The following is a 57,671-nucleotide window of genomic DNA, read 5'->3' as shown; positions in this document are numbered from 1 at the left end:
GAAAGTAAGAATCAATCTTTTGTTAAGGAATTAAAGATTGTCAATGATTCAGAATCATCAATAGAAAGTATTTTCAATGACTACGATATACCTATATTATATGGTCTCCTCTCTCACACAAAGACAGCTTTCCAAAATGCTGTATGGTATCCAGTAGGCGAAAAAGGTGTAAAATCTCTCAAGTACGATTCAGAACAGCAAGTATTCTTACAGAAAAAGTATGATTCAGCTTTAGAGTCTGAATTATGGAATCAAAAAATTTATATAGCGATTGTCTATTTTGATTATATGGTTCGTGAGACTATATTTAAAAATAATAAATGGCACATGTGGCTGTTTTATTATCGAAGCTTCACAAAGGAGCTAATCGAAATTATTCCAAGTTCAAATGATTACGATGGAGATACTGAACGCCCTTCATTTACTCACTCTTTGATAGTTGATATGATATGGATTATGCGAGGCTGGATTGAATTAGCTAAAAAGCGTAATGTTAAGCACAGAGTAATAGATACTATAAAGTGCCTTGGAGATTGCTTAGATACCATTTGTGCTGCTCCTGAAGATAAAGTATCTTCGGCTTTCAAAAAACGTCAAGTAAACCTAATTATATCACTTTGGTTTGAGTACTCTTATCACGCTGATAATAAGGCTGTCAAATTAGCTAGAGATTGGATGGAAATGATGTTTTTGAACCCCAAAGGAGTTGATTCAACTTATCAACCAGTTTCTAACGATTACAAAGAAGTCATGAGAGAAGCTTGGCGAGATTTTGATAAAATCCCTTATCAAATGCATGGTGAGAATGGGTCTGTAAAAGATTTTACAGATAAAATAATTGTCCCTTTAGGGATTAACTAAAATAATTAAATGAACAACAAATCACACAATCAAATTGTAAGTTTCATCTGGGGAATAGCCGATGATGTATTAAGAGATGTCTTTGTAAGAGGTAAATACCGTGACATTATACTGCCTTTTACTGTACTTAGAAGGTTAGATGCTCTCCTAGTTCCCACTAAAGAACAAGTTTTAGAAACCGTTAAATTTCTGAAGAAAGAAAAGATTGACGATAAATCTGCCTTAAAATCCGTAACAGGATTTCCTTTCTGGAATACTTCCCGATTTACCTTTGAAAGCTTACTTGATGATTCAGATAATATAGATAGTAACTTAGAAGTATACTTGGATGGATTCAGCCCAAATGTACAAGAAATCATTAGCAAGTTCAAACTGAGAAATCAGTTAGAAACCATGAAGGAGAATGAGATTACTTATTTGCTAATTGAGAAGTTTGCAACCAAAGAAGTAAACTTAAGCCCTAATGAAGCATTAAATGGTAAAGGTGAAAAAATGCCTCCTTTAACCAACCTAGGAATGGGTTATGTGTTTGAGGAACTAATTAGAAAGTTTAACGAAGAAAACAACGAAGAGGCAGGGGAACATTTCACACCTAGAGAAATCATCAAATTGATGACCCATATTTTGTTTACACCTGTTAAAGACCAAATTAATAAAGGAACACATTTAATATACGACCCTGCTTGTGGAAGCGGTGGTATGTTAACTGAAGCAGAACATTACGCTCTGGACGTAACGGATAATAAAGCTTCATTTCTACTCTACGGACAAGAAGTAAATCCAGAGACATACGCTATTTGTACTTCAGACATGCTTATTAAGGGTGAAAAACCAGAGAATATAGCTTTCGGTTCAACCCTTTCAAAAGATGGCTTCCCTAATCTTAATTTCGATTTTATGTTATCTAATCCGCCTTATGGAAAAACATGGAAATTAGATGTGGATGCTATTGTAGATGATAGAGGGAAAAAAGGCAAAGAAAAAATTAAGGATTCTCGTTTTCAAGTAGGTTTACCAACCATTTCAGATGGGCAATTATTGTTCTTAATGAACATGGTTAGCAAGATGAAGCATAACACGGAATTAGGAAGTCGTATTGCTACGGTGCATAATGGTTCTGCTTTGTTTACTGGTGATGCTGGAGGAGGCGAAAGCGAAATTCGTAAACATATCATAGAAAATGACTGGTTAGAGTGTATTATAGCTTTACCAAAAAACATCTTTTATAATACGGGTATTCCAACTTATGTGTGGATTGTAAGCAACAGAAAACCTGCTCACAGAGAAGGTAAGGTTCAATTAATAAATGCTTTAGAGTTATATGTAAAACTCCGTAAGAATTTAGGGGATAAGAATTGTGAAATGACGAGTGAACATATTGACCAAATCACGCAGTTATATATGGATTTTGAAGAAAATGATATTTCTAAAATCTATCCAAACGACTATTTTGGTTATAACAAAATTACAGTAGAACGTCCTTTGCGTTTATCGGCTCAATTTACAAATGAAAACATTGCCACACTTCGTTTTGATAAAGGATTATTAGACGAAATGTCTTGGGCTTTTGAAAAATTTGGCGATGACATTTACACTAAACTAGAACAGTTTAAACCACAGATAGAGGCATATTTAAAAAAGAACGAAATTAAACTGAAGGCTACCGTTAAAAAGAATTTATTGAGTCAAAAGTTCTGGACAACCCAATTGGAATTATTAAGTGCTGCCAAACAATTGATGACAAAAATTGGAACCGAACAACATGACGATTTTAATACGTTTAAAGCATTGGTTTCAAAAACCATAAAGCAAGAAAAATTGAATCTAGATGCAAAAGCTATAAAACGCATATTAGATGCTATTACATGGAAAAATGAAGAGGCAGAGCGAGTAATCAAGAAAAAAGAAAAAGACGGCACTGTTATTTATGAACCAGACTCAGATTTACGAGATACCGAAAAAGTGCCATTAGATGAAGGTATCCAAACCTATTTTCAGCGTGAAGTGTTGCAACATATACCTGATGCCTGGATAGACCACAGTAAAACAGTAAAGGGCTACGAGATATCATTTACACGTTATTTTTATAACTATGTACCACCAAGAAGTATTGAGGAAATTACCACAGAAATTTTACAATTAGAAGAAGAAACAGAAGGAATATTGAACGAAATTGTTAACAACTAATATGGAATACAATGAATTGAAAAACACTAGTGCCATTTGGATTCCTGAAATTCCTAAACATTGGGACTTAATTAAGGTAAGGCATTTATTTAAGGAATCTTCAATTAAAGGATTTCCAAATGAACCTCTTTTAGTCGCTTCTCAAAAACATGGTGTTGTAAACAAAGATGTGTATGGACAACGCACTATGGAAGCAACGAAAGACTTCCACAACCTGAAACTTGTTGAAAAAGGGGATTTTGTTATTAGCTTACGTTCCTTTCAAGGTGGAATTGAATATGCCCATCAAAGAGGAATAATTAGTCCTGCATATACTATACTAAAAGAATTGAAACCTATCAACAAACGATATTTTAAACACTTATTTAAATCAAAGCCTTTTATATCGTTAATGACTTTATGCGTAAAAGGAATAAGAGATGGTCAAAATATTGATTTCCCTACTTTTAAAGGGGAATTCTTGCCAGTACCTCCAATTGAAGAACAAGAGGCAATTGGAGCTTATCTCGATAAAAAAACTAAAAAAATTAAAGAGTTTATAAAGAAGAAAAAACGCTTGATTGAATTGTTGGAAGAGGAGAAAAGAGGAATTGTCAATATTGCAATTAGCAGGGGAGACAACCCAAATGTTAAATTAATCGACACTGGAATTGAATGGTTAGGAAAAGTTCCATCACATTGGAGCGTTAAAAAAATCAAATACATAACCACACTTATTGCTGATGGAACTCACCAAACACCAGTTTATACTGAAAATGGCTATCCATTTCTCAGGATTACGGATATAAATGGAGATAAAATTAATTGGGACGAGGTTAGATACATTTCAGAAAAAGAACACAAGTCACTAACAAAAACTCGCAAGGGAAGAAAAGGTGATATACTTTTATCAAAAAATGGAACCATAGGAAAAGTTATTGAAGTTACATGGGATGAAGAATTCAGCTTTTTTGTCAGCTTATGCTTGATAAGGTTTAAAAAATCGATTTTACCAAAGTATTTTAGTTATTTCTTTAAAAGTGATATTGTATTTGACCAATTAAATGAAGGGAGTAAAACAACTTCTGTTACTAACCTTCATTTAGAAAAAATAAAAGAGCTTAGAATAGCTTATCCCGAAATTACAGAACAAGAAAAGATTTGCAAATACCTAGATATCGAATGTGGAAAGGTAGATGTTGCTATTTCAAAAGCAAAATTGGAAATCGAAAAAGCTAATGAATATCAAGAAAGTTTAATTACACAAGTGGTCACAGGTCAATTAAAAGTTCCAACACTAAAACAAGAAAACGTATTGAGTTAATATTATGACATTTACAGATACATCAGAAAAAGGGTTTCAAAAATACATAACTAAAGAATTAGTAGAGAAGAATCACTTTGTAGAGAGCGTTTCAAATGACTTTGATAAAGAGTTTTGCATTAATCCGTCTCACCTTTGGGAATTTATTAAAGCTACTCAACCTGATGCCTATGAGATGATTCAACGTAAAGGGGAACGAGCTTTTTTGGTGCGTTTAGATGAAAAGCTTCGTAAACTAGGTGTTATAGAAGTATTGCGTAAAGGTGTTAAGCATTTTGATAAAACTGTAGACCTATTTTATCGCCAGCCATCATCTTCATATAATACTAAAGACAAAACGAGGTATGATTCCAATATTTTTGCAGTTACCCAAGAGTTAGTGTATAGTAGCGATAATGCAAACCGTTTAGACCTTACCATTTTTGTTAATGGTATTCCAATCATAACTTGTGAGTTAAAAAATCCATTAAGTGGTCAAACCGTACATAATGGTATTCGTCAGTATCAAAACGACAGAGACCCAAAGGAAAAAATATTTTCCTTCGCTCGTTGTATGGTTCATTTTGCAGCCGACACCGAGTTGATATTCATGTCAACACAGCTCAACTATAAAAAAACGTTTTTCTTGCCTTTTAATAAAGGTCTAAATGAAGGTAAACCATCAGGTAATTTTGGAGCAGGAAATCCTATAAATCCAAACGGTATAAAAACCCATTATTTCTGGGAGGAGATTTTGACTAAAGACTCTCTAGCTAATATTATAGATAAGTTTGCTCAAGTAGTTGAAGAAACTGATGAAGATACCAAAAAGAAAAAACGCATCATGATTTTTCCGAGGTATCATCAATTAACTGCTGTAAGGCAAATATTAGCGCATGCCAAAAGGAATGGTTTAGGGAAAAAGTATTTAATTCAGCACAGTGCTGGCTCTGGAAAATCGAAATCTATTGCTTGGTTGGCACACCAGCTTCATGGTTTGTTTGATACTTCTGGGGAAAAGCATTTATTCGATTCTGTTATAGTAATTACAGACCGTATAGTGCTGGATAAACAGCTTAGTGAGGATATTAAGCAGTTTTCTCCTAAAAGAGGCATTGTGGAACATATTACAAGTGTAGGAGGTAGTAAAACGAGTAATCTGCAAGAAGCTCTAGCCAACAGAAAGAAGGTTATTATTTGTACAGTACAGACCTTCCCTTTTCTACTTGATGAAATGTCTGATTTACCAGCTATGAAATTCGGAATAGTTATAGATGAGGCACATTCTGGGCAGAGTGGACAAACATCGTCTAAAATGAATGCTGTTTTAGCTGATAAACATGAAGATGCTGAAGAGCCACAGGAAAAAACTTTAGAGGATAAAATAAACGATTTGATTGAAAGTCGTAAAATGATTACCAATGGTTCTTATTTTGCCTTTACTGCCACACCTAAAAATAAAACCCTTGAAACTTTTGGCGTAAAGTCCAGCGAAACGTATACAGATGAAAATGGAGAAGTAAAATCAAGATTCTTTCCTTTTCATGTTTATAGCATGAAACAAGCTATTGAGGAAGAGTTTATACTTGATGTATTAAAAAACTACACAACTTATAATTCATTTTATAAGCTTATTAAGGCAGTAGAAGATAATCCCGAATTTGATACCAAGCAAGCTCAAAAAAAATTACGTGCTTATGTAGAAGGGCATCCATTTGCCATAGCAGAAAAGGCTAAAATTATGCTTGACCATTTCCATAGAGATGTAAGGCAGCTTATTAATGGCGAAGCTAAAACCATGATAGTGACAAAGAGTATCATTTCAGCGATTCAATACAAGAAAGCCTTTGATGAGTACTTAAAAGAAATAAAGTCGCCTTACAAGGCGGTTGTAGCCTTTTCTGGCAAGAAAACTTATAAGGGTGTAGAATATGATGAAGTAAGCATGAATAGCTTTAGCTCTTATAAAACCGATATTCCAAAAAACTTTAATAAAAGGGAGAATCGTTTCCTTATTGTTGCAGATAAATACCAAACTGGTTTTGACCAGCCTTTATTGCATACGATGTATGTGGATAAAAAATTGTCGGATGTACAAGCTGTTCAAACTTTATCGAGATTAAATAGAGCTAAAAAGCCATATAAGAAAGACACCTTTGTTTTAGATTTTTACAACAAAACAGAAGACATTCAAAAAGCATTTGAACCTTACTATACGGCTACAATTTTAAGTGAAGAAACCAACCCCAATAAGCTTAATGACTTAGTTGATAATTTGGAAGTTTTTGAAGTGTATAACGAATATAATATTGACGATTTCTTTGAAAAGTTTGTAAATGGAGAAGAACGATTTAAGTGGGAACCTATCATTGACCGTTCTGCTGAATTCTTTAAAGATGAATTGACAAAAGACCAGAAAATTGAGTTTAAAAATAATGCTAAATCCTACTTGAGAGTTTATAGTTATCTAGGAAAGATTTTAGATTTTAATAATCAAGATTGGGAAAAACTATTTTGGTATTTAAAATGTCTAGTGCCAAAGCTTTTTATTGAAAGAACTGAAGATTTAGCTGAAGGGATATTAGAAAGCATTGACATGGATAGTTATCGCCCATCGAGAGAAGGAACTGAAGATATCGGACTTGCTTCAGAGCCTGGAGAAGTACGAGGCATTCCTGTAGAAGTAGGAGGAGGTCAATCAGAACCCGAATTAGATACACTTGAAAATATATTAGGAGCCTTCAATCAGCGTTTCGGTGATATTGATTGGACTGATAAGGACAAGGTAAATCAGATTTTAACAGAGCAGCTTCCAACAGAAATGAGAGCTAACAAAGAAATAATGGATGCTATTCAACACTCAGACCGACAAAATGCTAAGATTTCTTCAGATAAAAAACTAGAAGAATTGATGCAGCAATATTTGTTCAGTCAGACCGAAATATTTAAAAAGTTCACCACTGATAAAGATTTTCAAAGACGTTATAAAGAGTTCATTTTTGATACCTTAATGGATGCGAATAAACGTGGTGGAATAAATCCTTAGTATTAACAATTAAAGTTGTCTTTGTCTGAGTTGTTTAAACATAATAATTTGAAGGAAATTCTAAGTTTAAATGTTAGGGAGATAGTTATTATATCAAGAATCGAGTATGGATGAAATAAAATCAATTATTAGAAAAGGATTAAAAGCTTCTGCTAACAGAAAGGAAGTTTTAGAGGCTAAAATTGAATTTGATAAACTAGTCATACATAATGTAAATATTTCAAAAAAAAGCATTGGAATATATAATATTTTAAGAGATGACATCAATCTGTTTAGGATTGAAAATCCTGATATTAAATCAAAACAACCAATTCAATGGTGGTATAAATATGATAGTGGAAGTTCCACTTTTGTAGGTGCCCAAGAAGCAGCTTACGATTACTGTGTGAAATGGATATCTGACATGCTATCTCCAACTTATATTCATGATAAAAGTAATCGAAAAAAGCTCGATGTTTATGGTGATTTCAATGGAACTAAGGTTTCTCTTGCAAATGGACACGAAATAGTCAATAATCTTACCCCTATTACTGCTTTAGATTTTGTTGTAGATTATTACGCTGATTTAAGGAATAAAATATGGAAAATAATAGAGATTTTGGCATAATGAAAAATGGATTAAGCATTAAATAAATATGAATATATTCAGAATTCTTTCCTCAAATGACGGCTCTATCAATGAACCTAACGTTAGCTCTTTTTTGGCTTACTTATTAGACCCAAATGAAGACCATGGTATCTCTAGCTTATTACTTCAAGAGGTTTTAAATGATATCATTTCGATTGACGATAAGTTTTTGTCTAAAATTAAATTTCAAGGCAGAGCAACCGATTTATCTAAATATTCTGGCTATGCTGTTAATATAATACCTGAACTTTCAGTTAACCTTGAAAAGCGTGGCAAAAGGAAACGAAGAGACATAGATGTTATTATTGAAATAACTGATAATAAAACTGGAGAATTAATTTATTCTATTTGTTTAGAGAACAAAATAACAGATACTTCGATTAGTAAAAATGATTCCCAACTGGAAGATGAACTTATAGGTTTGAAAAACTATTATGAAGAAAGTGATTTTTCCCCAGAAATCTATGTTATTTATTTAACACCAACTCCATCAAATATATCCACTGATTCTTTTGAAAAGTTAATATATGATAGAAAGTTTCATATGTATTGGGATAATCATGAGAATTCTGTATTCAACAAACTTATCAAAATTTTTAATGATGAAAATGAAGGGTTAATAGACCCGATAAATAATCAATCATCCTATTTGATTAAATCTTTCCTTTCATTCATTAAAACTAATTTTAAAAGCTACGTAGAAGAGCGTAAAGAAAAATTAGAGAAAAAGAATTATGGCAAACCTGTAATTGATTTACTGAAAGACTTTTCAAGGGCATTAGAAATAGGTCAGGAATATGGAGTTGATTTTATTAGAAATGAATTTTCCAAATATGTTCTGGATTCTACAGGGATAGAGCTGCATAAAGCCACAAGAAATGCTCATATCTTACTTTCTATAGTAAATGAAAAAAATAGAGGGCATTATAATATTAAGAGACCAGATGATGAAAGAAAAAATATATTTTGTTATTCAGATAATTCTAGAAAAAGTATCAAACTTTTTAACCCTCAAATTGATGCTGAATTAAAGGTTTATTTTAAAGGGGAAGATGAGATTGAATTTGTGAGGGCTAAGGAAGTTTATAAACTTATGGAATCGTAATTGTGAAACTGTTAAATCTATTGCTTAAAGTATATTTCTTAAGCCGTAATCCTAAATAAGCTAATGGAATTATAGAATGACATTTACCGATTCATGGTCTGAAAATAATATTTATAAAATATTTTACAAATGAAAAAATCTCTATTAATATTTATTGTTATACTATTAATTCAATCGTGTAAAGATGGATTAGATGTACATTTTAATGATAAAAATGCATTGAAAATAGTTGAAGCGCAATGTAAATTACTACCAGATGAGCTTTGTTCTAAATTTAAAGCTAACTATGAAATAGTTTTAATTTACAATGCCATTGGACAAGACGGTAAAATGGGTGCAATTCAAGACTATAAAAAGAGTATTGAGAATATAACATTACAGGATATTCTAGATAAATCGTTAAAAGATAATTAAGCTACCATACTTCAATTGTAATTTGTGGCTTGATTCCATTGAATTCAAAAAGTTGGTTGGTAAGTTCCTCTTTTATTAAGCCTGCATATTCATGAGTTGTGGCTATGGAATCATGAATTGTAAACATCGGTATTTCTGGGTTTTTTAATGCAATTCCCTTGGTTATTTGATCTATTATTAAATTAGCTTCTATATTCTGCAAAAAAATTGGAAACATTGATTTCTCTTTACTTTTAAGTTTTTCAGATAACTCAAATATTTTATTGGGTAAAATTCTCTTTAATTCATTATATCTAGCCTCTTTATTACCATTAGAGCAGTATAAAAATTCAAGCATTACTGCTTTACAATAATCTCTTATTGTGTTAAAAGGTTTGGTGACTTTACAGCTTGATTTCTTATTATAAAATTTATCAGATATTCCTAAGGGTGTTTGAATAGAGTAAAGAAATTCTTCCGAAAAATTAGCTCCAATATAAGAGTAAATGTCTTCATTCTCTATTAAATAAATAAAATCTTCAATCTCTTTGAAATCAACGCTTTTCAAGCTTTCCTTAATCATAACAGTAACAATAACATCTTTTATAACTTCACATATATCTTTCTTAACAATAGTACTTAAATAATTATCAATGTGAGTTTCATCCCTGTCAAGGAAAATGAGTTTTAATAATCCTGTGTATAAATAGGGTTGAGAAGCTTTAATATCTAGCGATACCATTGTTTCATTTTTTAACCTTAAGAAGGGTCTTAAATCTTTAGGCATATTGGTTAAAATTGAATGAAGTCTATTGTCTTTCCCTTGTCTTTGATAATATATAAATCCTTCATTTAGCATTTCAATCATCCATCTTCTTTGGTGTTTTTTAGAGTCTTCCATTTTCACTGAATTAACATAATCTATAGCGTTGTCATAGTCTACACTCAGGTATTCTGGACATAACCATTTGGTAAGGTGTTTACAGCTTTTATCAGCTTTTTTTACCCTAGCATCATATCCTTTTTTTAGATTTCTTTTAAAAACAAAACTCTCAGGGTCGTATTTGACAAACTTATAATGTCTAGTTTTTGGCTTGATTATTTTAAATGATTTTGAAACCTTTTTTTTAATGCTATATGTTCTAAACTCTATAAATGCCTTTTCAATTAGGAAGTCAAAATATACTTTATAATTATGGTGTCGTTTCTGGAGAATTTTAGCATTTAAGAATACAAAGCCATTATCAGCTTTATCTTTTGCCTGAGCTTCCTGATAACTTATTAAATGAATAAAATAGCAGGCAATATCTAGCTTGATTCTTTTTTTTCCTTTGAGATGTATCAAATTATTAAGCTTAACCTCTTTCTTAAGCCTATTAAAAATGGATTCTTCAAGAAGGAAGAAAATAGGTCTGTTCCGAATTTTAGTCTTCATTTTGACCGCCTTTCTTATTCTCTAAGAAATCAATAACATCTTGGTACTTGTAAAGAGGTTTTCTGCCTGCTCTAGCTACAGGTATTAAAACACCTTTTTCCTTCCAATTCCAGAGTGTGCTTAGCGACTTTACATTGCATATTTCAGCTACATCTTCACTCGTTAAAAATTCTTTATTATTACTCTCTTTAGAAGATATAATAATTTGTTCTAAACGTGGTAAAAGAATTTTAATAAGAGATTCTATTAACTCATTTACAGATACTTGTGTTAAGATTAATTTTGTCATGATATTACTTTTTAATTATTAATACTACAAATATCAAGCATATCAAAATCTTAAAAAATACTCTTATTTAAAACTAAGAGTACAATTTAAATATGAGGAAAAATAAAAATATTAAGCCAATGAATATGGTCGATGAGGGAAGATTTTAAATTAGCTAATATGACCCCTATTAAAATAAATACAAACTAGGAGTCTATATTTTCAAAGCAAGGACAAATTTCTCCAGTTTTTCCCTTTTTTGTTTTGTTTGAGGTTCTTTTTGATTTAAGAAGTCTTTAGGAATTAAGGTTTCTCCTTTTAGTAAAAAAAATTCAGATGTTATCAGCCAATGTTTGTTTTTAGTGTTTTTTATGACTTTGTGTTGTCTTAACAATTTAATGAAGAAATAAAGTGTTGTTTTTTGGTCAGTCCAATTTATTTTATTGACTAATGGTCTGTTTTCAAATAAACCTTTAAATGTGTCAAATGGTGTGTCATAGTATATGAAACTTGTTTTTAAATACTTATCATACAAATATTTAAGTCTTTTGTCCTCTGGGTGATGTGTAAACTTAAACGAATTGATAGGTTCGTTTAAATAATACCACTTTGAAAGATAATTACGGTTACTCTTGTTTAAGTCTAAGTGGTAAGAAACAAATATTGATTCAAGAATTTCCTTTATAATAGTTTGTAATATGTTATAATAGCCTTTGCTATGTTGAGCATAATATGGAGAATCTTTATTGATTGAATTTACTGTTTTATACAATTTGATTAAACTACTGACGATCTTATTTACATATTCATTATTTCCCTTAATTAGACTGTACTCGTAAATAAACCAGTTCAGAGAATGTTCTCCTTTCTTTTTTAAATCATTATAAAATGTAAATCCTTCATTAAAATGTCTAAACTCAATTATCTCTATGGTTTCTTTGTCACATAAATCTTCTAAAAATTGGAAGGGATGAGATAAATTTCCTTTTCTATCATGTGTGAAAGTTCTGGGAACATATTTTAAGAAGAGTTTAGAGTATTTATTTTCTGTGATTTTGTTCATAGCAATTATGCTTGATTAAGAATTTTGTTCCCATAGGTCTTGTACCATAGCGATATGTTCGTCTTGAGTAGTCTTTACGTACTTAATAAATTGTTGTTCAGAGATATGCCCAGTAATTGACATTATCGTCTGATTAGGAAGTTTTCCATAGAGGTTACTAGCAAATGACCTTCGGTTTGTGTGAGATGAAACTAGCTCATATTTAGGATAGTAACCTCTTTCTTTTCTTTTGGTTTTTGGATTCATTTTATTGCCCATTACTATTTGGGTGATACCAACTTCTTTGCAAACTTCCTTCATATATTTATTGAATTTAACATCTGATATCATTCTGGGTAGCTGTCCGTCATTTTCATCTATTATAGCCCTTACATGATTGTGTATTGGTATTTTAATAAATACATCGGTTTTTACAGAATCGACAATTTGGATTTCATTTTCGTTGATATTGAATTCGTGTATTCTTTTTAAATCAGAAATTCTCAACCCAGACCACAATCCAATAATCATTAATTGTCTAACATTATTGAGTCTATCATTATCTTTAAAATCAGCGTCGAAAATTTTATTAATCTCAACCTCATTCAGATAAACATCTAATGGCTTATCTCTTTTAGCAGTAAAACTTCTATGTTCAAATTCTGGGCTAACCTTAAGTCCAATTGTTTTAGCTTCTCTACAGAAATTTTTTATTTGATCTATGTATTTACTTATGGTTGTTCCTCCATAGTTTCCATCTATTTTTAAAAAGGATAGAAAGGATTTATGAAACGCCAAGTCTATATCCCAAATCTTTAGTATAATTTGTTCTCTCTCTTCAAATTCTATTAAGCGTTTCAAAGTTGTTTGATACTTCTGAATTGTTTTAGGACTTATGATCTTTGTAGTTCTTGGGTTAATTCTTGTTTTAGACTCTTCAATATATTTTTTTACAAATGGTACGAAGTAAATTTCATGGTTTGAAGATTCGTCTTGAGGTCTATTATTAAATTTTAGTATTGTCTTATCTAGCCATTTTTTATCAATAACACCTCCATCTGAATAGTGCGCTGTGTATGAATTTATGATAAATTCTTTTAGGTTTCTAAGTTTTTTTGTTAAATCAAGTTCATCCGCTTTTGTTTCTATGCCTAAAGTGACTCGTTGCTGTTTTTGAGACCAGTATTTGGGATTTAACAAGTAATTAGTATTAGACGTTACATCAATAGCTTTTCCTTTATAGAACCTTGCATAAATACTGGAAGGATTCTTTTTAGATTTCACTAAGAATTTTACGTTAGCCATGTCTTGATTATTTATATTCAAAGATAAGAAATATTTTCCCGATATTTTCCCAATTTTATTAAAATGAAACCAAATCAGATAATATTAAAAATGAATCGAATCTTGAATTAGTTAATATGTATAGGGGTTTCAGGATTTTTAAAATCAAGTTGAATCATTTGGAATCAATTGATGTAGAACAGTTCCCGCTACTAAGAGAAGAACCAAACACAGAATTGTGTTTGGTTTTTTTATGCGCAAAATTATCTAGTATAAAAGTTTTGTTATTTTGGAGCAGAAGATTCTCTAACAACCAATTCAGCATCCAGAATAATCTTATTCAAGGTTTGCTTAATTGTTTTTTTATTCTTGTAATTCAAGAAGGTTAAAGCGGCTTGTTTGCCAATTTCCTCACTATGCTGATTGATACTTGTAATTGAAGGAGTAACCATAGCAGTGAAAGGTTCGTTACCAAAACCAACCAAAGCAATATCTTCTGGAACTTTTATTTGTAATTCGTTAAGTAGTTGTAAGGCGCCAAGAGCAGCGTAATCACTTGCAATATAAACAGCATCGGGTCTATTTTTGAGTTTTAATAATTGCTCCATTTTTTGTCTTCCGTCTTCTATAGTGAGGCTGCTTTCAATAAGGAGTTCATTATCTAAAGGAAGTTGATGTTTTTTCAAGGCATCAACGTAACCTCTAATTCTATTATTAAAAATTCTGGTATGTTTATAACCGCCAATATGTGCAATTCGTTTTCTACCTTGTTTAACGAGATGCTCAACAATAACATGACTGCTTTCATAATCATTAATTCCAATATAATCTACGTTTAAATCGTTCTCACCGCGATCAAAAAGTATTAAAGGGATACCTTTAGCCTTTACTTTTTCATAAAATTCTAAATCTATAGTTTCATTAGCCATTGAAGCTATAATCCCATCAACTTGTGTAAATAATAAAGTATCTATGTTGTTGCATTCTTTTTTATAGGATTCGTTTGATTGTGTTATTATAATATTATATCCTTCTTTATTTAAAACTTCTTCTATATTTTGAATCACCGAAGAAAAAAAGTTGCTATTGGTTCGAGGTACAATAACACCAACTAAATTACTTTTACCTTTTCGCAAGGCACTAGCAAGGTGATTGGGCTGATAATCTAAATTTTTAGCTACTTGTTTTACGGCTTTTTTAGTTTTTTTACTAATTCTAGAGTCGTCATGAAGCGCTTTAGAAACCGCAGCAGTAGAGATATTTAGCACATTTGCAATATCTTTTATAGTAGTTTTCTTTTTAGTATTCAATTTTTTTATATCTTTGCTTAATCGTTTAAGCAAATGTAATGTATTTATTGTTTGAATCAAAATCTTCAATACATTAAAGGTTTTGGTTTTATTTTTAATTTTTTGGTTAAACGTTTAAGCAAACTAATTAATATTTTAAATAAGAATTAAACAAATGGGTAAAGTAGTAACATTTGGAGAAATCATGTTAAGATTAGCTCCTCAAGGATTTTTAAGATTTTCTCAAGCAAATAGCTTTGATGCTATTTACGGAGGAGGTGAATCAAACGTAGCAGTATCGTTAGCAAACTATGGTGTAGATGTAGATTTTGTAACACGTTTACCAAAAAATGATATTGGTGAATGTGCCATGATGGAAATGCGCAAAAGAGGCGTTGGTGTTGATAAAATTGTATGGGGTGGAGATCGTTTAGGTATCTACTTCTTAGAAACGGGTGCCGTATCTAGAGGTTCTAAAGTAGTTTATGATAGAGCACATTCTGCCATTGCAGAAATTAAGTCTGGAATGATTGATTGGGACGCAGTTTTTGAAGGGTGTGAATGGTTTCACTGGACAGGTATTACTCCTGCTATTTCTCAAGGATCTGCTGATGTGTGTTTGGAGGCTGTAAAAGCTGCTAGTGCAAAAGGAATAACTATTTCTACAGATTTAAATTACAGAGCAAAACTTTGGAAATATTGTGATGCTGCTCATAGAGAAAAAGTAATGACCGAGTTAACATCGTACTGTGATATTGTTTTAGGTAACGAAGAAGATGCTGAAATGCACTTTGGTATTAAACCAGAAGGAATTACTGTTCAAACTCAAGGGCACGATGTAAAAGCTGAAGCTTTCTTATCGGTTTGTGAGCAAATGATGGAAAAATTTCCAAGAGCTAAAAAAGTAATTACGACTTTAAGAGGATCTATTTCTGCTTCTCATAATACATGGGCTGGTGTGTTATATGATGGTAAAACATTATTCCAAACACGTCAGTATCAAATTACAGATATCGTTGATAGAGTTGGTGGAGGAGATTCATTTATGGGAGGTTTAATCTACGGATTATTAAAATACCCAAAAGACGATCAAAATGCTTTAGATTTTGCTGTAGCTGCTTCATGTTTAAAACATACTATTAAAGGTGATGCCAACTTAGTAACAGTTGCCGAGGTTGAAAAACTTATGGGTGGTGATGCTTCAGGGCGTGTTGCTAGATAAGCATCTAATAAATCATTATTATTTTAAAATAACCTTTAAAGTCACATGAAAAAATCGATTGCAATTATTTGCGGAGGCGGTCCAGCTCCTGGTATCAATACCGTTATTAGTACAGTGGCCAAAACTTTTTTAAAAGATGGTTACGAGGTAATTGGTGTTCATCATGGGTATCAAGGATTATTGTCAGACAATCCAGAATTGAAGATTTTCGATTTTCATCATGCCGATCGTATTTTTAGCCGTGGTGGTTCTACTTTAATTATGAGTAGATTTAAACCCAAGGATAGCGACTTTAAAGCTGATTTTTTTAAAAAACATAATGTAAAATTATTGGTAACTATTGGCGGCGATGATACAGCATCAACCGCCAATAGATTAACCAAGTATCTTCAATCTCAAGATTTAACGGTTTCGCATGTTCATGTTCCAAAAACTATAGATAACGATTTGCCTTTACCTGATAGAAATCCAACTTTTGGTTTTCATACAGCTAAAGATGAAGGTGTTCGTATAGGAAATACGGTTTATGAAGATGCCAGAACTAGTGAAAACTGGTTTGTTGTATCTGCTATGGGGCGTTCAGCGGGTCATTTGGCTTTTGGCATTGCTTCGGCTTGTCATTTTCAAATGATGATTATTCCAGAAATGTTTGATAAAACAACCATTACTTTCGAAAAGCTCATTAACTTGATTGTGTCTTCAATAGTAAAATGCAAAATTGAAGGCGTAGAGTATGGCGTTGCTTTGGTAAGTGAAGGTGTTTTTCATTTTATGGAAGAGGAAGAAATTATAAACTCCGGAATCAATTTTACTTATGATGATCATGGACATCCTGAGTTAGGAAATGTAAGTAAGTCTCATATTTTTAACTATCTTTTACAATTAAAATTAAAAGAGATCGGGCTAAAAGTTAAATCAAGACCAGTAGAACTTGGTTATGAATTAAGATGTTGTAATCCCATTGCTTTTGATTTAACATTGTGTACGCTTTTAGGAATAGGCGTTAAGAAATTATTTGACCAAGGTATTTCTGGTTGCATAGTTAGTGCAAATTCCAAAGGAGATATAACACCTTTATTTTTAAAAGATTTTGAAGATGAAAATGGTAAAATACCTCCAAGATTGGTAGATATTAATTCGGATATGGCACAATTATTCATTAACAATTTGTTCTATATTCAAGAAAAGGATTATGAAAAAGCTAAAAAATATGTGCCAAACCCCGAGGCATATGATTTTAAGAAAATATTAAACTGGAACTAAAAATTAAAAAACAATAAAATGGCACAATTTTCAAGATTAGAAGTGGCACAAGCAATGAAAGATACCGGAATGATTCCTTTATTCTTTCATAATGATATAGAATTAAGTAAAAAAGTATTAAAAGCATGCTACGATGGTGGTGCGCGTTTAATGGAGTTTACAGCACGTGGTGATTTCGCTCATGAAGTTTTTGGAGAGTTAACCAAATATGCAATTAAAAAATTACCTGGAATGATTATGGGTGTTGGTTCTGTTACCGATGCAGGACAAGCATCATTGTATATGGCTTTGGGAGCAAACTTTATAGTAACACCAGTATTAAGAGAAGATATTGCAATTGCATGTAATAGAAGAAAAGTACTTTGGTCTCCTGGTTGTGGTACATTAACTGAAATTACTAGAGCTGAAGAGCTAGGATGCGAAATTGTAAAATTATTCCCTGGCGATATTTACGGGCCACAATTTGTAAAAGGTATAAAAGGACCACAACAATGGACCTCTATTATGCCAACAGGTGGAGTTTCTCCAACTGAGGAAAATTTAAAAGCTTGGTTTGATGCAGGTGTAACTTGTGTTGGAATGGGATCTAAATTAATCTCAAAAGAAATTATTGCTAACAAAGACTATGCAAAACTAGAGAAAGATGTAAAAGCTGCTTTAGCGATTGTTAAATCTGTTAGAAAATAATAGTAGTAGTTAATTAAGTTTAAAAGAGTCACATGAATTGTGGCTCTTTTTTTGTTTTATTCAAATTTTAACCATGGTTTGTAATGCCTTAGTCATTAGAAACTATACTTTATCATGTCGCATTATTTTTCTTTTTTACTCTATATAATTTTGCTACATTTGGCATCGAATAAAAAATTTTTAAAATGAAAATAATGAAATACTTAAGTCTTACAGCGGTGTTAATTTTTCTAGTATCCTGTAATAAAAATGGTGCTGCCCAAAAGCCTATTAAAACAGAATTAGATTCAGTGAGTTATGCCATTGGAATGGATGTTGCTAAAAATGTAAAGGCAAGTTTTGATGATTTTGATAATGACTTGTTTATTCAAGGATTTAATAATGTCATTGATTCAACTGATATATTATTAGATCAGGCCGTTGCGCAACAAGTAGTAAGAACATATTTCCAAAACAAACAAAAGGAAGAAGCCGTTAAGCGTCAAGAAGAAGCTCTAAAAAATAAAGAAGAGGGTGAAAAATTCCTGTCTGAAAATAAAACAAAAGATGGTGTTGTAACTACTGAAAGTGGGTTACAATATATGGTTCTTAAAGAAGGAACAGGTGAAAAACCTACTACCGCATCAAAAGTAAAAGTGCATTACCATGGTACTTTAATTGACGGAACTGTATTTGATAGTTCAGTTGATAGAGGTGAGCCAACTGAGTTTGGAGTAACTCAAGTGATTAAAGGTTGGACTGAAGGTTTACAATTAATGCCAGTTGGATCAAAATACAAATTTTTTATCCCAAGTGATTTAGCATATGGTGGTAACCCAAGACCAGGTGGGGCTATTAAACCGAATTCTACTTTAATTTTCGATGTAGAATTACTAGAAATAGTAAAGTAAAAAAGATATTATTACCATAATAAAACAGTCGTTTAACATAAGTTTAAACGACTGTTTTTTGTTTAGTTAGTTATCTAGTTCGTCTTTTTTCTTGCCACCCATCATAAATTTGATTAGAAACCCAACCAGTGTTAGGCAAACAATTCCAAAAACGGCAATCATTATGGCGCCATTAGTCCAGCTATAAAGAGAAATAAATTGAGCTATCATAATTTAAAATTTTCAGCTAAATTAATACACTTCATGATGAGTAAATATGATTTTTATCAGATATTTAAAATGAAATAAATTGGTTTTAAAGTCAATAGATAGCGCAATTGATAATCCAAGGTTGTAACTTTGTAGTCTTAAAAAATAAAATAAAATGAACCATAAAGCAGGTTTTGTAAATATTATTGGAAATCCGAATGTTGGTAAATCTACATTAATGAATGCTTTTGTTGGAGAAAAACTTTCTATTATCACATCAAAAGCACAAACAACAAGACATCGAATTTTAGGAATTGTAAACGGAGATGATTTTCAAGTAGTTTTAAGTGATACTCCCGGCATTATAAAACCAGCGTACGAGTTACAAGAGTCTATGATGGGCTTTGTAAAATCTGCTTTTGAAGATGCCGATGTACTTATTTACATGGTGGAAATAGGTGAGAAGGAACTAAAAGATGAAGCGTTTTTTAATAAAATTACCAATTCCAAAATCCCGGTTTTATTACTTCTAAATAAAATAGATAAGTCAGATCAAGTACAGTTAGAAGAGCAAGTTCAGTCATGGGCTGAAAAAGTTCCCAATGCTGAGATTTTTCCAATTTCTGCCCTAGAAGGATTTAATGTTAAGGAGGTATTTAATCGCATTATCGAATTACTTCCAGAATCGCCCCCATTTTATCCAAAAGACCAATTAACAGATAAGCCAGAACGTTTTTTTATTAATGAAACCATCAGGGAAAAGATTCTCATTCATTACAAAAAAGAAATCCCTTATGCTGTCGAGGTTGATACTGAAGAGTTTTTCGAAGAAGAAAATATAATTCGTGTCCGATCGGTAATAATGGTTGAAAGAGAAACTCAAAAAGGTATTATTATTGGACATAAAGGTTCTGCATTAAAACGCGTTGGAGTTGAAGCTCGTAAGGATTTAGAAGCTTTTTTCGGTAAACAAATTCATCTTGAACTATACGTTAAAGTAAATAAAAACTGGCGTAGTAATCAAAATCAATTGAAGCGTTTTGGTTATAACCAATAAGCCGTATTAATCTCCTCATGTAAGGATTTCGATGTGGTAACGACAAAGTTGCATGTGGTTTAGATTAGTATTTATAGGTGTCCTTTCAATCTTCATCGTGAGTTGTAGTAGTAAAAATGACTTACAAGCGGATATAATTACTGATTCTGATTGGATTGTTGATGAACTAGATGTTACAGGAGAATTCTTTTTATACCCACTTGCATTAAATCCAAATTTCGATAGTGTTCAGAGCATAAACCTAGCTAATGGTGAGTTGGTTGGTATTGTTAACTTTGGTAATCAAGTTATTGTTTATCCCTATGTTTATACTTTTGAGAACGAAGTTATAAATAGTGAATTTCAAGGCAGGAAATATGCTTTCACCTATTGTCCTATTACTAAAAGTGCTATTGCGTTTAATCGAACAGGAATTTTTAGGGCTTCAGGATATTTATATAAAAACAACTTAACACCATGGGATGCTGAAACCGAATCCATTTGGTCACAAATGCTAATAAAAGGTATTCAGGGTGATAGAAAAAATAATAGATTTAATACCATACCAGTATTAGAAACCACTTGGGGTGTAGTGAAATCCTTTTTTCCTAATGCTAAAGTGCTCGCTGGTCCTCCTTCATTAAATAATAAATCGTCTTTAAAGTACAATAGTAAACCTCCAGATGATACAGGTAACACTGACGACGATTCGGGTGGCAACATACCAAATAATGACGATTTTGTATATGGTATTATTGATGATTTTGACAATGTGCATATTTTTAAATATTCAGATTTCTCTAATCAAATGATTGTTAAAATCATTAGGAATCAAGAATATATCATTGTTGGTAATCAATCAAAACGATTCATAAATGCTTTTAAAGTTAGTAACGCCAACGATTTTGAAGAATTGGAAAATCAATTACCTTATGTTATCAAGAATAAAAATGGTGTAAAATATAATATTTTAGGTGTTGGAAGTAACGGTAGTACTTTAGAAAAACCAAAATATGCCTACGTTGCTATTTGGAGGGCTTGGGAAGATTTTTATTCAAGTTTTAATTTTATAGATAAAGAATAATAATTGCTTCTATTGGTCTATCTTCAGTACATTATTCATAAAATTATTTAGTAATCGCATTTCTTTAGTACTTGATGCCTTACCTATACTTCCAGCAAAATATAACGCAATCCAAATTAATACCATTAACAGTGTTACACTAATCTGAATTGCATAGCTTTTTTTCAGAGACCAGTTGGTATAAGTCCAAATAGCAAAAGCAATAAATATACCCGCAACTAAAAAATGTAAGAACATAAAGAGTGTCCAAACCGTTGGATTAGGTCCAAATAAACCGTGTAACCGACTTGAGTTTTCATCTACTTTGTTGATTTCTAAATGCAGTTGAGGCGACCAAAAATGTTGCTGTATTTTAGGAAACTTTATAAAAACATGATCGTCAATACGAGTTACAATAAACTCTTTTTGAGTTTTTTTAGCGGTCTCAAAATCTTTTAAAATAGACTCGTTAGGTCTTGGGATTTCAAGTTTAAACCTTGGACGCAATACAATATCGTTACTTAATGCCATCTTAATTAGTTTCGCAAAGTAAAATACTATTTTTTATTTAAACTTTAAATAACTTCAATCTTTATTAAAAAAGAACTTTGCGTCGTGTATATTTCCTATTTTTGCAAAATATTTCGGAGAGAAATAAAAAAGGCACCGGATGAGGTGTGAAACTTAAAGAAAAGAGAATGAGTAATATAGTAGCAATAGTAGGAAGGCCAAATGTTGGGAAGTCAACATTCTTTAATCGTTTAATACAACGAAGAGAAGCCATTGTTGATGCTGTTAGTGGAGTTACTAGAGATCGTCATTATGGTAAGAGTGAATGGAATGGTAAAGAATTTTCATTAATCGATACCGGAGGTTACGTTCTTGGAAGTGATGATGTTTTTGAAGCTGAAATAGATAAGCAAGTAGAATTGGCTATTGATGAAGCAGATGCAATCATTTTTATGGTAGATGTTGAATCTGGTGTAACAGGTATGGATGAAGACGTTGCTAAATTATTAAGGAAGGTTAATAAACCTGTTTTTTTAGTAGTCAATAAGGTTGATAATGGAAAACGAGCTGAAGATGCTGTTGAATTTTATGCTTTGGGTCTCGGTGAATATTATACCGTTGCTAGTATAAATGGTAGCGGAACAGGCGAGCTGCTAGATGCACTTGTAGAGGCTTTACCAGAAAAAGAAGAAGTTGTTGAAGAAGATTTACCTCGTTTTGCAGTGGTTGGAAGACCTAACGCGGGAAAATCATCGTTTATAAACGCACTTATTGGTAAAGATCGATACATTGTAACAGATATTGCTGGAACTACAAGAGATTCAATAGATACGAAATACAATCGATTTGGATTTGAATTTAATTTAGTAGACACTGCAGGAATTAGACGAAAATCTAAAGTAAAAGAAGATTTAGAGTTCTACTCTGTGATGCGAAGTGTTCGGGCCATCGAACATAGTGATGTCTGTTTACTAGTTTTAGATGCCAATAGAGGTTTTGATGGACAGGTGCAAAATATTTTTTGGTTGGCTGAACGCAATAGAAAAGGTATTGTGGTTTTAGTTAATAAATGGGATTTAGTTGAGAAGGATCATAAGTCGGTAAAAGAATATGAAAAAGCTATTAAAAAACAAATGGAACCATTTACAGATGTTCCAATTATTTTTATATCTGCATTAACAAAACAGCGTATTTTTAAAGCTATTGAAACTGCTGTAGAGGTTTATAAAAACCGAACTAAAAAAATAAAAACAAGCGAGCTAAACGATGTGCTGTTGCCAATCATAGAAAACTATCCACCGCCAGCATATAAAGCAAAATTTGTAAAAATAAAATATATCATGCAGTTGCCAACGCCGCAACCACAATTTGCGTTTTTCTGTAATTTACCTCAATATGTAAAAGAGCCTTATAAAAGGTTTTTAGAAAATAAGCTAAGAGAACATTTTGGTTTTACTGGCGTTCCAATCAGTGTTTATATGCGCAAAAAATAATTTCCCCAAAAGCCTTAAGTTTTTTGATTGGTTTTAAGATTATTTAGTTATTTTTAAAGTGTAACTAACTAATTTATGAGTCAAATAATAACATTTGGTGAAGTACTTATGCGTATATCACCTCGAGGGAATAGAAAATTTATACAATCTAATACAGTTGAATTTTATTTTGGTGGTACCGAATTAAATGTAGGTATCTCAATTGCTAATTTTGGAGGTAATGTGAAACACATAACCTGTATTTCGGATGATTTTATTGGTAATACCGCCATGGCTTATCTTAATAAATTTGATTTAGATACTACAGCTATTGTAAGATCCAACAGGCCTTTAGGGGTTTATTTTTTAGAAGTTGGGGCGGTAATGAGGCCGAGTTCTATTTCTTATAACAGATCACATTCTGCCTTTTCTGAAATAAAACCAAGTATGGTTGATTGGGAAAAATCATTAGCAGACGGTGGCTGGTTTCATTGGACAGGAATAACACCTGCTTTATCTCAAGGCAGTTACGATACTTTAAAAGAAGGCTTAAAATTAGCTAGAAAAAAAGGGATGCAAGTTTCGGCAGACCCAACTTACAGAAGTGGGCTTTGGAAATACGGAGTAGATGCCAAAGAAGCTTTAACCGAATTACTACATTGTTCAACTATATTTATTGGTGGTATAAATGAAATGAATGAAGTGCTTGGAACAAATTTCGGATACAGTAATGATGAGTTTGTTGAAGCTAGTAAATTAATCATGGATAAATTTCCAACAATTGAAAAGGTATTTGATAAAATTAGAACTTCTATAAATTCATCGTGGCATAAAATACGAGCAAGAATGTGGAATGGTAGTGAGTTTCGTGAAACTCAAGATTTCGATATTACACATATTGTAGATCGCATTGGAACAGGAGATGCATTTGCGGCAGGATTAATTTATGGATTATTAAATTATGATGATACTAAATCTATGGAATTCGCAAGTGCAGCTTGTGCTTTAAAACACACTTATGTGGGCGATGTAAATTATACAACCATTGATGAGGTTTTGCGTATTGTTGATGGTAATGTAACCGGCCGTTTTAATAGATAAATTTTTACCAACCACCAGAAGCACCACCGCCACCAAAGCCACCGCCGCCGAAGCCACCGCCAAAGCCGCCACCACCGGATGACCATCCACCGTCGCCAGAGCTTCCACCCCAGCCAGAAGAGCCTCTGCGGTAACTGTCACGGCCCATATTACTGAGAATAATGGCTTCTAATAAATCGGTTCCAGCAGAACGATTTCCTCGGTTTCCGCCGCCACCGCGTCTATTTTTAGAAATAGATATAAGAATGATGATAAATATAAAAATCAGTATAATAATGAGTCCTACAGGAAAGTCACTTTCGTTTGATTGACGGGTGCCTTGATATTCACCGTTCATAACTTCAAAAACTGCATCGGCGCCTCTATTTAATCCACCGTAGTAATCATTCTGTTTAAAGTATGGAATAATATCACGTTCAATAATACGCTTAGACATTGCATCGGTTAGTAAATGCTCAACACCGTAACCTGTATTTATTGCAATTCTTCTATCAGAATGGGCGAGTATTATTAAAATACCATTGTCTTCTTTGGCTTGACCAATTCCCCATTCTTGCCCCCATTTGGCACCCAAGTAATTTATGTTTTCTCCGTTGGTAGATTTGATGATAGTAACAACTATTTGCGTTGAAGTTGTATCAGAATATTTAATTAATTTTTGCTCTAAATTGGTTTTTTGAGAAGCCGAAAGTAAATTTATATAGTCATAAACACTTGTTTCCAGATTAGGTTTTGCAGGAATATCAAACTGGGCAAAACTAACGTTTGTAGCGGAGAACAGCAGCAAAAAAGCACAAATGAAGCTTTTTCTGTTTGTTACTTTTCTAAAATTCAAAATTGAAATTTGCATGTTTAAACCTACCCTTTAGAAATTTCATTTGTTAGTTCGTTAGTGTCTAAATCTGAATATGGAAAATATTTTTTCAACTGTTCACCAGATTTTAAAATCCCTTCAATAAGTCCTTGTTTGAAATTACCTTCCTTAAAATAAGATTGCATGAGGTTTTTAGTACTGTCCCAAAACGATTCTCCAACCACCTTGTTAATGCCTTTGTCTCCATAAATCACAAAGGTTTTGTCTTCTACAGCAAGATAAATTAACACGCCGTTTTGAAGCCTGGTATTATCCATTTTTAAGGTATGAAAAAGTTCTAGCGTTCGAGCTGTTGCATCACCTTTGCTAGTTTTTTCGATATGAACTCGTATTTCTCCTGAAGTATTTAGTTCAGCCACTCGTATAGCCTCAACTATATCTTGTTCTTCATCGGCTGTCAAAAAATCTTCAATTTTACTAGACATGTTTTCTATTTAAAATCGAAATTAACGTCGGGTGCTTTTTCACTACCTGCTTCTGATTTGAAATAACTCAATTCATCAAAATTTAAAATACCAGCTAATAAAGAGTTTGGAAAGGTTTTAATGTGTTTATTGTATGGTTCAACAGCTTCGTTAAAACGATCTCTTGCTACATTAATTCTGTTTTCAGTACCTTCCAATTGGCTTTGTAATTCTAGGAAATTTTGATTTGCTTTTAAGTCAGGATAGCGTTCTACCGTTACCAATAAACTTTTTAAAGCGCCTGATAAACCACCTTGAACTTCGTTAAATTTAGCTAACTGTTCAGGAGTGATATTTGTAGGGTCGATGTTAATTGAAGTCGCTTTGGCTCTGGCTTCAATAACCGCTTGCAATGTGCCTTTTTCAAAATCGGCAGCACCTTGTACTGTTTTAACTAAATTGCCAATTAAGTCGTTTCGACGCTGATAACTACTTTCTACATTAGCCCATGTTTTAGTTGCAGTTTCTTTCAAGTTTACAGCAGTATTGTTAAAGCCTTTTCCCCAAGAATAAAGACCTAAAACTATTACCGCAATAATAATTATTGGTAAAAATTTCTTCATGATAAATAAGTTTGATCTGTTTTAGTTAATGTTATTTATATGACACTTTTTATAGCAAAAAGTTACATCAACCTTTAATATTAAAGATGTTGTTTTATTTTAATAAGCTGGTTTTTTACATCTTCAAGCTTACTAATAATTTCAAAATTACTTAGTGCTTGTTTTTTTTCTTCTTTCAAATGTATTTTAGCACCTTCCAAAGTAAATCCTCGCTCTTTTACTAAATGGTAAATAAATTTAAGATTTTTTATATCCTCTGGCGTGAATTTTCGGTTGCCTTTAGCGTTTTTTTTAGGTTTAAGTACATCAAATTCCCCCTCCCAGAATCGGATTAAAGATGTGTTCACACCAAAGGCTTTAGCGACTTCGCCAATACCATAATATCTTTTTTCTGGTAAATCTATATGCATTAATCTAGAGATTGATTTTCTAACGAGGCGTGTTCTAATAATTTATTAAACTCTTCCGCAGTTAAACTTCCGTAGTAGAAGTTTATTGGGTTAATTCGGTCTCCATCTTTAAAGATTTCGTAATGCAGATGTGGTGCTTCAGAGCGTCCTGTACTACCAACAAAACCTATTAAATCACCACGTTTCACTTTTTGATTTTTGCGAACATTATACTTGTATAAATGGGCGTATAAACTGGTGTAACCGTAACCGTGGTTTATTCTTATGTGTTTTCCGTAACCAGAAGAATTACTGTCTGCTCGTTCAACAACACCATCTCCGCTAGCGTAGATGGGCGTTCCTCTTGGCGCCGTAAAATCCATACCCCAATGCATTTTCCTAACTTTAGTAAATGGGTCCGAACGCATACCATACCCTGATGCCATACGTGTTAAATCTTCATTACTTACGGGTTGTATGGCTGGTATTGCAGCTAATAAACTTTCTTTCTCTTTAGCAAGTATCGCAATTTCATCTAGTGATTTAGATTGCACAACTATTTGTTTTTGAAGAATATCTAAGCGCTTGTTACTTTCAATAATTAGTTTAGAATTATCAAAGCCTTCTAGATTTTTATATCTGTTTATACCTCCAAATCCTGCTCTTCGTTGTTCTTCAGGTATAGGATTTGCCTCAAAATATACGCGATAAATGTTATTATCTCTATCGGCTATATTAGCTAAAACAGCTTCAGCTTGTTCCATCTTTTTATTGAGTAATTCAAACTGTAATTGGGCGTTTTGTAACTCTCTTTTTAAAGCACGTTCTTTAGGAGATTCAACGTATTGGCTTGCAATAAAAACAAAAATAAACGCAAAAAATGCAGCAGCCAACATAAACAGAGTAGCATACTTGAATGTAGTACGCTTTTTTCGCTCTATTTTGCGATAAGAAAGCGATTCTTTATCATAGTAATATTTTACCTTACTCATTTCTTAAATTATGCTATTTTTGCAACTAAATTTGAATAACCAATTTTTGGTCTGTCAGATATGTAAACGAACAAACCTACGAAATTATTTTCATAATAATTAAGGCTTTGTTTTAATCAGTTAGCCCAAGCTCTTCTTATTTTTAAAAAATTTTGGAGAGTAAATATAAAAATAGTTTCTTATTTAAAATAATTTATAAGAAACAAGATGCTCAATAATTATAGATGAACTCACAAGAAGTACGATCAAAATTTTTAAGTTTTTTTGAAGAAAAAAAGCACAGCATAGTGCCATCGGCTCCTATGGTTTTAAAAGACGACCCAACTTTAATGTTTGTTAATTCGGGTATGGCGCCTTTTAAAGAATATTTTCTTGGAAATGCGCAACCTAAAAATAACCGTATTGCAGATACGCAGAAATGTTTGCGTGTTTCTGGTAAACATAACGATTTGGAAGAAGTAGGTTATGACACGTACCACCATACTCTGTTCGAAATGTTAGGGAACTGGAGTTTTGGCGATTATTTTAAAAAGGAAGCTATAGCTTGGGCTTGGGAGTTGCTAACTGAAGTTTACGGCATCGATAAAGATATTTTATACGTTTCAGTATTTGAAGGAAGTGAAGATGACGGTTTGGGAATGGATACTGAAGCATACGATATTTGGAAAGAATACATTTCCGAAGACCGTATTTTAAAAGGCAATAAAAAGGATAACTTCTGGGAAATGGGAGATCAAGGACCATGTGGCCCTTGTAGTGAAATTCATGTAGATATTCGTTCTGCAGAAGAAAAAGCGAAAGTTTCAGGTAAAGATTTAGTAAATCAAGACCACCCACAAGTTGTAGAGATTTGGAATTTGGTTTTTATGCAATACAACCGAAAAGCCAATGGATCCCTTGAACCTTTACCTAACAAACATATTGATACAGGAATGGGTTTTGAGCGCTTATGCATGGTGTTGCAAAATGTTCAGTCTAATTATGATACCGACGTTTTTAAACCTATAATTCGCGAAATTGAAACCATTACCGCTAAAACTTATGGAAAAGAAGAAAAGGCAGATGTTGCTATTCGAGTAATATCAGACCATGTGCGGGCTGTGGCATTTTCTATTGCAGATGGACAATTACCAAGTAATACTGGAGCAGGTTATGTAATTAGAAGAATTTTGCGTCGCGCTGTGCGTTACGGATTTACATTTCTTGATAAAAAAGAACCGTTTATTTACCGATTAGTTGATGTTTTGAGTAATAGAATGGGGAAAGCTTTTCCTGAATTGAAAGCTCAAAAACAACTTATTGAGAATGTTATTAAAGAAGAAGAACAATCTTTTTTAAGAACACTCGATCAAGGTCTGGTGTTGTTAAATAGAATTGTAGATGAAACCAAAAGCGATACCGTTTCAGGAGAAAAAGCTTTTGAATTGTACGATACTTATGGTTTTCCAATAGATTTAACAGCATTAATTCTTTCAGAGAAAGGCTTGAAGTTAGACGAAAAAGGATTTAATGAGCAGTTGCAAAAACAAAAAAATCGATCGCGTGCGGCAAGTGAAATGTCTACTGACGATTGGACTATTTTAGCAGAAGATGGCGAAGAAGAATTTGTTGGTTACGATACTTTAGAAGCTCAAGTTAAAATTACCAGATATAGAAAAGTAACATCTAAGAAAGATGGCGACATGTATCAATTGGTGTTTAATTTAACACCATTTTATCCTGAAGGTGGTGGACAAGTTGGTGATAAAGGGTATTTAGAAGACGCTCATGGCGATGTGGTTTATATCCTAGATACTAAAAAGGAAAACAACGTTATTATTCATTTTACTAAGAATCTACCTAAACATATTAACGAGTCTTTTAAAGCGGTTGTTGATGCTAAACAACGTTACAGAACAGAATGTAATCATACGGCAACGCACTTGCTTCATCAGGCCTTACGCGAGGTATTAGGAACGCACGTAGAACAAAAAGGAAGTGCGGTACACTCAAAATATTTACGATTCGATTTTTCACATTTTTCAAAATTGACTGTAGATGAATTACGCGATGTAGAAAATTTTGTGAACCGGAGAATAGAAGGGAAATTACCTTTAGTAGAAATGCGTAATATTCCAAAAGAAGAAGCTATTGCCGAAGGCGCAATGAGTTTGTTTGGTGAAAAATATGGCGATACGGTTCGTGCGATTCGTTTTGGTAAATCCATAGAATTATGCGGAGGTACTCACGTTAAGAATACAGCAGATATCTGGCATTTTAAAATAGTTTCAGAAGGCGCAGTAGCTGCAGGTATTAGAAGAATTGAGGCGATTACCAATGACGCTGTTAAAGACTTTTATTTTGAAAATAACAGAGCTTATTTCGAAATGAAAGATTTATTAAACAATGCTAAAGAACCTGTTAAAGCACTTCAAAGTTTACAAGAAGAAAACACCAATTTAAAGAAGCAAATTGAATCTTTGTTAAGAGATAAAGCTAAAAACATAAAGGGTGAACTTAAAAATGAACTCGAAACTATAAACGGTGTTCAGTTTTTGGCTAAAAAGTTAGATTTAGATGCTGCTGGATTAAAAGATGTGGCTTTCGAATTAGGAGGGCAGTTTAATAATTTGTTCTTACTATTGGCTACCGACCAAGGAGGTAAAGCCTTATTATCTTGTTATATTTCTAAAGAATTGGTGGAGAGCAAAGGGTTGAATGCAGGACAAGTAGTTAGAGAATTGGGTAAATACATCCAAGGTGGTGGTGGCGGACAACCATTTTTTGCAACTGCAGGTGGTAAAAATCCAGGTGGGATTGCGGACGCCTTCGAGAATGCTAAGAATTACATTATTTAGTATTCTATTAAACTTCGTAAAATGAAACGACTTTTATTTTTCATCTGCTTGTTAATGTCATTCGTAATGAATGCCCAAAAACATGATCTTCCAAAAAATCCAAAAGTAGGAGAAGTTTATGGTCGTTTTGAAATTGAAGGGAAGGATCCTATATGGCTTAGAGTTTTAGAGGCAACTCCAAAACGAGTTACTAAAACTCAAAAACAATTGATAGATCTGGGTTATACATTAAAAGTCACTGGAAATCTTGATAAAGCTACAGAAGCGGCATTATTAGAGTTTAATAAAAAGGAAATTAATATTGTTTGTGCTGGTGTGATTACCGAGAAAACAGTTCCGATTCTAAAAAAGCGATTAAAGGAACTTAAACGAGAAAAGAAAAAAACTCTTAAAAATTATTGAACTTACAAACTCAAATACCATTTTCTAAAAAGTCTAATAATTTAATAGATTATAAGTCTAACATTTTATTACTAGGTTCCTGTTTTTCAGAAAACATAGGTGAAAAGTTAGAGTATCATAAAATACAAAATACTCAGAATCCCTTCGGTATTTTATTTCACCCTGCCGCAATAGAACGTTTAATTGCCAATGCCATAGAGCATAAGCAATACACAGAGAAAGATGTTTTCTTTCATAACGAGCAATGGCATTGCTTTGAGGCCCACTCACAGTTAAGTCATACTTCGAAAGAAGCATTAATTAATGGGTTGAATGCTAATTTAAATAGTACCTTTAATAAGCTTCAAAACGCAACGCATATCATCATGACTTTAGGAACAGCTTGGGCATATCGATATCTTAAAACAGGAGAATTTGTTGCTAATTGTCACAAAGTGCCTCAATCGGAATTTGAAAAAGTATTATTGTCGGTTGAAGATATTACTGAAACTTTAAAAAATATAATAGCTCAAATTAGATCGATTAATTATAATGTAGAAGTGGTTTTTACAGTATCGCCAATAAGACATATTAAGGATGGATTTATAGAAAACACACAGAGTAAAGCGCATTTAATTTCTTCTATTCATCAAATAATAGGTAATAAATCCAGTTATTTTCCATCATATGAAATCATGATGGACGAACTTCGCGATTATCGTTTTTATTCTGAAGATATGATTCATCCTAACCAAACCGCGATAAATTATATTTGGGAAAGATTTAAAATGGTATGGATTTCTGAAGACTCCTATAGCATTATGGATGAAGTGGATACTATTCAAAAAGGACTGCGTCACAAACCATTCAATCCTGATTCTGATGCACACAAGGCCTTTGTAGAGAAATTACAGGCAAGAATTCTGAAGCTAAAAGCACAATTTCCTCATTTCAAATAACAACACGGTTTCCTTTTAAAGATTCAGGGAGCTTAAAAAATATTCATCTAATTAATTAAAATAATAGAACACTTTTCTTACGTAGAATTGTTAATTATATTGAAAATCAGATTATTGTAATTCGTCTTTTTTAATAACATTTGGTCGAGTATTTGTAAGATATATCACTTTTAATTGTAGATTTAGATTGCTATTAATCAGTTCATATCAAAAAACACCAATGCTTATCAATATTTTGATTTGTAATTGGTGTTTTTTTTGAATGACTTATTAATTAAATAATTTTGTCATAACAATAAATTCATGTTGTTTCTGAAATTACAAAGTATATTTGTGGTGTTAGTTTAAAATTGATTGAATACATTAGTTAGACTTCTTATGTCGAAGGAAACTAATGTTTTTTTGTTTAAATTAGTCCATGCGAAAAATTCTATTCGGTGTTATCATCACTTTAGTGGTTTTATTTACGTTTAAATATTGCGGAGAAAAACGCGAAGACACAATTATTCTCAAAGAAAATTCGGCTTTAATTCAAGAACAAATTAAAAATGTTGGTAAACTCATAGTTACCGAAGGGCATTTTAGTGAAGTTTTTACATATAAAAATTCTAAAGATCTATTTGGAGATTTATTATCGGCTGAAAAAAAAGCACTGGTTGTTGTAAATGCTGAAGTTACGGTGGCCTACGATTTAAGTCAAATTGAATTTGAAGTAGATGAGGTCAATAAAACGCTTACCATTTTAAGTATACCCGATGAGGAGGTAAAAATCAATCCTGATTTTGAGTATTATGATGTGCAGGCAGATTACTTAAATCCGTTTGAAGCTAAAGATTATAACGATATTAAGAATATGGTAAATGCGACGCTATCAAAAAAAATAGAAGCTTCAGATTTAAAAGCGAATGCCAAAAACCGACTTTTAAGCGAACTTTCAAAATTTTATATTCTAACCAATTCCTTAGGCTGGACATTAAAATATAACCAAAACGAACTGCAATCAATAAACGATTTGCAAGGGTTAAAGTTATAGTTTGCTATTCAAGCTTGTCCAACCACCTCCGTTTACGGCCTCTATACCATTATTCTTTAAAATCAAAGCAGCACTTCCAGACCGCATGCCACTTGCACAACACGTGATTACTGGCTTATTGTATTTTTTTATATCATTAATTTTTGATCCGATGGCTTGTAAAGGAATGTTTTTTGAACCCGCAATAGCACCTTGGCTAAACTCACCTGTAGTTCTCACATCTATAATTATGGCACCTCTTTCTTGAAATTCTTTAATCATGTTATTCTTATTTCCAAATAATAAATTCAATAAACCCATATAATTATTTTTAATGCAAATTACTCCAAAAAAGTTTAAAGCGTGAGTAACATAAGTTGCATTACGAAGCATTAAAATTTTATGTATATTCATCCTTTAGAAACTTGAGTCTTTATGAAACCTTATGTAACGCTTACTATAACCAATACTATTGGTGTTATTGAATTTTTTCACCCTAATAGAAATTCAATGCCTAGTGATATTTTATCACTTTTAGAGGAAACTATTGTAAGTGCAAGTAAAAACAATGATGTAAAAGTTATTGTTTTAAAAAGTGGAGGCGAAAGAGCATTTTGTGCAGGTGCAAGCTTAAATGAGCTTATTACAATTGAAAATGAAGCGATGGGGAAAACTTTTTTCTCTGGGTTTGCCAATGTTATTAATGCAATGAGAAAATGTCCTAAAATTATTTTAGGACGTATTCAAGGAAAAGCTGTTGGTGGCGGTGTTGGTTTAGCAGCGGCAACAGACTATTGTATGGCAACCAAATTTGCTTCTATAAAATTGAGTGAATTAAGTATTGGCATTGGTCCGTTTGTTATAGAACCCGTGGTGTCAAGAAAAATTGGTGTTACTGCGATGACACAAATGACAATCGATGCTGAAACATTTTTCTCAACACAGTTTGCTAAAGATAAAGGGCTTTATGCTGAAGTTTTTGAAACTACCGAAGCTTTAGATGACGCTTTAAATACTTTGGCTACCAAACTAGCTAGTTATAATCCTGAAGCTTTAACTGAAATGAAAAAAGTATTTTGGAAGGATACCGATCATTGGGATGACTTGTTAACCGAACGCGCTGAAATTAGCGGAAAACTCGTGCTAAGTGAATTCACAAAAAAGACTTTAAAAAGCTTCAGATCTTAATAGCTTTTTAATTAATGACGGTGTTTTTGTGAATTATGGATAATCCATCATCAATTAAATGACCTAAATTTGGTTTATTCTGCTTAATAGTTTCAAAATGTTTCAATATTTTTTCCGATAATTCAGTTTCATTTCCTAGGTGTGCTAATTCGTAGAGTTCAACTGGTAACAACCAATCATTAGGATGCTTTTCTATAAGTTGCTCAAGCACTTTTGTTCTTGAAATGGTTTTATTAGTGCCATCTCTATAATCTCTAACCTGTTGATATAAAGTTTCTAAGGCTAATCGTCCTTTTGATTTTTTAATATGAATGGTTTGCGATGATGTTTTATGTGTAATTAAATCAAAGCTATTTAAATCCGCAGGTCCTGAAAATGCTGAAACAATTTCTTTTCCAACAGCCATATCGTAAATGCCCCATTCTGGTTTAAAGAGTGTTAAGTTATTGTGCGATACGGTACAGTTTTTAAAACTAATAAGAATGATTTTTCCTTGTAAGTTCCGTTTTCCAGTGATGATTTCTCCTGAAATTTTCACACCGCCTTCAAACTCTAAATGTACTACCTTACCCTCATAAATATGATATGCGGCCAAATCTCGAGGACTCATATCTTCAATAGCTAGGTTGATGCCTTTTAATTTTCCGATGGGAGACCCAAAACCTTTTTGATGCGTGATTGTGCCGTGACCCACAAGTTCTTTTTCTCTGTAAGCGAGTGCTGTTTCGCCAATGGTTTGAACATAAATGGGCTTGTTCTCATTTTCAATAACAGTGTCAAATACTCCGGAGATTTGAAGCCCTGTACTTAATTCAATGGTGCCCAAGGCATGTGACGCTATTAATTTTTTAATTCCAGAAAGCCCGCCTTTTCGCAATGCCATAGTGTTAGCAAACTCTTCCAAAACCAAACTTAAATGGGCAAAATCTGGTGTAACATAAAGCTGAGGTTGTGGTTTGGTAATATCGAAATCTTTATAGGTTGCATTAATATCATAGGGTAATTTTTCAACTTCATCTGTCATGCACCATGCACTTTCTCCAATTGAAGAAAGCAATCCAGCACCATAAATTTTCGGATTTTCTTGCGTGCCAATTAAGCCATATTCAACGGTCCACCAATGCAAATTTCTTATGAGAGCCATTTCGCTTGGCGTTCCCATAGTTTGTTGTAAATCTTCAACTTTTTTTTCTGCAGAAATAATATCTTCTTCCGTCGAATTGGGAGCTTCTTTAATTATAGATAAATGCCTTACAGCTTCATACAATTCATAATCTTTTGCTGATGAAATTGCCTTACATCCAATTTCTCCAAAGCGTCTTAAATATTCCGCATATTCGGGATTCGCAATTATTGGTGCGTGTCCAGCGCCTTCATGAATAATATCAGGAGCAGGTGTATACTCAATATGTTCTAACTGTCTTATGTCACTCGCAATTACTAGTACATTATACGCTTGAAACTCCATAAATGCATTGGGTGGTATAAACCCATCAACCGCCACGGCAGCCCAACCTATATCTTTTAAAATACGATTCATGCCATACATGTTGGGAATGCTATCAATGGAAATACCTGTGTGTTTTAATCCTTCCAAATAAGACTCATGGGCTACGGTGCTTAAAAAATCAACATTTTTACGCATCACATAGCGCCAAACGGCCTGATCGATTGCTGAATAACCCTCATAGTTTTGAGGTTTAATAAATTGCTGAAGATGCTTGGGTAGCTTTTGAAGTATTTCGTTAGATTCAAATAAATGCGACATCGGTAAATTTTATGTATAAAACTTGTTTAAAAATACGAATAATACATTGAAATATTCAGTTTTTAACTTTTCTTTCAATAGAATGTCGTTTATAAAAATATATATAACCAGACAAAATTGGTTTTAATACGTTAAATGTATTAAATAAAAAAGGCAGCTAATTAGCTGCCTTTTAATCTTTTTTATTGTTGGGAACCTGGAGGGTATTTCTCCATAATTTTAGTAACAAATTCTTTTATTCGAGCCTCTTTCTTATCCATGTTTCTAGTAAGATATCCAGTGCCCATACCTTGCCAAACCAATTCTTTTTTGTTGGCGTCAATAAGGTCTATATATAAATGGCCTTGTACACTGGTGGTTACATTAGGTTGGTTCCAACCCCAGCCCCATCCAGGACCAAAGCCACCCCAGCCACCCCAGCCCCAGGCACCGTAGCCCCAAGTATTGTTGTAAACGTTTACACGTTGCTGAGATTTGGTAAATAGACTTACCAGAATATCTGGATTTTCAGATTTAGTATAGCCTTTTGCTAAAAGTTCAGATTCAATGGCACGAAGTATTCTGCGTTTGTCTAAATCACTTATTTCAGCTTTATCAATTCCAGTTTTAAAGAATGCGAATGTTTTGTAATCACTAAAATTCGCCTCTTTATCATAATCGGCAGCTACTCTTACCGAGCTACAAGAAGCAAATACAAGTAGTAATGTCACAATTGGTAGGGTTTTAATAATTTTTTTCATAATACATTTTTTTTAAGGTTGCAGTGGCTGTAAAAACTATTCGGGACTTAAAATTAATATTTTTTAACAGCTTTTTTTAATGACTTCTATCATCAATAGCATCAATAATCATACCAAGTATAGACTACAATCAAAGGCTTTTTTGCTTACTTTTTTATTGAATTTGTCGCTGGATTATAGCCGTAGGGGCAATGCCTGCATCCGCTCTCGCAACAATACCCGCGTTTTAAAAGATACTGCTCGGTAAAACAGCGATACCCTTCAGGTGTTAGGTAGTAATCGCCCTCTTCAATGGGAATAAACTTTTTCATGAATCACAAAGATAATGTAAATTGGATTGATTTTTGAAGTTGCTTAATCATGATATTTATTTCAAAACATATCGTTCCTAGAGGTTATACAGGTATAACCATATGGCCTTTTGTGTTTTTAAAATCGAAATTCTTAAAAGAAAATCAGGTTTTAATTAACCATGAAAGAATTCATTTGAAACAGCAATTAGAATTGTTAGTTATCCCCTTTTATCTCATTTATGGTGTCGAGTTTTTGGTAAAATTAATTAAGTACAAAAATTGGCACAAAGCTTATAAGAATATTTCGTTTGAAAAAGAGGCTTATTGTAACGAATTTGATTTAGAATATTTAAAGCATCGACCTTTTTGGCATTTTTTAAAGTATCTTTGATACCATGATATTTGAGTTTGAAAAGACCATAAACGAGCGGGTAAATCTTCCTAAAACCAAAGGCGTCGAATTGTATGTAAAACGCGAAGATCAAATACATGCATTTGTATCTGGAAATAAATATAGAAAGCTAAAATACAATCTCTTAGAAGCTGAAAAAACGGGTTATAAAACGTTGCTAACTTTTGGTGGTGCGTTTTCCAACCATATTGCAGCGGTGGCTTCCGCAGGACATTTAATTGGGTTTAAAACCATCGGAGTTATAAGAGGAGATGAATTAGAATCTAAAATATCTGAAAACGCTACTTTAAATTTTGCACAAGAAAATGGGATGCAATTTAAATTTGTATCACGTGAAATTTATCGTAGTAAAATTTCGGAATCTTTTTTAGAATCTTTGAAGGCTGAATTTGGTGAATTTTATGTGATTCCTGAAGGTGGTACAAACGAATTAGCCGTGAAAGGCTGTCAAGAAATTTTATATCCAGAAGATTTTAATTTTGATTATATCTGTTGTTCGGTAGGTACAGGAGGCACTATTTCAGGGCTTATCAATAGTTCACAACCTAGTCAACAAGTTTTAGGTTTTCCTGCCTTAAAAGGTAATTTTTTAAAAGAAGATATTAGTAAATTTGCAACTCAAACCAACTGGAAACTTATTTCAGACTATCATTTTGGAGGTTATGCCAAAATAAATGACGAATTGGTAGCGTTTATAAACCAGTTTAAATCGGATTATAACCTGCCTTTAGATCCAGTTTATTCAGGAAAAATGATGTTTGGAATTCTGGATTTAATAGACAAAAATTATTTCCCCAAGGGATCAAAAATATTGGCTATTCATACTGGAGGTTTGCAAGGCATTGAAGGAATGAATGCTCATTTAAGAAAGAAAAATTTATCTGAAATTATTTAATTTAATGAAAAGACTAATCGTTATATTTTGTGTTACACTTTTAGCATTTAGTTGCAAATCCAGAAAAGGTATTGTAACCAAAAAACATAAGGACAATACTAAATCTGTTGAAGTAACTCAAAAAGATAATGAGCAAAAAAGTGAAGAAGAATCGCCAGCAGTGTATGTTACGAGCACAGAACATTACATCGATTTGCACAAAGCTACCGCGCAACAAGAAATGAGTTTGTATGGTATTCCTGCTAGTATCACTTTAGCGCAAGGTATTTTAGAATCGGGTTCGGGAAGAGGAAGATTATCAGTTGAAGCGAACAATCATTTCGGAATTAAATGTCATGAATGGACAGGAAAAAAAATATATCACGACGATGATGAGAAGCAAGAATGTTTCAGAAAATATAAGGATGCAAAATATTCGTTTCGAGACCATTCATTGTTTTTAACTGAAAGAAAACGGTATTCAGATCTTTTTAAACTTAAAATAGAAGATTATAAGGGGTGGGCTAAAGGCTTAAAAGCTGCTGGATATGCTACCGATAGGAAGTATCCGCAAAAACTTATTAGCTTAATAGAACGTTATAAATTGTACGAGTACGATAAAGAGGTTTTAGGCGATAAGTATAAGAAATTCGAGTTGCCTAAATCTGAAGGACGAATAACTTATACCGTTGTAAAAGGAGATACTTTGTATTCTATTTCTCGAGCACATAATATTACTGTTGAAGAACTTCAAAATATAAATGGTTTGAGCGATACGGCCCTTAGTATTGGGCAGGTATTAGTCGTAAAATCATCATCAAACAACTAATTAATTTTCATGATTTATAAAAGAAGCAGCGCATTGTTCGCTGAAGCAGAAAAAGTAATTCCAGGAGGCGTAAACTCGCCAGTAAGAGCTTTTAAAGGTGTAGGCGGAACGCCAATTTTTGTAAAAGAAGCCAAAGGTTCCTATTTATATGATGAAGATGGCAACAGATTAATTGATTACATAAATTCTTGGGGGCCCATGATATTAGGTCATGCCCACGAACCTGTTGTAAACGCTGTTATTGAAAAGGCTAAAAAAGGAACTTCCTTTGGAATGCCTACTGAAATTGAAACCAAAATCGCTGAATTAGCGGTGTCTATGGTGCCTAATATCGATAAAATTAGGTTTGTTAATTCTGGAACTGAAGCCTGCATGAGCGCTGTAAGATTAGCAAGAGGCTATACTGGGAAAGATAAAATTATAAAATTTTCGGGCTGTTATCACGGACATTCAGATTCGTTTTTAATTCAAGCAGGAAGTGGTGCTAGCACCTTCGGGACACCAAATAGCCCAGGTGTTACCAAAGGAACTGCAAAAGATACGTTGTTAGCTCAATTCAACAATATTGATAATGTAAAAGCCTTAATAGAAGCGAACAAAGGCGAAATAGCCTGTATTATTATTGAGCCAGTAGCTGGAAATATGGGTTGTATTCCGCCTAAGGAAGGATTTTTACAAGGCTTAAGAACCTTGTGTGACGAGAATGATATGCTTTTGATTTTTGATGAGGTAATGACTGGTTTTCGATTGTCTAAAGGAGGGGCACAAGAATTATATGGTATAAATGCAGATATTGTTTGCTTTGGAAAAGTTATTGGCGGCGGACTTCCAGTTGGGGCATTTGCGGCACGTAATGAAATTATGAATTACTTAGCACCATTAGGTCCGGTTTATCAAGCAGGAACTTTAAGCGGTAATCCGTTGGCCATGGCTGCAGGTTTAGCGATGCTTACCGAACTTAATACAAACCCTGAAGTTTTTAAAAGGCTAGAAGATAAAACTGCCTATTTGCACGAAGGCATTGCAAAGGTATTAACCGAAAATAGTATAACACATACCATTAATAGAGTAGGCTCTATGATTTCTGTGCATTTTGATGAAGCCGATGTGGTAGATTTTGATACAGCTGCCAAAGGAAACAATGATACTTTTAAAAAATTCTTTCATGGCATGTTGAACGCTGGTGTTTACATTGCACCTAGTGCTTTTGAAACTTGGTTTATAACAGACGCCTTAAGTTATGAAGATTTAGATTTTACTATTGAAGCTGTAAAAAAGGTTGCAACTGCTTTATAAAAGAAAACGCATCCCGAAATTTCGGGATGCGTTTAACATCAACTAAACTATAATCAACTAACTAAACTAAATTTTTATTCGGTTTTAGAACGCATTTTTTCTTTCATGCCTTTCTTTTTGTCTTTTCCTTTTTTTGCTTGTCGCATTTGAGATTTCTCCCATTTAGCATATTGCTCGTCGTTTAAAATCTTTTTCATTTTAGCCTTCATAGCAATTTTATGATCTAATTTGGCATTAGCCATTTTGTAGCGCTCTTCATCGGTAGGTTTTTTAGCTTCTCCACTTTCTTTTTTAGCTTTACGTGCTGCCATCATTTCTTTTCTTTTGGTAGCATTATCTAAATTTATTTTCATAACCTCTTTTTGTTGAGATTCTGTTAAATCTAAATGTAAAGTCATTTTTTTAGTTTGAAGTGTCGCTATTTCTTCTGCAGAAAGATTCATCATTTTATTGGCTCTTTCACCTCTGTTTCCTCTTTCTTTATTCTGTTGTTGTGCTGTAACTTGTAATGCTAACAACGCTACAGCAATAATTAAGATTTTTTTCATTTTGTGTATTTTTATATGTCTTTGCTCTTTTGACTTTCACATTTTAAAAAGGTTTAATTGTCAATAGAAATTTAACGACACGTTAACAAAATTGTGCATTTGTTTTGGAAATGGATTTGCGTTAGGGATTGTAGTGAAATGCCTACAGTGAGGCACGAACACGGACTTGCAGTGTAAAGTCCGACCCTTTTGGTAACCTGCCTGCCGGCAGGCAGGCGCCCTAAAAAATTATTTTGCGATTGGTATTTTTAAACTAATACCTGTTTGAAAGTCTGGCGCGTTGTTGACTTCTAAATCTTCTTTTATGAAAAGGGTGAGCATGTATTTTGGTGTGCCGTAGGTGTATATGAAATTCCAGCTAGATAATGGTTGGTAAAGATTGTATACACCGTTTTGCCAACCACCATTAATTTCACGCCATTTTCCTATAAGTTTGAAATAATCGTATTCTTCTTTTTTATTATAGCGCGTCTGGATATGATAATTAATACCAAAAGCATTGTAATTGCCTTTTAGCGTGTATTTGGTAATTTCTATTTCGGCTTCGAAAGTTCCTAAATAAGGATTATTACCTAAATCCATCACGTCTTTAAAATTGATTAAATTTTTACGTAATACGTTTAAGCCTGTGGCAATATTTAACTCGTAGTTTTTTTTTAACGGCAGTTTTTTAATGGCATTTGCTGAAATTCCTACATCGATAGATGAATTAAACCTTGAAGTGTTTAAACCCACATGCGTACCAAAATTCAAGAAAATACGTCGCGACTTATTGATGTTGAGTTTTGGGTAGTAAAAATGACTTAACTCTATGCCTCCCAGAAAGAATGTGTTATTATTTAGCTCTAAGGTATTACCGTTGCGATCTAAATATTTGAAATTGACTTGGTTTAAACCATAATAGCGCCTACCAAATGGATCTTCGCCACCAGCAACATGGCTATGAAACCATTCTATAGACTCATCGCTGGTAAAAAATGAAAACGGGTATTTACCTTTGGTAATAAGGTAGGATCTCAATGATATACCTATTTCGTGTTGTTGATTAATGGGAATGGTCGCCGTTGCTCTAAATTCTTTGATAACAGCGTCAATAACAATGTTTAAATAATCGGCAGGTGTGGTTTCTTGGTCTATAAAATGAAACGGACGTATATTCCATGCTACCTCACTTTGCTGTGCTCTAACGGTTGGATCTTTTGGGTAATAAGATTCTACATACGGGTGAAAATTATTTCCGCTAGTATAATTTATTGCCACCGTTGCTTTTAAAGGCGGCGCATATTTAAAATTGGTATTTAGTCTAGAACTAAAAATTCCAAAATGGTGGGTAGATAAAATACTAGGGTTTTCAATACCATTTTTAATTAATAGGCTATCTTTTTGTTGCGCTTGAGTGAGAGTGCAACATTGTAATAAGATAATTAAAGCAAATGGTATGATTTTTTGCATCGAGCAAAAATAAGTAAAGTTTTGTTTGATATTTAATTCTGCTTGAGTGAATTCTGAATATAGGGAAGAAACCAATTTATTGTATATTAGTATGCTAACATCTTTTATTAATGCCGTATTGGTTACATATTCTTATCATCATTTTAATTGCTTATGTGGTAATAAGTATTGCCTTGTATTATTTACAAGATTATATGCTATTTAAGCCCGAAAAACTTCCAAATGATTTTGAATTCTATTATGAAAATCAAGACACCAAAGAGTATAATTTAGAAACAAGAGATGGTGCTATAATTAATGGTTTACTTTTTAAGCCTAAGGGCGAATCAAAAGGCATTGTATTATATCTCAAAGGAAATTCTAAAAGCATAAAAGGTTGGGGTAAATTTGCTGTAGATTTTACCAGACATGGTTACAATGTGCTCATGGTAGATTATCGAGGTTTTGGAAAAAGTACGGGCAGACGCTCACAGAAAGCCATAAAGAGAGACTTACAAGAGGTTTATAATAAAATTAAGGAGCGTACTTCTGAAAATAGAATCATTTTATACGGAAGATCTTTAGGTTCTGGTTTTGCTGCAAAACTAGCTTCTATGAATCACCCCAAAATGCTTATTCTAGATGCACCTTATTATAGTCTAACAAAAGTTACCGCGCGATATGCGCCTTTTATGCCATTATCAGTTTTAATAAAATATCCGTTACCAACCTATAAATGGCTCAAGTATGTGCAGTGCCCAATACATATTATTCATGGTACGAATGATAAGTTAATACCATATAAAACGAGTGTAAAATTATCGAAGGTAAACCCTAAACTAACGAAACTGCATACAGTAATTGGTGGTGGACATAAAAATTTAAATAATTTTGAATCGTATCATAAAATGATTCATGATATATTGAATAACACTCCTCAAGATATCGATTTATCAACTACAAGCATTCATGTTCAACACAGCTCAAAACCCAATAAAACGAAAATTTAAAAACCTAGTTTTTGTTTTACTCAGTTTATATTTTATGGTAACAGCCCTTTTATATTTTTTTCAAGAGAAAATGTTGTTTTTGCCAACGGTTTTAGAGCAAGATTACACCTATCAATTCTCATATCCTTTTGAAGAACTATTTTTTCAAACAGAAACCAATGCTGTAATAAATGCCATCCATTTTAAAATTGAACAACCTAAAGGTGTGGTGCTTTTTTTTCATGGTAATGCTGGCGATTTATCGCGTTGGGGTGTTTTAGCAGAATATTTTGTTGAAAAACAGTATGATGTTTTAATCATGGACTACAGAACCTACGGAAAAAGCAAAGGCAAACTTAGTGAAGAGGCATTGTACCACGACGGACAGTATTGCTACAATTATATAAAAGGTTTATATGATGAAGATGATATCACTATTTACGGACGATCATTAGGAACTGGAATAGCAACTTATTTAGCTTCCAAAAACAAACCGAAACAACTCATTTTAGAAACCCCTTATTACAGTATATTAGATGTTGCCGAATCTCGGTTTTCCATATTGCCAGTAAAAGCACTATTAAAATACAAATTGCTGAGTTATCGGTTTATTCAAAAAACCGATTGCCCTATTTTAATGTTGCATGGCACCAGTGATGATGTTGTGCCTTATGCATCTGCCGAAAAACTCTACAACGCTTCGCCTAAAGATAGAACCACATTTGTGTCTTTTCCAGATGGAACGCATCATAATTTAAGTGCGTTTGATGCTTATCATAGTCATATGGAAATGGTACTTAAATAAACTTTATAGTTGGGTTACGGTGCTGATTAAAAGCAGCGGAAATAGCTTCTTTTTCTTAATATTTTAACATATCTAAGTATTAATTCTTAAATAAAAATTAAAATACAAAAAAGGAGTGTTAAACATTTCTAAATTACTTTTCTAAACGCTAAATATTCTGTCTATTTGTAGAGAAGTTTAGTTAATAAATTTAGTTAGTTTAGTTAGTTTTAAAAAAAGCCAGTAATTCATGAATTACTGGCTTTTTTAATTTTAGATATAAGTGTACTTTAAACGAGATTAACAAACAATCCTTGATCAGTCTTTTCAACTTTAGCAAGATTGTTTTTAGTTAATTCTTTAATCGATTTATCCCATTTTTTATTTGATAAACCAGATTGTCCTTTCAACGCAACTAGATCAATCGTTTCAGCTTTCTTCAAAATATCTAGCACCGCTTTCGCATCATCGCTAATAGCAACGGCTTTTTTCTCTGGTCGCATTTGTGGGAAGAACAACACCTCTTGTATAGACTGGTTGTTAGTTAAAAACATAATTAATCGATCCATACCAATACCCATGCCCGAAGTAGGAGGCATACCATACTCTAAAGCTCTTAAAAAATCATAATCAATAAACTCGGTAGCTTCATCGTCGCCTTTCGCAGCCAACTTCAATTGGTGTTCAAAACGCTCACGTTGGTCAATAGGGTCATTAAGTTCAGAATACGCATTTGCAATTTCTTTACCACAAACCATCAACTCAAAACGCTCGGTTAATTCTGGGTTATCACGGTGTTCTTTACAAAGTGGGCTCATTTCTTTTGGGTAATCCGTAATGAATGTTGGTTGGATGTAATTGCCCTCGCATTTTTCACCAAAAATCTCATCAATAAGCTTCCCTTTGCCCATGGTATCATCAACTTCAATACCCATATCTTTGGCGGCTTGTTTTATTTCGTCTTCAGATTTCCCAGTAATGTCAAATCCAGTAAAATGCTTTATCGAATCGGCCATAGTTACTCTAGCATATGGCGCTTTAAAATCAATTTCGTGTTTGCCAAAAGTAGCTTTCGTACTTCCGTTTACAGCCATAGCACAATGCTCTAACAAACGCTCGCAGAAATCCATCATCCAGTTATAATCTTTGTAAGCTACATAGATTTCCATAGCCGTAAACTCAGGATTGTGGGTTCTGTCCATTCCCTCGTTTCTAAAGTTTTTAGAAAACTCATAAACGCCATCAAAACCACCAACAATTAATCTTTTTAAATAAAGTTCGTTAGCGATTCTCATATACAACGGAATATCTAAAGCATTGTGGTGCGTTACAAACGGGCGTGCCGCAGCACCACCAGGAATAGGTTGTAAAACGGGCGTTTCAACTTCAAAATAACCAGCATCATTAAAAAACGAACGCATCGCATTAAACAATTTGGTACGCTTTACAAAAACGTCTTTAACTTGTGGGTTTACTACCAAATCGGCATAACGCTGTCTGTAACGTTGCTCGGGGTCGGTAAAAGCATCATGCACTTTACCTTCGGCATCTGTTCTAGGTAATGGTAGCGGTTTTAAAGCTTTACTAAGCAGCGTAAAATTTTTAACTTTCACAGTTTTCTCACCAACTTTGGTTAAAAACAATTCGCCTTCAACACCAATAAAATCGCCTATATCAAGTAGTTTTTTATAAACTTCGTTGTACTTGCTTTTGTCATCACCAGTACAAATTTCATCTCTGTTAAAATACACCTGTATCCGTCCGTCAGCATCTTGTAATTCAGCAAAACTCGCGTTTCCTTGAATACGTCTAGACATCAAACGACCTGCAATATTTACCTGTTTTCCTTCCTCAAAATTGGCTTTTATAGATTTCGATGTGTTTTTAACAGGATATAAATCGGCAGGATAAGGGTTAATACCCAATTCGCGTAATTTGGCTAGTTTTTCTCTTCTTACAAGTTCTTGTTCTGATAGTTGCGACATAGTCTAATGGCTGTGTAAAAATTTTTAAGGCACAAAGATAATCAATTGATTTACGATTTACGATTATTGAATTACGATTTTTTTTTAGGCGCCTGCCTGCCGGTAGGCAGGTTACCACAAGGGTCGGGCTTTCCATTACAATCTTTTTGCTCGTGCCTCACAAAAAGGATTTTCATTGCAATCCCTAACGCAAATTGTAACAAAAAATATACTTTTACGTCATATAATTAAATCATCAATTAAAAAATAAATCATGAGTTTCTGGAGAGTTTTACTGTCTATTATTTGTCCACCTTTAGCCGTTATCGATAAAGGTTGCGGTTCTATTATTATTGTGTTCTTGTTATGGCTTTGTGGCTGGGTGCCAGGAGTTATAGCAGCATTGGTAATACTTAATAATCCTAAAAATTAGTTTGTAGAAGGTGCTTTTCAGTAACAGGTAGTCGATTAATTGGCTGCTATCATCTATCTACCTTCTTCATTCAAAATCATATAAAATATTGTAATTTTGCGGTTCATGAATAAGAACATCGAACTTCAAGATTTAGGCCTTAAAGATTACAAGCAAACTTGGGATTACCAAGAAAACTTGTTTAAAGCTATTGTAGATACTAAAATTAAAAACAGACGCGAAAACGCCGCTTTAGAAACCAAAAACTATTTTTTGTTTGTAGAGCATCCGCATGTTTACACCCTTGGTAAAAGTGGCGATATGTCCAACTTATTGGTTGACGAAGCACAATTAAAAGCAAAAAACGCAAGTTTCTATAAAGTAAATCGCGGCGGTGATATTACCTATCATGGCCCTGGTCAAATTGTTGGATATCCTATTTTAGATTTAGATAATTTTTTTACCGATATTCATAAATACCTACGTTTTCTTGAAGAAATGATCATTTTAACCCTTGCTGAATACGGTTTAAAAGCCGAACGAAGCCCTGGCGAAACAGGTGTTTGGCTAGATGTAGGCACGCCATTTGCACGAAAAATTTGTGCTATGGGTGTACGGGCAAGCCGCTGGGTTACCATGCACGGATTTGCTCTTAATGTAAATGCCGATTTAGGGTATTTCGATTTAATGATTCCTTGCGGTATTCGTGGAAAAGCGGTCACTTCGCTTAACGTAGAACTCGGACTTGAAAAAGTAGATGAATCTGAAGTTAAAGCAAAACTTTTGAAGCATTTTAAATCGCTTTTTGAGGCAGAGTTTTATCAGGGGAGCTAACGGTTTTGTAAACAAGGTTATCAGTCGTTATTTTTTAAATAAAAATACCAAAGGGATATTGAGCCTTTTACTCCAGGCATTTTCACTATGATTTTCTCCTGGGAAAAATTTAGTTAGCCAATTGTTTTCATTGTATCCTTTTTTTACCATCAACTGGTCGACTTCTTTTTGGATTTCCGGATACAACTTATCTAATGTTTCATCTCCACAATCAAAGTAAATTTTATGATTTTTGGGATTTGGAAGGTTTTTATTCAAGTACTTAATAAATGCACCAGGCATAGGGTTGTTATCAAGTGTAAAAGTACCTGTCCAATGCGTTGATAAACAGGCTGCACCTCCAAATATTTTTGGGTATTCACAAATAGCATACATAGAAATTAAACCTCCCATACTGCTACCCATCACGAATGTGTTTTCTTTGTTGGAATAAACCGAATAGGTTTTATCGATATATGGTTTTAGCTCTTCAACAACAAACTTAAGGTAATTGTTGGATTGAGGATTAAATGTTTTTTTTATTGGAACGTGCGAGCGTTTAAGTTGAGCATTGATTGTGTCTTTTTGACTAGTTGATAAATATTTAAATGGTTCTTGCGGAAAATAATCAGAGTGCCTTGTTTCGCCTCCATTCCAAATACCAACTACAATAAATTCTTTAAGCTTATTTGATTGAAATAATTTAGAAGCCGCATCATCTATATTCCAAGCTTGTTTATTCCATGAACTTTCAGGGTCAAATAACATTTGTCCATCATGCATGTATAATACCGCATATTTTTTCGATTGAGAATAGCCTTCTGGCATCCATATATCAACATGCCTTGAGGTTATATATTTGGACTCAAAATTCTCAATACGTTTTATCTTACCATGAACAACTTTTGGAAGCGTATTTTGAGCTTTTACAGAAAGAATAAAAGATAAGATTATGGCGGTACTTATTAATTTTTTCATCTGTTATGTGTGTTAAAAACTTTTCTGTTTTTTTTCTTTAATATCTGCTAACTTAAATGATATGAAGTCGTTTTACTGATTGATATCAGTTGTTAGCAAATTTAGAAGATAAATTTTACGAATTCAAGTTTCTATAGTGGTTCTATGGTTAAATCGTTTCCTGTTAGATTGTCAGTAATTGAGTGCTATCAAAAATTATTTTTCAAATATGGCAACTGCTCTTACTGGAGAACCTGTTCCTCCTCTAATTTTTAATGGAAATCCAATAAATCGGAAACGTCCTCTACCAATTAATAAATTAAGATTTATCATATTTTCATAATGCGTAAAGCCTAATTCTCCGCAAATTTGATGTACTTCTTTATTAGATATTTTTGGAACACCAGGAGACATGGTTTCAACTCCAAAAGCAGAGATTTTTTGTTCTCCTAACCAACGCGCAGCTTCTCCAGAAATACCGGGTCCGTTTCCCCAATCATTGTCGTTAAAATGTTTTCGGTAATGGTCTGTATAAATTAAAATGGTGTCTCTTTTTCTGATTTCTAAATTCGCTTTTTTACAAGCATTTTCAATTTCAAAAGGCTCAATTAATTCTTTAAGTTTTTTGTGAGAGAAATCTAAGCAAATGCCTTCTGTATAAAACATAGATAAAGGCATCGTATCTATTGATTGTCCTTCATATTGTTTTGCCATATGATTTATGGCGTCAACATGCGTTCCAGTGTGTTCTCCAAGTTCTAATTTATGTACAGCAGGGGTTCTTTTTTTTGGGTTATTAAGTCCTTCCCATTCTTCGTGAGAATTGTGAATTTCCATTTTTACTTGAGGCAGATCTTTAAAAACAGGCATGCCTTCATAAATTTCTTGACTTAAATCAATAATTTCAATCATGTGGTTTCGTTTTTAAAATGTATTTCAATGAAATGTTGTTAGTGAAGTAAATAGGAAAAGTTACAAAACGAGTATTCTAATACTTCTCCGGCACAAACGTTTGGTAATTCATTGGTGGTCTTACATAGGCTTTATAGTCTGGTAACTCCGGAAGTTCAATAGGCTTAATATCCATTTTTTGGTATGGAATCTGACTTAAAACATGGCTAATACAATTTAAACGCGCTTTTTTCTTGTTGTCTGAGTTTACTACATACCAAGGCACTTGTTTAGTATCTGTATGTGCAAACATGTTGTCTTTAGCTTTAGAATATTCCAACCATCGAGAGCGAGATTCTAAATCCATCGGACTAAATTTCCAACGCTTTAAAGGATTGCTTATTCGGTTTTTAAAACGTCGTTCTTGTTCTTCGTCGCTTACAGAAAACCAATACTTTAAAACTATAATTCCCGATCGAACTAACATACGTTCAAACTCTGGACATGAACGCAAAAACTCATCGTATTCGTCATTAGTGCAAAATCCCATTACTTTTTCTACTCCGGCTCGGTTATACCAACTTCTATCAAAAAGTACAATTTCACCAGCAGCAGGTAAATGGTAAACATATCTTTGAAAATACCATTGTGTTTTTTCTTTTTCGGTAGGAACGCCTAATGCAACTACTTTGCAAACTCTGGGGTTTAAAGGTTCTGTAAATCGTTTTATAGTTCCACCTTTACCAGAAGCATCTCTGCCTTCAAAAACAATAACCACTTTTAAACCTTGTTTTTTAACCCATTCTTGTAGATGAACTAATTCGGTATGTAGTTTTGCTAATTCAGCTTCGTAATTGAATTTTTTGTCTTTTGCCATATTAAAACTTTTACGAAACACAAGTTACAGAAAAACATAAAAATGAAGCGATTTAAGCACGCTTTATTGCTTAAAATAAAGTTAATTTATAAAGGTTCTTATTAATTTTCGGCATTAAAAAATACTTTGTAATAATGCATTTTCTTTTCCTCGTCATAACCGCGTTCCAAATATTCCGAAGAAGCATCAGGAGCATCAATATCTAACTTTATTTGTATGTGCGTATCTAACTTAATATCGGTTTTTATTTTTCGTTTTTCCTTGGTTACAACCGCTTCGGCAACATTAAACTGATTTCTAATCACGAGATTCTGTTCACCTTCAAATTCTTTTTTATAGTTTTCAAATTCGCGAATTTGCTTTTCGTTTTCAAAAAGTTCTTCTTTAAATCGCTCAACATTGACTACTTCATTTTCTTTAAAAAAATCGATGGTTTTAGCTAAAAACATATTTTGTTCTTGTGCGCCATAACTGGTTTTTATAATTTCAGTTGAAAAATCTTTGCACAACTCAATATACTGTTGAGTATGATTATTAGCGTCATCGGCGTACTTAATATTTAAAAAATGATTGAGCCAATATTGGGCATCGTAACTATTATTGTCTACACTTAAAATAATGTTGCCTTCAGTATCGCTTTGGTTTAAAATTAAACAGCCTTTATCAACTTTTTTACTGCTAATACCTTTTTGTACTAAAACATCGTAACTGTTGTTTTCTAAATACGTTTGAAAGAAATTAACCTTATTTTCAATTTTAAAAATACCTAGAGCGTTGGTTGTCATGTCCCGAAACTCGATACCTTCAAACATAACAACCAATACATCGCCAGTTTTTATTTGCGCTGAACTCGATTGCTCGTATAAATGTGTGACAATGTGTTTTGAAATGTCTATAAAACTATCTTCATCATTAAACAATTGCGTGCAATAGCTGTTAATTTCATTTAAAGCAATATTAGCGTGATGATTAAAACGGTAACTCTGTACCACACTGCCAAATGGCCTTAACAAAAAGGGTAACATTAAATCGTAGCTCGCTTCGTCAAAATCAACTAGTTTTTCTGAAAATGCATTTTTAGTGTCGTTGAATTTATTACCAACTTTATGGATGATGAATTTTGAAATTGAGGCGTTTTTTCTTGAAATCATGTATCGTGTATTATTAATGCAATACTATAAAATTAAGCTGAATTTGGTTTAAAAAAAGAGCGCCAAAACATAATATTTTGACGCTCGAGATTCGAGGACTTGCATTTGGCGGTAAAATACCGCTATTTACTAAAACTTGTAAGTTCTGAGTAACCCATAAGTTTATCATTTTTATTATATGTTTCATTTCTAATCATGCCAACACCTTCTGCTATCCATTCTTTAATTTTAAACTTCATTTTCATACCCATTTTCATTTCGTTGTTGTAGCTAATAGCAAAACAATCAAAAGTGCCTGCAGGTGTGGTGATAGATTCTTTTTTGTCTACGGTTCGGTTTAACATATTAACGCTCATGTTCATAGTGATGCCTCCCATATTTAAAGCCATATTCATGTTAGCATTGTTTAAGTTTTGGCCCACTTGCAAATCATTTGGAAGCTCAATATTAGTACCAGTAAATTCCATTTCCATGTCTTTGTATTGATTTAACATGTCTGGATTCATTAACGACTTAAAGTCAATAGAAATTTTATTACCATCGCACATTACATTATAGCTCATGGTTGTAACTTCTTTGTCTTTCGAGTCAAAAATTACAGCTTCAATAGTTGCCACATTATCTTCAATATTTGATACATGATATTTAACGACGCCTTCTTTCTTGCCTTTTTTGTCGTAATTGGTAATTTCAAATTTGGTGCCTTCTTCAAAAGGGTAGTAGGCTTTGCAATTACTTTGGCTATAAGATGAAAAACTTATAAAAAATAGACCAATGAGTATGATGATTTTTGTTTTCATATTATTTTAAATTTTTACAAATTCTACACGACGGTTTTGTGCTTTTCCGTCGCTAGTGCTGTTGTCTTCAACCGGTTCGCTTTCACCTTTTCCATCTGTTTGCAATCTACTTCCAGAAATTTTATAAACTTCAATTAATGCGTTTTTTACGGCTTCTGCACGTGCTTGAGAGAGCTGCAAATTGGATGCCTCGGTACCATCAGCATCCGTATGTCCAATAATCTTTAAATTAATATTTTCATCTTGCATTAATACCTGAGATATTTGGCGAATAATACCATAACTCTGAGGTTTTAAATTTGCAGAACCTGTATCGAATAAAATGCCGTTAGTTGAAATTTTGCCTTCTGAAATTAGTTTTCGTCTTAAATCTTCACCACCTTCTGAAACTTTTAAATTTTTGATAAAAATACGTTCCTTGCCATCTTTGAAATTGTTCACATTAAATTTTATAAAGTTTACTCGATGTTCGAGAGACATCATTCTTGGCACATCGATATATTTTTTTTCATTTACCCATATACGAAAACGTTGTTTGTTTACAGCTATGGCAATGTGCGGTTTATTTAACACCGCTTTTCTAATATCGGCTTTTACGCCATTGTTAATGCCACCACCACCGCGGTTTACATAATTTTGAACTCGAATTTCTACTGGAGTATATTGACAAAATGGAATACTGGCAACGGTGTAAGTAGGACCGTGACTAAAATCGTTTGTGCTACTTAAATATATAAATAGTCTGGCAGTTGATGAGGTCTTTTTATCTAAACCACTAACTAAAACATCAAATTCAATGGTATATTCTTCGGGTAAACTTTTTACATCTGGGATATAGTAGTTTCCATAACCAGAGAGTAAATCAAACCATTTTTCGTTATTTATTTGCACCACTTCACCACCACCATTAGCATTCCACTTACTAGGAAAATCACCTATGAAATCTTTTTCAAAATCATCAAAAAATAAGAGCTTATCTCCAGGAACAAAATCAAATTTGCTATAAATCTCTAAATTGTCAGATATATTGGTATCATCGTTGTCTCCAATATCATTGTTGGTTGAAGTAGAATTGGTTTCTGGATTATCATTGGTTGAAGTGTCATTAGATTCATCTTCAGGTTCTTCTTCAGTGTCACGTTCCCGCTGTCCTAACAATAATTCTTTCGCAGTTTTTATGCTATAATTAAGGGCTTTTTTAGCTTTATTAATTTGTAAAGTAGCTTTAGCTTGTTTCAAGACGCTGGTCCCATCAACATCACTCAAAATATCTGGTGCGCTATCACTTAAACCTTCTAAATCGTCAAGAGCATCCTCGAGAACATCAATATCTTCATCATCTAAGGGTGTTCCAGCTTCGGCATACCCATCGTATTTGTAAACTTTATCATAAATATCAAACGACTCAGACACAAATTTATCAACGCTATAAATGCCAACTTTACTTCCTGGGCGTTTTAGTTTCTTGGTTTGTGCATCAATGTTAGGGAAAGTAAATACAAAAGCAATCCAAAAAAGTAGAATGCTGTAAGCACTTTTGGGAATTTTCATTTGTAATTAATTGATTAATAGCTGCCTTAAAGATAGAAATTAGTTTTTTACAAACAAAAATGTAGTGTTAAAATTCATGATAATTTCATACAACTTAATGTATTTAAATGATCATAAATTTAATTAATTTGATATAGAATAATAGCATTGCTTTCTCCTATGGTAACAAATTCTAAATTTTTATCCTTATCTATATTGTCTAACTCTATGGTCGAATTGCCATAAACCGGAAAATTGGGAAGTAATTTTGAGGCACTATCAAACAAATAGATTTTATGAGATTGCAAATCTGTTGTCGAAACATAAATTTTATCATTGATGTAAAATATCTTTGGATTTACGTAATTGCCAAAATCAAGCTCAGTAGTTTTATTTTTTATAAATAGCTTGTTTTCACTTTGTGTTACCAGCGTTTTACTTGTTGTTTCTATAAAATGATTATTAGAAAGGTTTAACTTTCTTGATGAAACGTTTCCCAATGGATTAACAGAAACTAAATCTCCAGACTCACTTGTAGTTGTGAAAGTATTATTATATAGAAAAACAGGTTGATTGGAGTATGAAAAAGACTGTTTTGGTTTAACTCTTATTTTACCGAGTCTATCTAAAATATAAAGGTTTTTGTTTGTTTTAATAATAATATAATCTTTACTACCAATTCTAAAGTGTTCGGGTTTACATACAACAGCATTTTTTGCCGATTTAAATTTAAAGCCAGATACTATTTTTCCTTTAACATTATACATTAATACGTTTTTACCTTGGGTAACTAAAAGTCGATAATCTTTTCTTTTATCGTAATCAAAAATAGCAAGCGGTTGTGTAATTTTGTCTTTAAAATTCAACGAAAACGGTTTAACTTCTCTCCCTTTTCTGTCTAAAACATAGACTTTTTTTAGTGTTGCAAAAGCCAGTTGTAAACGACCGTTTTTGTAAATATCAATTTGTTCAATTCTGCCTAAAACAGGTCCTTGTAATCGTTTTTTCCATAGAATTTTTCCTTTATTAGAAATAAGATAAAGGTTGTTGTTTACATCTTGCACAACAATTTCTTTATGCTTGGTAATATGATTTGTAACAAATTGAGGCGTGTTTAAGATATCATTATCTAACTTAATATTTAATTCTTCCGAAACAGAATTTAAAGACCCTCGAGTTTTGTTTTTATTTACAACGCCATTAACATGAGCAAAATTATTATCGTAGATAAATTGGATGGCCGATTGGTTATATTCTACAATATTAAATTTTTCATCGGAGCCTAAATTTTTATGAAAAATGTTTTTTAATGTTGAAGCATTATTTATCTGTAAAATTGAAGATGCATCACTAAGTTTCTCCTTGGTGTCTTCAAAAATTAAAGAGTTCGAAAAAGTGGTTTTGTTTTGATAACTAGCAATTATATTTTGCAACATGTCCATTTGGCTTGAAAACACAAAAAAATTATCTAAAATGCAATACAAATTGGCATGAGTATCGCTTATTAAAGGTGAAAATGTTTCAGCGAATAACTTAGGTTGACTAAAATTATAAATTTCAATTTCTCTATAAGTATCTGTAACGGATTGTTCTGCTATTAAAGCATCTTTAGTAGCTATAACATCTACAGAGTTAAGTACAATAGCACGGTTTTTATCTTCATAAATCACACCAACTTCTACAACATCATTAAAAAGAATAGCGTTACTCATTAAAGAATCTTTCTGCTGATATTTCAATAAATTTGATTCTAAAATCTTAAAATCATTAAAGGAAAAACTCATAAAACCGTCGCTGTTTGAAGGCGTTATATGCTGAGTTTGATTAACCTGAGGATAGGTGTTTTTGAAAATATTAATTAATTTTTTTGAAGAATCTAAAGCTTTAGTGATACCATTAAAATAAATACTGTTCTGGTTCATTTCAACGTCAAGAGCAAGATATTCGGTAAAATTATTAAGATTTAAAAAATCTTCAATAAAAAATGTTGAAATAAATTCTGAATTGGGTTTTATAATAATAGAGCAGGATTTGTCGTTGCTAGTAGTGCGATAGGCTTTTTTGAATTCATCATCATCGTTAAAACTACTAAAAGTATTTTCTACTATGGATTTTGATGATGAAACTACTAGCACACTATCAATACTTGCAGTGTAAAAAGAATTATCATTTAGTGTCGATTTTATTATTGTTTTGTTTTTATAGGTTAACGTTTCTTCAGTGTAATTTGGAAGTGAATCTGTTTCGAGTATATTCGAATTTAGTTTGGTAATCACGGTGAAATCCAGATTGTCATTAACGCCTTCAGATAAACATAAAACAACTTCATTTAATGGCTTGAGTAAAGCCAAAGGCTTTAGCTTTTCTTGTAAACGATTGTAAGCAGTTGTTTTGGAAAACCGTTCAATAAAATCGTTGTTTTTTAAACTACTATTTAAACTTTCTAGATTATTGGTTTTAATAATTAAACTAGCATTGTCAGGAATAAATTCTATAAGATTGTTGTGTTTTTTGCCTGTGTTTGAGCAACCAAAAAATAAAATAAGTAGGAGGGAACTGCAAAATAATCTCATGGACTTCATTAATTTCAGCAAATATAAAAACTTAAAAACCTAACTTTAATTGTTCTGGCATTAATCTAAAAGATTTTCTGTGATATTTGGTTATGCCGTACTTTTTTATGGCAGCCCTGTGTTCTTTGGTTGGGTAACCTTTATTTTGTTTCCAATTGTACATCGGAAATTCTTCATGAATTTTATCCATGTATTTATCACGGTAAGTTTTTGCTAGTATAGAAGCGGCTGCAATGCTTAAATACTTACCATCTCCTTTTATTATGGTTTCGTAAGGAATATTTTTAAAGGGCTTGAATTTATTACCATCAACAATTATAAATTCTGGTATTGTATTTAAGTTTTCTATAGCCTGATGCATAGCTAAAATAGAAGCGTTTAAAATATTAATAGTATCTATTTCTTCTTGAAAAACATGAGAAACTCCAAAACAAATAGACTCTTCTTCAATAACCGGTTTTAAAAGCGTTCTTTTTTTTTCGCTTAATTGTTTGGAATCGTTTAATATTAAATTCTTAAAATCTTTAGGTAAAATCACTGCTGCAGCGGTTACAGGACCAGCCAAACAACCGCGTCCTGCTTCGTCAGTTCCGCATTCTAAATTGTATTCAGAGTGGTTTAGTAATAGCATATTTAAAATAAAAACAAATATAAAATTAACTTGCTAGGTATCATTCATATAAACTAGCGATGTGTATGTTTTTCGTAAAAGTAGTTGTTTTTTAAATTTATTATTTAGATGTTTGCTATCGACTAACTCAAATATAATTTTAAATCTCATCTATGTAATTAGATGTTATAATTAAAAAGAAAGCCAGCGAAGAAACGCTGGCTTTCTTTATTTAAAATATTTTTCAACACTTTACGTTCAAATAATTACTTTTGCCAAAGAATATCTGGAAACAACAAAATTTTCTTCAGTTCACTCTTAATCTTAATATGGTAGTAACCCTAAAAATTAAAAATAGAAATATATATAATCAGATGCTTAAAGTCTTATTAACTTGTTTCGGGTTGCTTATAGTTAATATTAGTACGGCTCAAATACAACCAATTCAAAAGGGTACTAGTATAGACGATAAATCTTTTGGTGTACAAGATTCAATTAGGAGCAAAACAAAAGGGGCAAGCACAAAAAGTCCAAAAACTAAAATAGAAGATTATCTAATCATTTCTCAAGGAAGAGATACCACCTTTGTGGATACTACATTAACCATTAGAAAAGAATACAAGTTTAATTACCTTCGTAAAGATAATTTCGGCTTAATTCCATTTTCTAATGTTGGGCAATCTTATAATAGCCTAACCTATAATTTTCAAAATACCGAGGCCATGCCAAAATTTGGCGCGACAGCAAGACACTTTAATTATATGGAAATCGATGATATATTTTATTATCGAATGCCAACCCCGTTTACCGAGTTGTTTTATCGTACCGTGTTTGAACAAGGGCAGACTGCCGATTCTTTTTTTAGTGTTAACGTTTCACCACAATTAAACTTCTCCATCGCTTATAAAGGTATGCGCTCCATTGGCTTTTACCAGCACGCCATTACAAGTACAGGTAATTTTAGGTTTACATCAAACTATACTTCTAAAAATAAGAAGTATCAGGCCAGAGGCCATATAGTAACACAAGATTTGTATAATGAAGAAAATGGCGGACTAATTGACGAAAGTGTAGAAAATTTTGAAGCAGGCATAGAAGAATTTCTTGAACGCTCCATCCTCGATGTTAATTATGAAAATGCCGAAAATATTTTAATTGGTAAACGCATTTATCTCGATCAAAACTACGACATCTATAAAAAAGTAATTGAGAAGTAT

56 protein-coding genes (2 of these 56 running past the window's edge) are annotated in these 57,671 nt (G+C 32.7%); 29 read left to right on the top strand and 27 right to left on the bottom strand.

From position 1 onward, the window contains the following. From O5O44_RS14120 to O5O44_RS14090, 7 genes are all read left to right on the top strand, one after another. On the top strand, nucleotides 1-861 hold the 3' portion of the coding sequence (locus O5O44_RS14120; RefSeq protein WP_289194873.1) for a hypothetical protein. 684 nt of this gene lie to the left of the window's left edge; only the last 861 of its 1,545 coding nucleotides appear in the window; its start codon lies beyond the left edge, outside the window; its stop codon occupies nucleotides 859-861. Between the two features lie 9 nt (nucleotides 862-870). Then, nucleotides 871-3,048, top strand: a complete 2,178-nt coding sequence (locus O5O44_RS14115) for a type I restriction-modification system subunit M (RefSeq protein WP_289194872.1) — start codon at nucleotides 871-873, stop codon at nucleotides 3,046-3,048. A gap of 1 nt (nucleotide 3,049) precedes the next feature. Further along, nucleotides 3,050-4,351: a restriction endonuclease subunit S gene (locus tag O5O44_RS14110; protein ID WP_289194871.1), complete on the top strand. Its 1,302-nt coding sequence runs from the start codon at nucleotides 3,050-3,052 to the stop codon at nucleotides 4,349-4,351. 4 nt (nucleotides 4,352-4,355) lie between these two features. After that, nucleotides 4,356-7,376, top strand: coding sequence for a type I restriction endonuclease subunit R (locus tag O5O44_RS14105; RefSeq protein WP_289194870.1), 3,021 nt, complete (start codon nucleotides 4,356-4,358; stop codon nucleotides 7,374-7,376). 106 nt (nucleotides 7,377-7,482) lie between these two features. Continuing rightward, nucleotides 7,483-7,983 (top strand): hypothetical protein, encoded by a 501-nt coding sequence (locus tag O5O44_RS14100; RefSeq protein ID WP_289194869.1) that lies wholly within the window; start codon nucleotides 7,483-7,485, stop codon nucleotides 7,981-7,983. 28 nt (nucleotides 7,984-8,011) lie between these two features. Next, nucleotides 8,012-9,109, top strand: a complete 1,098-nt coding sequence (locus O5O44_RS14095; protein WP_289194868.1) for a PD-(D/E)XK nuclease family protein — start codon at nucleotides 8,012-8,014, stop codon at nucleotides 9,107-9,109. 129 nt (nucleotides 9,110-9,238) lie between these two features. Then, the gene (locus tag O5O44_RS14090) at nucleotides 9,239-9,523 is read left to right on the top strand and encodes a hypothetical protein (RefSeq protein ID WP_289194867.1); all 285 of its coding nucleotides are present in this window, start codon (nucleotides 9,239-9,241) and stop codon (nucleotides 9,521-9,523) included. Nucleotide 9,524: 1 nt separating this feature from the next. On the opposite strand, the gene O5O44_RS14085 is transcribed toward O5O44_RS14090, so the two are convergent. The 5 genes from O5O44_RS14085 to O5O44_RS14065 form a co-directional block, all read right to left on the bottom strand. Further along, the gene (locus O5O44_RS14085; protein WP_289194866.1) at nucleotides 9,525-10,937 is read right to left on the bottom strand and encodes a hypothetical protein; all 1,413 of its coding nucleotides are present in this window, start codon (nucleotides 10,935-10,937) and stop codon (nucleotides 9,525-9,527) included. Further along, nucleotides 10,927-11,226, bottom strand: a complete 300-nt coding sequence (locus O5O44_RS14080) for a helix-turn-helix domain-containing protein (protein WP_289194865.1) — start codon at nucleotides 11,224-11,226, stop codon at nucleotides 10,927-10,929. The genes O5O44_RS14085 and O5O44_RS14080 overlap by 11 nt, the downstream gene beginning before the upstream one ends. A 193-nt stretch (nucleotides 11,227-11,419) precedes the next feature. After that, entirely contained in the window at nucleotides 11,420-12,268 is an 849-nt protein-coding gene (locus tag O5O44_RS14075; protein ID WP_289194864.1) for a hypothetical protein, read from the bottom strand. Between the two features lie 15 nt (nucleotides 12,269-12,283). Beyond that, nucleotides 12,284-13,552 (bottom strand): tyrosine-type recombinase/integrase, encoded by a 1,269-nt coding sequence (locus tag O5O44_RS14070; RefSeq protein WP_289194863.1) that lies wholly within the window; start codon nucleotides 13,550-13,552, stop codon nucleotides 12,284-12,286. A 263-nt stretch (nucleotides 13,553-13,815) separates the two neighbouring features. Next, nucleotides 13,816-14,841 (bottom strand): LacI family DNA-binding transcriptional regulator, encoded by a 1,026-nt coding sequence (locus tag O5O44_RS14065; RefSeq protein ID WP_289194862.1) that lies wholly within the window; start codon nucleotides 14,839-14,841, stop codon nucleotides 13,816-13,818. A gap of 154 nt (nucleotides 14,842-14,995) precedes the next feature. Between O5O44_RS14065 and O5O44_RS14060 the strand changes: the two genes are divergently transcribed. From O5O44_RS14060 to bamJ, 4 genes are all read left to right on the top strand, one after another. Then, nucleotides 14,996-16,042, top strand: a complete 1,047-nt coding sequence (locus tag O5O44_RS14060; RefSeq protein ID WP_019388253.1) for a sugar kinase — start codon at nucleotides 14,996-14,998, stop codon at nucleotides 16,040-16,042. A gap of 45 nt (nucleotides 16,043-16,087) precedes the next feature. Then, nucleotides 16,088-17,305 (top strand): 6-phosphofructokinase, encoded by a 1,218-nt coding sequence (locus tag O5O44_RS14055; protein ID WP_289194861.1) that lies wholly within the window; start codon nucleotides 16,088-16,090, stop codon nucleotides 17,303-17,305. An 18-nt stretch (nucleotides 17,306-17,323) separates the two neighbouring features. Further along, nucleotides 17,324-17,992 carry a bifunctional 4-hydroxy-2-oxoglutarate aldolase/2-dehydro-3-deoxy-phosphogluconate aldolase gene (locus tag O5O44_RS14050; protein WP_289194860.1) on the top strand — a complete coding sequence of 223 codons (669 nt, stop codon included), beginning with the start codon at nucleotides 17,324-17,326 and terminating at the stop codon, nucleotides 17,990-17,992. 194 nt (nucleotides 17,993-18,186) lie between these two features. Continuing rightward, nucleotides 18,187-18,882, top strand: a complete 696-nt coding sequence (gene bamJ / locus O5O44_RS14045; RefSeq protein WP_237714672.1) for a BamJ family beta-barrel-assembly machinery protein — start codon at nucleotides 18,187-18,189, stop codon at nucleotides 18,880-18,882. A gap of 66 nt (nucleotides 18,883-18,948) precedes the next feature. Here the strand turns inward: bamJ and O5O44_RS14040 are convergent, their stop codons facing one another. Further along, on the bottom strand, nucleotides 18,949-19,092 hold the full coding sequence (locus tag O5O44_RS14040) for a hypothetical protein (RefSeq protein ID WP_019388257.1): 144 nt from the start codon (nucleotides 19,090-19,092) through the stop codon (nucleotides 18,949-18,951). A 154-nt stretch (nucleotides 19,093-19,246) separates the two neighbouring features. Between O5O44_RS14040 and era the strand changes: the two genes are divergently transcribed. Continuing rightward, nucleotides 19,247-20,128: a GTPase Era gene (gene era, locus O5O44_RS14035; protein WP_289194859.1), complete on the top strand. Its 882-nt coding sequence runs from the start codon at nucleotides 19,247-19,249 to the stop codon at nucleotides 20,126-20,128. Nucleotides 20,129-20,180: 52 nt separating this feature from the next. Beyond that, on the top strand, nucleotides 20,181-21,191 hold the full coding sequence (locus O5O44_RS14030) for a DUF3179 domain-containing (seleno)protein (protein WP_289194858.1): 1,011 nt from the start codon (nucleotides 20,181-20,183) through the stop codon (nucleotides 21,189-21,191). A gap of 9 nt (nucleotides 21,192-21,200) precedes the next feature. Here the strand turns inward: O5O44_RS14030 and O5O44_RS14025 are convergent, their stop codons facing one another. Continuing rightward, on the bottom strand, nucleotides 21,201-21,701 hold the full coding sequence (locus tag O5O44_RS14025) for a GTP-binding protein (protein WP_289194857.1): 501 nt from the start codon (nucleotides 21,699-21,701) through the stop codon (nucleotides 21,201-21,203). Between the two features lie 167 nt (nucleotides 21,702-21,868). Here O5O44_RS14025 and der point away from each other — a divergent pair, with 167 nt between their 5' ends. Further along, on the top strand, nucleotides 21,869-23,173 hold the full coding sequence (der, locus tag O5O44_RS14020; RefSeq protein ID WP_019388261.1) for a ribosome biogenesis GTPase Der: 1,305 nt from the start codon (nucleotides 21,869-21,871) through the stop codon (nucleotides 23,171-23,173). Between the two features lie 75 nt (nucleotides 23,174-23,248). Next, nucleotides 23,249-24,253 (top strand): sugar kinase, encoded by a 1,005-nt coding sequence (locus O5O44_RS14015; RefSeq protein WP_289194856.1) that lies wholly within the window; start codon nucleotides 23,249-23,251, stop codon nucleotides 24,251-24,253. Nucleotides 24,254-24,257: 4 nt separating this feature from the next. On the opposite strand, the gene O5O44_RS14010 is transcribed toward O5O44_RS14015, so the two are convergent. The 5 genes from O5O44_RS14010 to O5O44_RS13990 form a co-directional block, all read right to left on the bottom strand. Beyond that, complete coding sequence (locus tag O5O44_RS14010) at nucleotides 24,258-25,103, bottom strand: TPM domain-containing protein (RefSeq protein WP_289194855.1); 846 nt, start codon at nucleotides 25,101-25,103, stop codon at nucleotides 24,258-24,260. A gap of 8 nt (nucleotides 25,104-25,111) precedes the next feature. Then, nucleotides 25,112-25,552 (bottom strand): TPM domain-containing protein, encoded by a 441-nt coding sequence (locus O5O44_RS14005; protein ID WP_289194854.1) that lies wholly within the window; start codon nucleotides 25,550-25,552, stop codon nucleotides 25,112-25,114. 5 nt (nucleotides 25,553-25,557) lie between these two features. Then, nucleotides 25,558-26,154, bottom strand: coding sequence for a LemA family protein (locus tag O5O44_RS14000; protein ID WP_019388265.1), 597 nt, complete (start codon nucleotides 26,152-26,154; stop codon nucleotides 25,558-25,560). An 80-nt stretch (nucleotides 26,155-26,234) separates the two neighbouring features. Next, nucleotides 26,235-26,564 (bottom strand): MerR family transcriptional regulator, encoded by a 330-nt coding sequence (locus O5O44_RS13995; RefSeq protein WP_019388266.1) that lies wholly within the window; start codon nucleotides 26,562-26,564, stop codon nucleotides 26,235-26,237. Beyond that, nucleotides 26,564-27,535: a M23 family metallopeptidase gene (locus tag O5O44_RS13990; protein ID WP_289194853.1), complete on the bottom strand. Its 972-nt coding sequence runs from the start codon at nucleotides 27,533-27,535 to the stop codon at nucleotides 26,564-26,566. Before O5O44_RS13990 ends, O5O44_RS13995 begins: the two co-directional genes overlap by 1 nt. 224 nt (nucleotides 27,536-27,759) lie before the next feature. Between O5O44_RS13990 and alaS the strand changes: the two genes are divergently transcribed. The 4 genes from alaS to O5O44_RS13970 all read left to right on the top strand — a co-directional run bounded on the left by alaS (nucleotide 27,760) and on the right by O5O44_RS13970 (nucleotide 32,745). Continuing rightward, nucleotides 27,760-30,372 carry an alanine--tRNA ligase gene (gene alaS / locus O5O44_RS13985; protein ID WP_289194852.1) on the top strand — a complete coding sequence of 871 codons (2,613 nt, stop codon included), beginning with the start codon at nucleotides 27,760-27,762 and terminating at the stop codon, nucleotides 30,370-30,372. 21 nt (nucleotides 30,373-30,393) lie between these two features. Further along, nucleotides 30,394-30,774, top strand: coding sequence for a hypothetical protein (locus O5O44_RS13980; protein ID WP_289194851.1), 381 nt, complete (start codon nucleotides 30,394-30,396; stop codon nucleotides 30,772-30,774). Next, entirely contained in the window at nucleotides 30,771-31,712 is a 942-nt protein-coding gene (locus tag O5O44_RS13975; protein WP_289194850.1) for a GSCFA domain-containing protein, read from the top strand. Before O5O44_RS13980 ends, O5O44_RS13975 begins: the two co-directional genes overlap by 4 nt. Nucleotides 31,713-32,130: 418 nt before the next feature. Continuing rightward, nucleotides 32,131-32,745 carry a DUF4230 domain-containing protein gene (locus O5O44_RS13970; protein WP_289194849.1) on the top strand — a complete coding sequence of 205 codons (615 nt, stop codon included), beginning with the start codon at nucleotides 32,131-32,133 and terminating at the stop codon, nucleotides 32,743-32,745. Here O5O44_RS13970 and O5O44_RS13965 read toward each other — a convergent pair. Then, entirely contained in the window at nucleotides 32,740-33,138 is a 399-nt protein-coding gene (locus O5O44_RS13965) for a rhodanese-like domain-containing protein (protein ID WP_350494433.1), read from the bottom strand. The two genes, O5O44_RS13970 and O5O44_RS13965, sit on opposite strands and share 6 nt — an antisense overlap. A 21-nt stretch (nucleotides 33,139-33,159) precedes the next feature. Here O5O44_RS13965 and O5O44_RS13960 point away from each other — a divergent pair, with 21 nt between their 5' ends. Continuing rightward, a complete protein-coding gene (locus tag O5O44_RS13960) occupies nucleotides 33,160-33,912 on the top strand; it encodes an enoyl-CoA hydratase/isomerase family protein (RefSeq protein WP_289194848.1) in 753 nt (250 codons plus the stop codon). Nucleotides 33,913-33,919: 7 nt separating this feature from the next. On the opposite strand, the gene O5O44_RS13955 is transcribed toward O5O44_RS13960, so the two are convergent. The 3 genes from O5O44_RS13955 to O5O44_RS13945 all read right to left on the bottom strand — a co-directional run bounded on the left by O5O44_RS13955 (nucleotide 33,920) and on the right by O5O44_RS13945 (nucleotide 36,731). Next, nucleotides 33,920-35,680 carry an aromatic amino acid hydroxylase gene (locus O5O44_RS13955; RefSeq protein WP_289194847.1) on the bottom strand — a complete coding sequence of 587 codons (1,761 nt, stop codon included), beginning with the start codon at nucleotides 35,678-35,680 and terminating at the stop codon, nucleotides 33,920-33,922. 182 nt (nucleotides 35,681-35,862) lie between these two features. Then, a complete protein-coding gene (locus O5O44_RS13950) occupies nucleotides 35,863-36,420 on the bottom strand; it encodes a DUF4136 domain-containing protein (RefSeq protein WP_289194846.1) in 558 nt (185 codons plus the stop codon). Nucleotides 36,421-36,566: 146 nt separating this feature from the next. Further along, nucleotides 36,567-36,731 carry a C1orf53 family protein gene (locus O5O44_RS13945; protein ID WP_162129539.1) on the bottom strand — a complete coding sequence of 55 codons (165 nt, stop codon included), beginning with the start codon at nucleotides 36,729-36,731 and terminating at the stop codon, nucleotides 36,567-36,569. 49 nt (nucleotides 36,732-36,780) lie between these two features. On the opposite strand from O5O44_RS13945, the gene O5O44_RS13940 reads away from it, so the two are divergent. Genes O5O44_RS13940 through hemL form a run of 4 tightly spaced genes read left to right on the top strand, consistent with a single transcriptional unit; the run spans nucleotide 36,781 to nucleotide 40,124 of the window. After that, nucleotides 36,781-37,104, top strand: coding sequence for a hypothetical protein (locus O5O44_RS13940; RefSeq protein ID WP_289194845.1), 324 nt, complete (start codon nucleotides 36,781-36,783; stop codon nucleotides 37,102-37,104). A 4-nt stretch (nucleotides 37,105-37,108) separates the two neighbouring features. After that, nucleotides 37,109-38,020, top strand: coding sequence for a 1-aminocyclopropane-1-carboxylate deaminase/D-cysteine desulfhydrase (locus O5O44_RS13935; RefSeq protein ID WP_289194844.1), 912 nt, complete (start codon nucleotides 37,109-37,111; stop codon nucleotides 38,018-38,020). 4 nt (nucleotides 38,021-38,024) lie between these two features. Beyond that, nucleotides 38,025-38,828, top strand: coding sequence for a glucosaminidase domain-containing protein (locus tag O5O44_RS13930; RefSeq protein ID WP_289194843.1), 804 nt, complete (start codon nucleotides 38,025-38,027; stop codon nucleotides 38,826-38,828). Nucleotides 38,829-38,837: 9 nt separating this feature from the next. Continuing rightward, nucleotides 38,838-40,124, top strand: a complete 1,287-nt coding sequence (gene hemL, locus O5O44_RS13925; RefSeq protein ID WP_289194842.1) for a glutamate-1-semialdehyde 2,1-aminomutase — start codon at nucleotides 38,838-38,840, stop codon at nucleotides 40,122-40,124. Nucleotides 40,125-40,198: 74 nt separating this feature from the next. Here hemL and O5O44_RS13920 read toward each other — a convergent pair whose 3' ends face one another. Both O5O44_RS13920 and O5O44_RS13915 read right to left on the bottom strand, forming a co-directional pair. Beyond that, entirely contained in the window at nucleotides 40,199-40,672 is a 474-nt protein-coding gene (locus O5O44_RS13920; RefSeq protein ID WP_289194841.1) for a DUF4890 domain-containing protein, read from the bottom strand. Between the two features lie 228 nt (nucleotides 40,673-40,900). After that, on the bottom strand, nucleotides 40,901-42,124 hold the full coding sequence (locus tag O5O44_RS13915; protein ID WP_289194840.1) for a hypothetical protein: 1,224 nt from the start codon (nucleotides 42,122-42,124) through the stop codon (nucleotides 40,901-40,903). Nucleotides 42,125-42,234: 110 nt separating this feature from the next. Between O5O44_RS13915 and O5O44_RS13910 the strand changes: the two genes are divergently transcribed. Together O5O44_RS13910 and O5O44_RS13905 are read left to right on the top strand one after the other, a co-directional pair. After that, nucleotides 42,235-43,113 (top strand): alpha/beta hydrolase, encoded by an 879-nt coding sequence (locus O5O44_RS13910; RefSeq protein ID WP_289194839.1) that lies wholly within the window; start codon nucleotides 42,235-42,237, stop codon nucleotides 43,111-43,113. Further along, the gene (locus tag O5O44_RS13905; RefSeq protein ID WP_289194838.1) at nucleotides 43,073-43,897 is read left to right on the top strand and encodes an alpha/beta hydrolase; all 825 of its coding nucleotides are present in this window, start codon (nucleotides 43,073-43,075) and stop codon (nucleotides 43,895-43,897) included. Before O5O44_RS13910 ends, O5O44_RS13905 begins: the two co-directional genes overlap by 41 nt. A gap of 269 nt (nucleotides 43,898-44,166) precedes the next feature. Here the strand turns inward: O5O44_RS13905 and lysS are convergent, their stop codons facing one another. Further along, entirely contained in the window at nucleotides 44,167-45,861 is a 1,695-nt protein-coding gene (gene lysS, locus O5O44_RS13900) for a lysine--tRNA ligase (RefSeq protein WP_289194837.1), read from the bottom strand. Nucleotides 45,862-46,114: 253 nt separating this feature from the next. Here lysS and O5O44_RS13895 point away from each other — a divergent pair, with 253 nt between their 5' ends. Further along, nucleotides 46,115-46,273 (top strand): YqaE/Pmp3 family membrane protein, encoded by a 159-nt coding sequence (locus O5O44_RS13895; protein ID WP_019388284.1) that lies wholly within the window; start codon nucleotides 46,115-46,117, stop codon nucleotides 46,271-46,273. 105 nt (nucleotides 46,274-46,378) lie between these two features. Next, nucleotides 46,379-47,086 carry a lipoyl(octanoyl) transferase LipB gene (gene lipB / locus O5O44_RS13890; protein ID WP_289194836.1) on the top strand — a complete coding sequence of 236 codons (708 nt, stop codon included), beginning with the start codon at nucleotides 46,379-46,381 and terminating at the stop codon, nucleotides 47,084-47,086. 27 nt (nucleotides 47,087-47,113) lie between these two features. Here lipB and O5O44_RS13885 read toward each other — a convergent pair whose 3' ends face one another. The 8 genes from O5O44_RS13885 to rnhB all read right to left on the bottom strand — a co-directional run bounded on the left by O5O44_RS13885 (nucleotide 47,114) and on the right by rnhB (nucleotide 56,475). Then, nucleotides 47,114-48,043, bottom strand: a complete 930-nt coding sequence (locus O5O44_RS13885) for an alpha/beta hydrolase (RefSeq protein ID WP_289194835.1) — start codon at nucleotides 48,041-48,043, stop codon at nucleotides 47,114-47,116. 195 nt (nucleotides 48,044-48,238) lie between these two features. Further along, entirely contained in the window at nucleotides 48,239-48,934 is a 696-nt protein-coding gene (locus O5O44_RS13880; protein WP_289194834.1) for a cyclase family protein, read from the bottom strand. 76 nt (nucleotides 48,935-49,010) lie between these two features. Next, nucleotides 49,011-49,790: a polyphosphate kinase 2 gene (ppk2, locus tag O5O44_RS13875; RefSeq protein WP_019388288.1), complete on the bottom strand. Its 780-nt coding sequence runs from the start codon at nucleotides 49,788-49,790 to the stop codon at nucleotides 49,011-49,013. 101 nt (nucleotides 49,791-49,891) lie between these two features. After that, entirely contained in the window at nucleotides 49,892-50,941 is a 1,050-nt protein-coding gene (locus O5O44_RS13870; RefSeq protein ID WP_289194833.1) for a nucleoid-associated protein, read from the bottom strand. A gap of 122 nt (nucleotides 50,942-51,063) precedes the next feature. Continuing rightward, nucleotides 51,064-51,741 (bottom strand): TapB family protein, encoded by a 678-nt coding sequence (locus tag O5O44_RS13865; RefSeq protein WP_289194832.1) that lies wholly within the window; start codon nucleotides 51,739-51,741, stop codon nucleotides 51,064-51,066. Nucleotides 51,742-51,747: 6 nt separating this feature from the next. Next, entirely contained in the window at nucleotides 51,748-53,292 is a 1,545-nt protein-coding gene (locus O5O44_RS13860) for an OmpA family protein (RefSeq protein ID WP_289194831.1), read from the bottom strand. Nucleotides 53,293-53,411: 119 nt separating this feature from the next. Further along, nucleotides 53,412-55,844, bottom strand: a complete 2,433-nt coding sequence (locus O5O44_RS13855) for a ribonuclease HII (protein ID WP_289194830.1) — start codon at nucleotides 55,842-55,844, stop codon at nucleotides 53,412-53,414. 31 nt (nucleotides 55,845-55,875) lie between these two features. Continuing rightward, the gene (rnhB, locus tag O5O44_RS13850) at nucleotides 55,876-56,475 is read right to left on the bottom strand and encodes a ribonuclease HII (protein ID WP_289194829.1); all 600 of its coding nucleotides are present in this window, start codon (nucleotides 56,473-56,475) and stop codon (nucleotides 55,876-55,878) included. A gap of 353 nt (nucleotides 56,476-56,828) precedes the next feature. Between rnhB and O5O44_RS13845 the strand changes: the two genes are divergently transcribed. Beyond that, nucleotides 56,829-57,671 carry the 5' end (the start) of a putative porin gene (locus O5O44_RS13845; RefSeq protein WP_289194828.1) on the top strand. Its footprint extends 1,149 nt past the window's final position, so only the first 843 of its 1,992 coding nucleotides appear in the window; it begins with the start codon at nucleotides 56,829-56,831; its stop codon lies beyond the right edge, outside the window.

Source organism: Algibacter luteus, from assembly GCF_030344935.1.
In the GTDB taxonomy this organism is placed as follows: domain Bacteria; phylum Bacteroidota; class Bacteroidia; order Flavobacteriales; family Flavobacteriaceae; genus Arenitalea; species Arenitalea lutea.
Note: the sequence above shows the minus strand (reverse complement) of the source record. Positions and strands in the feature narration are given on the sequence as shown.

What these genes read in the sequence shown, in the direction of transcription:
- O5O44_RS13965 (WP_350494433.1), bottom strand. Translation starts at nt 33,138, where the DNA reads ATGAATATACATAAAATTTTAATGCTTCGTAATGCAACTTATGTTACT.
- O5O44_RS14010 (WP_289194855.1), bottom strand. Translation starts at nt 25,103, where the DNA reads ATGCAAATTTCAATTTTGAATTTTAGAAAAGTAACAAACAGAAAAAGC.
- hemL (WP_289194842.1), top strand. Translation starts at nt 38,838, where the DNA reads ATGATTTATAAAAGAAGCAGCGCATTGTTCGCTGAAGCAGAAAAAGTA.
- O5O44_RS13895 (WP_019388284.1), top strand. Translation starts at nt 46,115, where the DNA reads ATGAGTTTCTGGAGAGTTTTACTGTCTATTATTTGTCCACCTTTAGCC.
- O5O44_RS13905 (WP_289194838.1), top strand. Translation starts at nt 43,073, where the DNA reads ATGTTCAACACAGCTCAAAACCCAATAAAACGAAAATTTAAAAACCTA.
- O5O44_RS14025 (WP_289194857.1), bottom strand. Translation starts at nt 21,701, where the DNA reads ATGGCATTAAGTAACGATATTGTATTGCGTCCAAGGTTTAAACTTGAA.
- O5O44_RS13990 (WP_289194853.1), bottom strand. Translation starts at nt 27,535, where the DNA reads ATGAGTAAGGTAAAATATTACTATGATAAAGAATCGCTTTCTTATCGC.
- lipB (WP_289194836.1), top strand. Translation starts at nt 46,379, where the DNA reads ATGAATAAGAACATCGAACTTCAAGATTTAGGCCTTAAAGATTACAAG.
- O5O44_RS14090 (WP_289194867.1), top strand. Translation starts at nt 9,239, where the DNA reads ATGAAAAAATCTCTATTAATATTTATTGTTATACTATTAATTCAATCG.
- ppk2 (WP_019388288.1), bottom strand. Translation starts at nt 49,790, where the DNA reads ATGGCAAAAGACAAAAAATTCAATTACGAAGCTGAATTAGCAAAACTA.
- O5O44_RS14015 (WP_289194856.1), top strand. Translation starts at nt 23,249, where the DNA reads ATGAGTCAAATAATAACATTTGGTGAAGTACTTATGCGTATATCACCT.
- O5O44_RS14100 (WP_289194869.1), top strand. Translation starts at nt 7,483, where the DNA reads ATGGATGAAATAAAATCAATTATTAGAAAAGGATTAAAAGCTTCTGCT.
- O5O44_RS14000 (WP_019388265.1), bottom strand. Translation starts at nt 26,154, where the DNA reads ATGAAGAAATTTTTACCAATAATTATTATTGCGGTAATAGTTTTAGGT.
- O5O44_RS14080 (WP_289194865.1), bottom strand. Translation starts at nt 11,226, where the DNA reads ATGACAAAATTAATCTTAACACAAGTATCTGTAAATGAGTTAATAGAA.
- O5O44_RS14055 (WP_289194861.1), top strand. Translation starts at nt 16,088, where the DNA reads ATGAAAAAATCGATTGCAATTATTTGCGGAGGCGGTCCAGCTCCTGGT.
- O5O44_RS13950 (WP_289194846.1), bottom strand. Translation starts at nt 36,420, where the DNA reads ATGAAAAAAATTATTAAAACCCTACCAATTGTGACATTACTACTTGTA.
- O5O44_RS14070 (WP_289194863.1), bottom strand. Translation starts at nt 13,552, where the DNA reads ATGGCTAACGTAAAATTCTTAGTGAAATCTAAAAAGAATCCTTCCAGT.
- O5O44_RS13970 (WP_289194849.1), top strand. Translation starts at nt 32,131, where the DNA reads ATGCGAAAAATTCTATTCGGTGTTATCATCACTTTAGTGGTTTTATTT.
- O5O44_RS14110 (WP_289194871.1), top strand. Translation starts at nt 3,050, where the DNA reads ATGGAATACAATGAATTGAAAAACACTAGTGCCATTTGGATTCCTGAA.
- O5O44_RS14040 (WP_019388257.1), bottom strand. Translation starts at nt 19,092, where the DNA reads ATGATAGCTCAATTTATTTCTCTTTATAGCTGGACTAATGGCGCCATA.
- lysS (WP_289194837.1), bottom strand. Translation starts at nt 45,861, where the DNA reads ATGTCGCAACTATCAGAACAAGAACTTGTAAGAAGAGAAAAACTAGCC.
- O5O44_RS14115 (WP_289194872.1), top strand. Translation starts at nt 871, where the DNA reads ATGAACAACAAATCACACAATCAAATTGTAAGTTTCATCTGGGGAATA.
- der (WP_019388261.1), top strand. Translation starts at nt 21,869, where the DNA reads ATGAGTAATATAGTAGCAATAGTAGGAAGGCCAAATGTTGGGAAGTCA.
- O5O44_RS14085 (WP_289194866.1), bottom strand. Translation starts at nt 10,937, where the DNA reads ATGAAGACTAAAATTCGGAACAGACCTATTTTCTTCCTTCTTGAAGAA.
- bamJ (WP_237714672.1), top strand. Translation starts at nt 18,187, where the DNA reads ATGAAATACTTAAGTCTTACAGCGGTGTTAATTTTTCTAGTATCCTGT.
- O5O44_RS13995 (WP_019388266.1), bottom strand. Translation starts at nt 26,564, where the DNA reads ATGCATATAGATTTACCAGAAAAAAGATATTATGGTATTGGCGAAGTC.
- O5O44_RS13860 (WP_289194831.1), bottom strand. Translation starts at nt 53,292, where the DNA reads ATGAAAATTCCCAAAAGTGCTTACAGCATTCTACTTTTTTGGATTGCT.
- O5O44_RS13855 (WP_289194830.1), bottom strand. Translation starts at nt 55,844, where the DNA reads ATGAGATTATTTTGCAGTTCCCTCCTACTTATTTTATTTTTTGGTTGC.
- O5O44_RS13870 (WP_289194833.1), bottom strand. Translation starts at nt 50,941, where the DNA reads ATGATTTCAAGAAAAAACGCCTCAATTTCAAAATTCATCATCCATAAA.
- O5O44_RS13915 (WP_289194840.1), bottom strand. Translation starts at nt 42,124, where the DNA reads ATGCAAAAAATCATACCATTTGCTTTAATTATCTTATTACAATGTTGC.
- O5O44_RS13945 (WP_162129539.1), bottom strand. Translation starts at nt 36,731, where the DNA reads ATGAAAAAGTTTATTCCCATTGAAGAGGGCGATTACTACCTAACACCT.
- O5O44_RS14005 (WP_289194854.1), bottom strand. Translation starts at nt 25,552, where the DNA reads ATGTCTAGTAAAATTGAAGATTTTTTGACAGCCGATGAAGAACAAGAT.
- era (WP_289194859.1), top strand. Translation starts at nt 19,247, where the DNA reads ATGAACCATAAAGCAGGTTTTGTAAATATTATTGGAAATCCGAATGTT.
- O5O44_RS13910 (WP_289194839.1), top strand. Translation starts at nt 42,235, where the DNA reads ATGCCGTATTGGTTACATATTCTTATCATCATTTTAATTGCTTATGTG.
- O5O44_RS13980 (WP_289194851.1), top strand. Translation starts at nt 30,394, where the DNA reads ATGAAACGACTTTTATTTTTCATCTGCTTGTTAATGTCATTCGTAATG.
- O5O44_RS13935 (WP_289194844.1), top strand. Translation starts at nt 37,109, where the DNA reads ATGATATTTGAGTTTGAAAAGACCATAAACGAGCGGGTAAATCTTCCT.
- O5O44_RS14105 (WP_289194870.1), top strand. Translation starts at nt 4,356, where the DNA reads ATGACATTTACAGATACATCAGAAAAAGGGTTTCAAAAATACATAACT.
- O5O44_RS13865 (WP_289194832.1), bottom strand. Translation starts at nt 51,741, where the DNA reads ATGAAAACAAAAATCATCATACTCATTGGTCTATTTTTTATAAGTTTT.
- alaS (WP_289194852.1), top strand. Translation starts at nt 27,760, where the DNA reads ATGAACTCACAAGAAGTACGATCAAAATTTTTAAGTTTTTTTGAAGAA.
- O5O44_RS14030 (WP_289194858.1), top strand. Translation starts at nt 20,181, where the DNA reads ATGTGGTTTAGATTAGTATTTATAGGTGTCCTTTCAATCTTCATCGTG.
- O5O44_RS13930 (WP_289194843.1), top strand. Translation starts at nt 38,025, where the DNA reads ATGAAAAGACTAATCGTTATATTTTGTGTTACACTTTTAGCATTTAGT.
- O5O44_RS14050 (WP_289194860.1), top strand. Translation starts at nt 17,324, where the DNA reads ATGGCACAATTTTCAAGATTAGAAGTGGCACAAGCAATGAAAGATACC.
- O5O44_RS14075 (WP_289194864.1), bottom strand. Translation starts at nt 12,268, where the DNA reads ATGAACAAAATCACAGAAAATAAATACTCTAAACTCTTCTTAAAATAT.
- O5O44_RS13940 (WP_289194845.1), top strand. Translation starts at nt 36,781, where the DNA reads ATGATATTTATTTCAAAACATATCGTTCCTAGAGGTTATACAGGTATA.
- O5O44_RS13920 (WP_289194841.1), bottom strand. Translation starts at nt 40,672, where the DNA reads ATGAAAAAAATCTTAATTATTGCTGTAGCGTTGTTAGCATTACAAGTT.
- rnhB (WP_289194829.1), bottom strand. Translation starts at nt 56,475, where the DNA reads ATGCTATTACTAAACCACTCTGAATACAATTTAGAATGCGGAACTGAC.
- O5O44_RS13955 (WP_289194847.1), bottom strand. Translation starts at nt 35,680, where the DNA reads ATGTCGCATTTATTTGAATCTAACGAAATACTTCAAAAGCTACCCAAG.
- O5O44_RS13885 (WP_289194835.1), bottom strand. Translation starts at nt 48,043, where the DNA reads ATGAAAAAATTAATAAGTACCGCCATAATCTTATCTTTTATTCTTTCT.
- O5O44_RS13880 (WP_289194834.1), bottom strand. Translation starts at nt 48,934, where the DNA reads ATGATTGAAATTATTGATTTAAGTCAAGAAATTTATGAAGGCATGCCT.
- O5O44_RS14060 (WP_019388253.1), top strand. Translation starts at nt 14,996, where the DNA reads ATGGGTAAAGTAGTAACATTTGGAGAAATCATGTTAAGATTAGCTCCT.
- O5O44_RS13960 (WP_289194848.1), top strand. Translation starts at nt 33,160, where the DNA reads ATGAAACCTTATGTAACGCTTACTATAACCAATACTATTGGTGTTATT.
- O5O44_RS14095 (WP_289194868.1), top strand. Translation starts at nt 8,012, where the DNA reads ATGAATATATTCAGAATTCTTTCCTCAAATGACGGCTCTATCAATGAA.